This is a genomic window from Geobacillus jurassicus NBRC 107829 (genome assembly GCF_001544315.1).
GTDB lineage: Bacteria > Bacillota > Bacilli > Bacillales > Anoxybacillaceae > Geobacillus > Geobacillus jurassicus.
In genome coordinates this window covers 1-57,671 of the sequence record NZ_BCQG01000002.1, presented here as the reverse complement: position 1 = coordinate 57,671, position 57,671 = coordinate 1, and the positions used below count along the sequence as shown (strand labels likewise).

General features: G+C 53.0%; 52 protein-coding genes, 2 pseudogenes and 1 riboswitch (1 of these 55 running past the window's edge). Of the genes and pseudogenes, 38 read left to right on the top strand and 16 right to left on the bottom strand.

Features of this window, described 5'->3' with window-relative positions:
- From GJ1_RS00965 to GJ1_RS00945, 5 genes are all read left to right on the top strand, one after another.
- Positions 1 to 317, top strand: the end of a protein-coding gene (locus tag GJ1_RS00965; RefSeq protein WP_066227240.1) for a S1C family serine protease. Its footprint begins 889 nt before the window's first position; the window shows 317 of its 1,206 coding nt (coding positions 890-1,206); its start codon lies off the left edge, out of view; the stop codon is at positions 315 to 317.
- A gap of 415 nt (positions 318 to 732) precedes the next feature.
- On the top strand, positions 733 to 1,458 hold the full coding sequence (locus GJ1_RS00960) for a YiiX/YebB-like N1pC/P60 family cysteine hydrolase (RefSeq protein ID WP_066227236.1): 726 nt from the start codon (positions 733 to 735) through the stop codon (positions 1,456 to 1,458).
- A gap of 261 nt (positions 1,459 to 1,719) precedes the next feature.
- On the top strand, positions 1,720 to 3,108 hold the full coding sequence (locus GJ1_RS00955) for a hypothetical protein (RefSeq protein ID WP_066227233.1): 1,389 nt from the start codon (positions 1,720 to 1,722) through the stop codon (positions 3,106 to 3,108).
- Positions 3,109 to 3,124: 16 nt separating this feature from the next.
- Complete coding sequence (locus tag GJ1_RS00950; protein WP_245629314.1) at positions 3,125 to 3,511, top strand: hypothetical protein; 387 nt, start codon at positions 3,125 to 3,127, stop codon at positions 3,509 to 3,511.
- On the top strand, positions 3,469 to 3,798 hold the full coding sequence (locus GJ1_RS00945) for an Mpo1-like protein (RefSeq protein ID WP_066227228.1): 330 nt from the start codon (positions 3,469 to 3,471) through the stop codon (positions 3,796 to 3,798). Before GJ1_RS00950 ends, GJ1_RS00945 begins: the two co-directional genes overlap by 43 nt.
- A 101-nt stretch (positions 3,799 to 3,899) precedes the next feature.
- On the opposite strand, the gene GJ1_RS00940 is transcribed toward GJ1_RS00945, so the two are convergent.
- Complete coding sequence (locus tag GJ1_RS00940) at positions 3,900 to 4,766, bottom strand: Rpn/YhgA-type helix-turn-helix domain-containing protein (RefSeq protein WP_066227225.1); 867 nt, start codon at positions 4,764 to 4,766, stop codon at positions 3,900 to 3,902.
- A gap of 214 nt (positions 4,767 to 4,980) precedes the next feature.
- Between GJ1_RS00940 and GJ1_RS00935 the strand changes: the two genes are divergently transcribed.
- From GJ1_RS00935 to GJ1_RS00895, 11 genes are all read left to right on the top strand, one after another.
- Positions 4,981 to 5,520, top strand: a complete 540-nt coding sequence (locus GJ1_RS00935; protein WP_066227222.1) for an NfeD family protein — start codon at positions 4,981 to 4,983, stop codon at positions 5,518 to 5,520.
- A 21-nt stretch (positions 5,521 to 5,541) separates the two neighbouring features.
- Positions 5,542 to 7,062, top strand: coding sequence for a flotillin lipid rafts scaffold protein FloT (gene floT / locus GJ1_RS00930; protein ID WP_066227219.1), 1,521 nt, complete (start codon positions 5,542 to 5,544; stop codon positions 7,060 to 7,062).
- A 148-nt stretch (positions 7,063 to 7,210) separates the two neighbouring features.
- Positions 7,211 to 8,131: a diacylglycerol kinase gene (locus GJ1_RS00925; protein WP_066227398.1), complete on the top strand. Its 921-nt coding sequence runs from the start codon at positions 7,211 to 7,213 to the stop codon at positions 8,129 to 8,131.
- A gap of 76 nt (positions 8,132 to 8,207) precedes the next feature.
- The gene (gene rlmD, locus GJ1_RS00920) at positions 8,208 to 9,584 is read left to right on the top strand and encodes a 23S rRNA (uracil(1939)-C(5))-methyltransferase RlmD (protein ID WP_066227216.1); all 1,377 of its coding nucleotides are present in this window, start codon (positions 8,208 to 8,210) and stop codon (positions 9,582 to 9,584) included.
- Between the two features lie 168 nt (positions 9,585 to 9,752).
- On the top strand, positions 9,753 to 9,917 hold the full coding sequence (locus tag GJ1_RS18515; RefSeq protein WP_167346070.1) for a hypothetical protein: 165 nt from the start codon (positions 9,753 to 9,755) through the stop codon (positions 9,915 to 9,917).
- A 12-nt stretch (positions 9,918 to 9,929) separates the two neighbouring features.
- Positions 9,930 to 10,295: a type II toxin-antitoxin system PemK/MazF family toxin gene (locus tag GJ1_RS00915; protein ID WP_066227213.1), complete on the top strand. Its 366-nt coding sequence runs from the start codon at positions 9,930 to 9,932 to the stop codon at positions 10,293 to 10,295.
- Positions 10,296 to 10,748: 453 nt separating this feature from the next.
- Entirely contained in the window at positions 10,749 to 12,203 is a 1,455-nt protein-coding gene (locus GJ1_RS00910) for a type I restriction-modification system subunit M (RefSeq protein ID WP_066227211.1), read from the top strand.
- Positions 12,200 to 13,318 (top strand): restriction endonuclease subunit S, encoded by a 1,119-nt coding sequence (locus GJ1_RS00905; RefSeq protein ID WP_066227209.1) that lies wholly within the window; start codon positions 12,200 to 12,202, stop codon positions 13,316 to 13,318. The genes GJ1_RS00910 and GJ1_RS00905 overlap by 4 nt, the downstream gene beginning before the upstream one ends.
- Before the next feature lie 43 nt (positions 13,319 to 13,361).
- Positions 13,362 to 16,703 carry a DEAD/DEAH box helicase family protein gene (locus GJ1_RS00900; RefSeq protein ID WP_066227393.1) on the top strand — a complete coding sequence of 1,114 codons (3,342 nt, stop codon included), beginning with the start codon at positions 13,362 to 13,364 and terminating at the stop codon, positions 16,701 to 16,703.
- Positions 16,704 to 16,826: 123 nt separating this feature from the next.
- Positions 16,827 to 16,991 (top strand): hypothetical protein, encoded by a 165-nt coding sequence (locus tag GJ1_RS18510; protein WP_167346069.1) that lies wholly within the window; start codon positions 16,827 to 16,829, stop codon positions 16,989 to 16,991.
- A 379-nt stretch (positions 16,992 to 17,370) separates the two neighbouring features.
- Positions 17,371 to 18,840, top strand: coding sequence for an alanine/glycine:cation symporter family protein (locus GJ1_RS00895; RefSeq protein ID WP_066227206.1), 1,470 nt, complete (start codon positions 17,371 to 17,373; stop codon positions 18,838 to 18,840).
- A 217-nt stretch (positions 18,841 to 19,057) separates the two neighbouring features.
- On the opposite strand, the gene GJ1_RS00890 is transcribed toward GJ1_RS00895, so the two are convergent.
- The 3 genes from GJ1_RS00890 to GJ1_RS00880 form a co-directional block, all read right to left on the bottom strand.
- Positions 19,058 to 19,405: a YcnL family membrane protein gene (locus GJ1_RS00890; protein WP_066227203.1), complete on the bottom strand. Its 348-nt coding sequence runs from the start codon at positions 19,403 to 19,405 to the stop codon at positions 19,058 to 19,060.
- A gap of 94 nt (positions 19,406 to 19,499) precedes the next feature.
- Entirely contained in the window at positions 19,500 to 19,871 is a 372-nt protein-coding gene (locus tag GJ1_RS00885; RefSeq protein WP_044732397.1) for an ArsR/SmtB family transcription factor, read from the bottom strand.
- A complete protein-coding gene (locus GJ1_RS00880; protein ID WP_066227199.1) occupies positions 19,834 to 20,259 on the bottom strand; it encodes an SRPBCC family protein in 426 nt (141 codons plus the stop codon). The genes GJ1_RS00885 and GJ1_RS00880 overlap by 38 nt, the downstream gene beginning before the upstream one ends.
- A gap of 285 nt (positions 20,260 to 20,544) precedes the next feature.
- Here GJ1_RS00880 and rlmD (GJ1_RS00875) point away from each other — a divergent pair, with 285 nt between their 5' ends.
- Positions 20,545 to 21,933: a 23S rRNA (uracil(1939)-C(5))-methyltransferase RlmD gene (gene rlmD, locus GJ1_RS00875; protein ID WP_066227197.1), complete on the top strand. Its 1,389-nt coding sequence runs from the start codon at positions 20,545 to 20,547 to the stop codon at positions 21,931 to 21,933.
- Between the two features lie 170 nt (positions 21,934 to 22,103).
- On the opposite strand, the gene GJ1_RS00870 is transcribed toward rlmD (GJ1_RS00875), so the two are convergent.
- Together GJ1_RS00870 and GJ1_RS00865 are read right to left on the bottom strand one after the other, a co-directional pair.
- On the bottom strand, positions 22,104 to 22,868 hold the full coding sequence (locus GJ1_RS00870) for a sporulation protein (protein WP_174520087.1): 765 nt from the start codon (positions 22,866 to 22,868) through the stop codon (positions 22,104 to 22,106).
- A gap of 109 nt (positions 22,869 to 22,977) precedes the next feature.
- Positions 22,978 to 23,841: an NAD(P)-dependent oxidoreductase gene (locus GJ1_RS00865; RefSeq protein WP_066227195.1), complete on the bottom strand. Its 864-nt coding sequence runs from the start codon at positions 23,839 to 23,841 to the stop codon at positions 22,978 to 22,980.
- A gap of 131 nt (positions 23,842 to 23,972) precedes the next feature.
- Between GJ1_RS00865 and GJ1_RS00860 the strand changes: the two genes are divergently transcribed.
- On the top strand, positions 23,973 to 24,422 hold the full coding sequence (locus GJ1_RS00860; protein ID WP_044732394.1) for a (deoxy)nucleoside triphosphate pyrophosphohydrolase: 450 nt from the start codon (positions 23,973 to 23,975) through the stop codon (positions 24,420 to 24,422).
- Between the two features lie 66 nt (positions 24,423 to 24,488).
- Here the strand turns inward: GJ1_RS00860 and GJ1_RS00855 are convergent, their stop codons facing one another.
- Positions 24,489 to 25,670 carry a Gfo/Idh/MocA family protein gene (locus tag GJ1_RS00855; RefSeq protein ID WP_066227192.1) on the bottom strand — a complete coding sequence of 394 codons (1,182 nt, stop codon included), beginning with the start codon at positions 25,668 to 25,670 and terminating at the stop codon, positions 24,489 to 24,491.
- A gap of 288 nt (positions 25,671 to 25,958) precedes the next feature.
- Here GJ1_RS00855 and GJ1_RS00850 point away from each other — a divergent pair, with 288 nt between their 5' ends.
- From GJ1_RS00850 to GJ1_RS00775, 15 genes and pseudogenes are all read left to right on the top strand, one after another.
- Positions 25,959 to 27,002 carry a nucleotidyltransferase family protein gene (locus GJ1_RS00850; RefSeq protein ID WP_066227189.1) on the top strand — a complete coding sequence of 348 codons (1,044 nt, stop codon included), beginning with the start codon at positions 25,959 to 25,961 and terminating at the stop codon, positions 27,000 to 27,002.
- The gene (locus tag GJ1_RS00845; protein ID WP_066227186.1) at positions 26,999 to 28,186 is read left to right on the top strand and encodes a glycosyltransferase family 4 protein; all 1,188 of its coding nucleotides are present in this window, start codon (positions 26,999 to 27,001) and stop codon (positions 28,184 to 28,186) included. Before GJ1_RS00850 ends, GJ1_RS00845 begins: the two co-directional genes overlap by 4 nt.
- Positions 28,167 to 29,282 (top strand): AGE family epimerase/isomerase, encoded by a 1,116-nt coding sequence (locus GJ1_RS00840; RefSeq protein WP_066227183.1) that lies wholly within the window; start codon positions 28,167 to 28,169, stop codon positions 29,280 to 29,282. The genes GJ1_RS00845 and GJ1_RS00840 overlap by 20 nt, the downstream gene beginning before the upstream one ends.
- Positions 29,233 to 30,642: a phosphomannomutase/phosphoglucomutase gene (locus GJ1_RS00835; RefSeq protein WP_066227180.1), complete on the top strand. Its 1,410-nt coding sequence runs from the start codon at positions 29,233 to 29,235 to the stop codon at positions 30,640 to 30,642. Before GJ1_RS00840 ends, GJ1_RS00835 begins: the two co-directional genes overlap by 50 nt.
- A gap of 200 nt (positions 30,643 to 30,842) precedes the next feature.
- Positions 30,843 to 32,479, top strand: a pseudogene (locus GJ1_RS00830) (helix-turn-helix transcriptional regulator).
- A 236-nt stretch (positions 32,480 to 32,715) separates the two neighbouring features.
- Positions 32,716 to 33,114, top strand: a complete 399-nt coding sequence (locus tag GJ1_RS00825) for an ATP-binding protein (RefSeq protein ID WP_066227177.1) — start codon at positions 32,716 to 32,718, stop codon at positions 33,112 to 33,114.
- Positions 33,115 to 33,135: 21 nt separating this feature from the next.
- Positions 33,136 to 33,468 (top strand): STAS domain-containing protein, encoded by a 333-nt coding sequence (locus tag GJ1_RS00820; RefSeq protein WP_066227175.1) that lies wholly within the window; start codon positions 33,136 to 33,138, stop codon positions 33,466 to 33,468.
- A gap of 6 nt (positions 33,469 to 33,474) precedes the next feature.
- The gene (locus GJ1_RS00815; protein WP_066227172.1) at positions 33,475 to 35,004 is read left to right on the top strand and encodes a SpoIIE family protein phosphatase; all 1,530 of its coding nucleotides are present in this window, start codon (positions 33,475 to 33,477) and stop codon (positions 35,002 to 35,004) included.
- A gap of 284 nt (positions 35,005 to 35,288) precedes the next feature.
- The gene (locus GJ1_RS00810; protein ID WP_066227169.1) at positions 35,289 to 35,702 is read left to right on the top strand and encodes an RDD family protein; all 414 of its coding nucleotides are present in this window, start codon (positions 35,289 to 35,291) and stop codon (positions 35,700 to 35,702) included.
- Between the two features lie 462 nt (positions 35,703 to 36,164).
- Positions 36,165 to 37,418 (top strand): methyl-accepting chemotaxis protein, encoded by a 1,254-nt coding sequence (locus GJ1_RS00805; protein WP_066227166.1) that lies wholly within the window; start codon positions 36,165 to 36,167, stop codon positions 37,416 to 37,418.
- Positions 37,419 to 37,534: 116 nt separating this feature from the next.
- A riboswitch (TPP riboswitch) is annotated at positions 37,535 to 37,648 on the top strand.
- Between the two features lie 171 nt (positions 37,649 to 37,819).
- A complete protein-coding gene (thiC, locus tag GJ1_RS00800) occupies positions 37,820 to 39,508 on the top strand; it encodes a phosphomethylpyrimidine synthase ThiC (RefSeq protein ID WP_066227163.1) in 1,689 nt (562 codons plus the stop codon).
- Positions 39,509 to 40,113: 605 nt separating this feature from the next.
- Entirely contained in the window at positions 40,114 to 41,292 is a 1,179-nt protein-coding gene (locus GJ1_RS00790) for an aminotransferase class I/II-fold pyridoxal phosphate-dependent enzyme (RefSeq protein WP_157068340.1), read from the top strand.
- A complete protein-coding gene (locus GJ1_RS00785; protein ID WP_066227154.1) occupies positions 41,289 to 42,944 on the top strand; it encodes a thiamine pyrophosphate-binding protein in 1,656 nt (551 codons plus the stop codon). Before GJ1_RS00790 ends, GJ1_RS00785 begins: the two co-directional genes overlap by 4 nt.
- 71 nt (positions 42,945 to 43,015) lie before the next feature.
- Positions 43,016 to 44,497, top strand: a complete 1,482-nt coding sequence (locus GJ1_RS00780) for an aldehyde dehydrogenase family protein (protein ID WP_066227152.1) — start codon at positions 43,016 to 43,018, stop codon at positions 44,495 to 44,497.
- A gap of 157 nt (positions 44,498 to 44,654) precedes the next feature.
- Entirely contained in the window at positions 44,655 to 45,809 is a 1,155-nt protein-coding gene (locus tag GJ1_RS00775) for a saccharopine dehydrogenase family protein (RefSeq protein ID WP_066227150.1), read from the top strand.
- Positions 45,810 to 46,009: 200 nt separating this feature from the next.
- Here the strand turns inward: GJ1_RS00775 and GJ1_RS18835 are convergent, their stop codons facing one another.
- The 8 genes from GJ1_RS18835 to GJ1_RS00735 all read right to left on the bottom strand — a co-directional run bounded on the left by GJ1_RS18835 (position 46,010) and on the right by GJ1_RS00735 (position 52,860).
- On the bottom strand, positions 46,010 to 46,162 hold the full coding sequence (locus tag GJ1_RS18835; protein WP_245629313.1) for a hypothetical protein: 153 nt from the start codon (positions 46,160 to 46,162) through the stop codon (positions 46,010 to 46,012).
- Between the two features lie 152 nt (positions 46,163 to 46,314).
- Positions 46,315 to 46,797: a (2Fe-2S)-binding protein gene (locus tag GJ1_RS00770; RefSeq protein ID WP_066227144.1), complete on the bottom strand. Its 483-nt coding sequence runs from the start codon at positions 46,795 to 46,797 to the stop codon at positions 46,315 to 46,317.
- A 20-nt stretch (positions 46,798 to 46,817) separates the two neighbouring features.
- The gene (locus GJ1_RS00765; RefSeq protein WP_066227142.1) at positions 46,818 to 47,660 is read right to left on the bottom strand and encodes an FAD binding domain-containing protein; all 843 of its coding nucleotides are present in this window, start codon (positions 47,658 to 47,660) and stop codon (positions 46,818 to 46,820) included.
- Positions 47,647 to 49,974, bottom strand: coding sequence for a xanthine dehydrogenase family protein molybdopterin-binding subunit (locus GJ1_RS00760; RefSeq protein ID WP_066227140.1), 2,328 nt, complete (start codon positions 49,972 to 49,974; stop codon positions 47,647 to 47,649). The genes GJ1_RS00765 and GJ1_RS00760 overlap by 14 nt, the downstream gene beginning before the upstream one ends.
- Positions 49,926 to 50,600 carry a xanthine dehydrogenase accessory protein PucB gene (gene pucB, locus GJ1_RS00755; protein WP_066227137.1) on the bottom strand — a complete coding sequence of 225 codons (675 nt, stop codon included), beginning with the start codon at positions 50,598 to 50,600 and terminating at the stop codon, positions 49,926 to 49,928. Before pucB ends, GJ1_RS00760 begins: the two co-directional genes overlap by 49 nt.
- A complete protein-coding gene (locus tag GJ1_RS00750; RefSeq protein WP_066227136.1) occupies positions 50,597 to 51,625 on the bottom strand; it encodes an XdhC family protein in 1,029 nt (342 codons plus the stop codon). Before GJ1_RS00750 ends, pucB begins: the two co-directional genes overlap by 4 nt.
- 194 nt (positions 51,626 to 51,819) lie before the next feature.
- Complete coding sequence (locus GJ1_RS00740) at positions 51,820 to 51,999, bottom strand: type II toxin-antitoxin system antitoxin (protein WP_066227126.1); 180 nt, start codon at positions 51,997 to 51,999, stop codon at positions 51,820 to 51,822.
- A 15-nt stretch (positions 52,000 to 52,014) separates the two neighbouring features.
- On the bottom strand, positions 52,015 to 52,860 hold the full coding sequence (locus GJ1_RS00735; protein ID WP_066227123.1) for an SPFH domain-containing protein: 846 nt from the start codon (positions 52,858 to 52,860) through the stop codon (positions 52,015 to 52,017).
- A 260-nt stretch (positions 52,861 to 53,120) separates the two neighbouring features.
- Between GJ1_RS00735 and hutP the strand changes: the two genes are divergently transcribed.
- Positions 53,121 to 53,567: a histidine utilization transcription antiterminator HutP gene (gene hutP, locus GJ1_RS00730; RefSeq protein WP_066227118.1), complete on the top strand. Its 447-nt coding sequence runs from the start codon at positions 53,121 to 53,123 to the stop codon at positions 53,565 to 53,567.
- Between the two features lie 116 nt (positions 53,568 to 53,683).
- A complete protein-coding gene (gene hutH / locus GJ1_RS00725) occupies positions 53,684 to 55,198 on the top strand; it encodes a histidine ammonia-lyase (protein WP_066227115.1) in 1,515 nt (504 codons plus the stop codon).
- A 37-nt stretch (positions 55,199 to 55,235) separates the two neighbouring features.
- Here hutH and GJ1_RS18215 read toward each other — a convergent pair whose 3' ends face one another.
- Positions 55,236 to 55,373: a hypothetical protein gene (locus tag GJ1_RS18215; RefSeq protein WP_157068339.1), complete on the bottom strand. Its 138-nt coding sequence runs from the start codon at positions 55,371 to 55,373 to the stop codon at positions 55,236 to 55,238.
- Between the two features lie 258 nt (positions 55,374 to 55,631).
- Between GJ1_RS18215 and GJ1_RS00720 the strand changes: the two genes are divergently transcribed.
- The 3 genes and pseudogenes from GJ1_RS00720 to GJ1_RS19335 form a co-directional block, all read left to right on the top strand.
- A complete protein-coding gene (locus tag GJ1_RS00720; protein WP_066227113.1) occupies positions 55,632 to 56,318 on the top strand; it encodes a TerC family protein in 687 nt (228 codons plus the stop codon).
- Positions 56,319 to 56,341: 23 nt separating this feature from the next.
- Positions 56,342 to 57,274, top strand: a complete 933-nt coding sequence (locus tag GJ1_RS00715; RefSeq protein ID WP_066227110.1) for a D-2-hydroxyacid dehydrogenase — start codon at positions 56,342 to 56,344, stop codon at positions 57,272 to 57,274.
- 45 nt (positions 57,275 to 57,319) lie between these two features.
- Positions 57,320 to 57,596, top strand: a pseudogene (locus GJ1_RS19335) (response regulator transcription factor); the annotation flags it as partial.
- Between the last annotated feature and the right edge of the window lie 75 nt (positions 57,597 to 57,671).

Genomic DNA, 57,671 nt, shown 5'->3' with positions numbered 1-57,671 from the left:
TCGGCGTCCAGCTCGTTGATGTGGCGGATTTGTCCGATGACGTCCGCACAAATGAATTGAAGTTGCCGTCGAACATCACAAGCGGGGCGGCTATCACGTCCGTCGAACCGTTCTCCCCAGCCGCGGAAGCCGGTCTCAAATCAAAGGACGTCATCACAGCGATCAACGGTGAGAAAATCGACAGCGTCAGCGCGTTGCGCAAATATTTGTACACGAAAACATCGGTCGGGGATCGCATTAAAATGACCGTCTACCGCGATGGATTTGAGACGACCGTGTCCGTCACCTTAAAAGCGAGAGACAGCAGCCAGTCGTAGAAGACATCGCCTCTTTCCCAGCGAATCAGTGGGGAAGAGGCGATTTTTTTGTGAAGTGCTTGCGCAAGGTGAAGGATAGAAACGCGGATCTGTATCGTCAACAATCCTCTTCTTGTAAGAGCCCGCAGAATACATGTGCCCACCATGCGAGTTGGCCCGCGGCCAAAACTATAACGCTGTTGGAAATGATGTTCCCCCGAATGCCTTTGTTGGCTGTCACCACAACGCAACCGAACCGCAGGATGGATGCTCCGACGTCTCTCTATATCTAAGTGTAGATGGATAAATGTTAGATATTTTTTTATTTTTGCGAATATATTAATATGTTTTAAATGGTAATGAAGACTCTTTTTTTTTAATTTCTAATAAAATTTTAATTGTAAAAATATAAAATTAAAGGAGGTATTTGTATTTTATGAAGAAGTCTTTCCTGCTTTCTTCGATTGTAGCTTTAGGCCTCATTGGCACCTCAGGAGTTCCGATGGCGTACGCTCGGGGAGATGCGCAAGTGAATAAGGCGAAGATCCAAATCGAACAAGAGATGGAAAAGAAACAACGAGAAGAGCGGCAAGAAATCGTAAATTTAATCAATGAACCTGTTGATCAAGAAGCAGTGAAGAAAGAAATAGAATGGATGAGAAAAAACGCTCCTGACAAATATAATCAAGTTGTCAGCCAGCAACGGGTTCAAGGAATATCAACGCTTTCTTCAAGCGGTGCATTGGGGACAAAAGGGGATATCTTGATCACCTATGATAGCGAAAGTTCTGGATGGAATCACGGACATGCTGCTATCGTCCGGTGGGACGGTGACTATATCATTGAGGCTTGGCCAGGAGATGGCGTGCGCTACTACGTTAACAATTGGAAAATACGTTTTAAAACATGGAAAGCCCTTTGGGTGAAAGGGGCAATGGGAGAGGATTATACATCAGCTCAATCGTATGCTAGAGCGCAAATCGGCGAGCCGTATAGTCTAACGGCAACCAAAAATCAATCATCAAAATGGTATTGCTCGTTGCTCGTGTGGAAAGCGTGGGAGAATCGAGGATTTGACCTAGATGACGATGGAGGCATTATTGTAACCCCGTCCGACTTGGATCAAGACCCCGAGACCATTACCTATGCCAGCAGCAACTAAAAGAATTTATGGGATATATTCCTATGAACGTGTAGAAGGGCATATCATCCATATAATGGTTATGCCCTTCTATATTTTATCCACCCATCCCCTCGGCTGAAGGAAACGCGCGGATTTGCGGGTTTTGACGTTGTAAGCAAGGGGCGTGGGGAGTTTGAGTAACCGCTCCCTCACGGAGGAAGGGAACATCGTTCTAACAGGAAGGAACTCTTTTGGTTCTCATCGAATATGGCCATCATTACGGATGAAAGGGGATTTGAAATGGGCCCGAGTGCGCCGCTATGGATGTCCATGTTGTACTACATTATGTGCATTGCCACATTGATTGTCGGTGTGGCGATGCTGGTGAAAGGAACGGTCCGCCGCTTGTATTCGCTCGCTGTGGTGCTTGCGGTGCTGCTCTTTTTTCTGAACAATTTTCATACCATCGCCAGGGTCGGCGTCGATCCGTTCGCTTACTGGCAGCAATCCCTCATGGAAGGGCAATGGTGGGCATGGCTGTCGCTTGTGCTGTTTCTTTTCATCGTCTGGTATTGGGGATGGCTTGTCCAGCGCATAGGAGGCCAAAAGGAAGGGCAGGCTTGGTGGAAGCGGCAAAGATGGATATGGGTGGTGCTGGCGGCCGCCGCGCCTGTCATCGTGTATGGGGTGCAGAGCTTGGATGATTCCGTCGTTTCCTCGGTGCGGGCGTATGAGCCGTCTGAGGGTCGCTCAGCGAACGAACCGCCCGGACGCATCTTCTTTTTGTATTCTCACCCGTTTGCGCGAGATTCGTATATCGTGGAGACGGATGGACCGCACGTGCGCAACGTGGTGACGCTGCAAGCTGTGGGGGTGTCCCAGCTTTCGCATGGTTCATCGACGAAGGAACTGTTGTTGTGGTCAGATTATGCGGGACGGCATGTCTATCGACTGAATCGAGACACATGGACATTGGTCGATCAAGAAGCGGTCTCCAGCCCTCTTTCGTTTGCCTCGCTGGAGGGTGAGTGGGAGATTCGATCGCTGAATCAAGATGTCAACACCCATAAACTAGAAGTCCGGAAAGGGGGAAAATTGCTGTTTTCGAAGCGGTTCCCTCCTTACGTTCTTCAAGTTTTGCGCGCAGAGCCGCATTTCTATGTGTTTGCTGATGTGATGGAAAAGGAGCAAGGTGTATTGTATGTGCTGGATCAGCGCGGTTCCGTAGTGAAGGAAATTTCGTTGCTTACGTCCTTCGCGCGCTCCATGGCGGTCTTTCACGACCACCTTGTCATCGCCACGAAACCTCGCCTCACCATCGTGGATCCGCATTCATGGCGAGTGATATATTGGGACATGGGGCGAGAGGAGACGCAGTTCGATCAGCTTTACGTGAAGGGAGACACGCTGTGGGTAAGCTATGTCCAGAGAGGAAAGTCGGGATGGCTTGCGCTGAACGATCAGTTTAAGGTGATGGAGAAGCATGAGCTGCCGTCGGTATACTGGGAAGCGCGGTTTCACGGCGACTATGTGTATGCATTGTTTGAGCCGCAGGAAGGAGACAAGGCCGACGATGCCGGAGAAATGAACATTTTCCATCTTCGTACAGGCCAACTCGCTGCCAAGTTTGCCGTGCCGAAGCAGAAGCACAACTTGCAGACATTTCACGTGATGGATGAAATACAATAGGAGTAGGGGGATGACGATGGGACCGAGCATGCCGTTATGGATGTCGATTGTATACTGGGCTATAGGCATCGCCACGTTCATCGCCGGCGTGGCGGCGCTCATGGTGGGAACGATTCGCCGCCCGTATTCGTTGGCGGCCGTGCTTGCCGTGCCGTTGTTTTTTCTCAACAACTTCCACACGATCGCCAGAGTCGACGTTGATGAGTTCGCCTACTGGCAACAATCCCTCATCGAAGGGCAATGGTGGGCGTGGCTGTCGCTTGCGCTGTTTCTGTACATGATCGGGTACTGGGTGCTGCTCGTTCGCGGCATTCGCGGGCGGCGCGCCGCATCGGGGGGAAGTAAAAGGGGGAAAGGGAGATGGAGTTTCGCGATTATGAAGAGTTTTGGCCGTTTTACTTGACTCAGCACCGCAAACGGGCGACAAGGCGCTGGCATTTTGTCGGAACGAGCTTCGTGTTTTTGTTTGTGATCATCACGATCGTCACGAGGAACGCATGGTGGCTGCTCGGGGCGCCAATCGCCGCCTATGCGCTCGCCTGGTTCAGCCACTTTTTCATCGAAGGAAACAAGCCCGCCACCTTCGGCCATCCGCTTTGGTCGCTTCGGGCCGATTTTCGCATGTACAGGCTCATGCTTGCGGGGCGGCTTGGGCGGGAGCTGGAGCGGCTGGGGATTTCCGAGGAGTAGAGCGAAGAACGATAAAAAGGCCTTCTCCCTGAAGATGTCCCGAAGGTTTGGAGAAATGGGGGCGGCAATTCGAATGATTCAGGGAGAAGGGTTTTGTCTTCTCATTGCTTCAATTGTTCAATCGTTTCCAGCGGCAGCCCGGTCAGTTCATGGATCGTGTCAGCATCAAATCCTTTTGCCAACATTCGTTTCGCAACATCCAGCTTTGCTTTCTCCATCCCTTTCTCTATTCCTTTTTCCATGCCTTTCTGCTCGTATGAAACGATGAGTTCCATGACTTTGGCAGCCTCCTTCTCCTCCATTGTATTCACCTCATTTCGCAGTCGGATTTCTTCTTCCTCCGATAACCGCAAATATGTTTCGAAAAAGCCGAACAACAGACGCTGTCTCGCCTCATCGAGCTCGAGGCGGGCGAGCATGCGCAAAAATTCTTTTTTCACTTCCACCCTCTCCTCTTCATTATACCCCATTTTGCTTAACAGGGCGGCAGCGACCGGGTTGTCATGGCAGATGTACTCGCGCCATGGGAGTTTGCGCAATTCTATGGTCAAAAAACGGAAATCGAGAACGGTCAAAAACGGAAACGCAACGGTGAATGAAGATGGTTCATCGCGGATGGCATCATAGCTGAAGATCGCGATCGGAAGAATACGGCGGCGGTGTTTTTGAAATAAGCGGCTGAAATAAATGAACATTCGTTCTGAAAACGAGGATTGGATGTAGCTTTGATGTTCGATGTGGACGACGATCAGTCCATCTTCTCCTCTCAGCTTCGTCTCGACCAATAAATCGACTCGATATTTTTCACCCGCGGTGACATCAGTCATCACCTCTTCTGATAAAAAGGAAAGGTGGTGAAAGTCAACCTGTTCGTGTACGTGAGGAAAGAAGAGGAGGACAAATTCTTCAAAAAAGGTGCTCAGCAACTCTTTAAACAGGCGATCATGGTCAATGCGCGTTTCTGACATGGTCTCCCTCCCTGTTTATTTTTGAATTCCCATTTGTTTTATTCGATCCATGCAAGGCAAAATCCTGCCTAGCCCCAGCTTTTCACAGACGTTTTTTTGTTCAGAGACAGGAAATAGCAGGAATGTTGTCGAATTTTGATGATGATGGAAAAATGATGAAACCAACCGTTGCCTCGCCCGTATCAATAGGTAAAGGCGAAAGGAGGGGAGGGGGATGTGGTTCGGTCATCAGCCTGAAGTCGTATACGGGTGGGTGCTGGTGGTCAGTGCGTTGCTGACGGTGTTGTATTTTTTCTTCAGCGACGTGCTTGACGGCCTGTTCGATCTGCCCGATCATCCGCTGTTCAGCCCGCAGCTCGTCTTATCGTTTTTCATTGTTGCGAGCGCGGTCGGATTGTTGGCAGAAATGTACACCTCTTGGCCGTCACGGTGGATCGCTCTGCTTGGCGTCGGCACGGCGCTTGTCGTCGTATTGCTTTTGCACTTTTTCGTTTTCTTGCCGCTCCGTTCGGCTGAGGCGTCCCTCGGGTATACGGATGCCGACTTGGAAGGGTCGCTTGCAAAAGTAATTGTTCCAGTGCCGCCCGATGGATTTGGAGAAATTCTCATCTCCCGCAAAAGCGGGGCGGTGGCCAAAGCGGCCAAAAGCCTCCATCGTGAGGAGATCGCCGCGGGGGAAGAAGTCGTCATTGTGCAAATGGAAAACGGCGTCGCTGTGGTAGCGAGGCACGATCCGTATCATCTTTCCATCTAAAACAAAGAAAGGGGAACTGTCATGGTTGCGCCATGGTTGATTGTCATTGGCGTCGTCGTCCTGCTTCTTGTCGGACTCATTGCCATTTTCATCGCCCGCTACCGCACCGTCGGGCCGGACGAGGCGCTCATTGTGACAGGCAGCTACTTAGGAAGCAAAAACGTTCATGTCGATGAATCGGGAAACAAAATCAAAATCGTCCGCGGCGGCGGCACGTTCGTCGTGCCGATTTTCCAACAGGCCGAGCCGTTGAGCCTATTGTCGATCAAATTGGATGTGCAAACGCCCGAGGTGTACACCGAACAAGGCGTGCCCGTGATGGCAGACGGGGTGGCGATCATTAAAGTCGGCAGCTCAATCGGCGAAATCGCGACTGCAGCCGAACAGTTTTTAGGAAAAACGCGCCAAGACATGGAAAATGAAGCGAAAGAAGTGCTCGAAGGCCATCTCCGCTCCATTCTCGGGTCGATGACAGTGGAGGAAATTTACAAAAACCGCGACAAGTTTTCGCAAGAAGTGCAACGAGTCGCGTCACAAGACTTGGCGAAAATGGGGCTTGTGATCGTCTCGTTCACGATCAAAGACGTGCGCGACAAAAACGGCTATCTTGATGCGCTCGGGAAGCCGCGCATCGCCCAAGTGAAGCGCGATGCCGACATCGCGACAGCCGAGGCGGAAAAAGAGACGCGCATCAAGCGCGCCGAAGCGGATAAAGAAGCGCGCAAAGCGGAGCTCGAGCGGCTGACGGAAATCGCCGAGGCGGAGAAAATCAACCAACTGAAGCTCGCCGAGTTCCGCCGCGAACAAGACATCGCCAAAGCGCGCGCCGACCAGGCGTATCATTTGGAAGAAGCGAAGGCGAAACAAGAAGTCATGGCCCAACAAATGCAGATCAAAATCATCGAGCGGCAAAAACAAATCGAGCTCGAAGAAAAAGAAATTTTGCGCCGCGAGCGCCAGTACGACTCGGAAGTGAAGAAAAAAGCCGACGCCGAGCGCTACGCGATCGAACAAAAAGCGGCGGCGGAGAAGGCGAAACAAATCGCCGAAGCCGATGCGCAAAAGTACCGCGTCGAAACGCTCGCCAAAGCGGAAGCGGAGCGCGTCCGCCTCGACGGGCTGGCGAAAGCCGAGGCCGAGAAAGCAAAAGGGGAAGCCGAAGCGGAAATCATCCGCCTGAAAGGTCTCGCCGAAGCGGAAGCGAAACAAAAGATCGCCGAAGCGTTCGAGCGCTACGGCCAGGCGGCCGTGCTCGACATGATCATCAAGATGCTTCCGGAATACGCGAAACAAGTGGCGAGCCCGCTTTCGAACATCGAGAAGCTGACGATCGTCGATACAGGGTCGGGCGCAAACGGCGGCGCCAACCGCGTCACAGGCTATGCGACGAACTTAATGGCGAGCTTGCAGGAGACGTTGAAAGCGTCGACGGGCATCGATGTGAAGCAGCTGCTTGAGAGCATCGCCCAAGGGAGCGCACCCGCCTATGCCCAGCCGCCCGGCGCGCCAGAATCGCCCCAAGAGGCGAAGACAACACAATGACGCCGATTCTGCCATAGCGCCCTTGTTTCAAACGAAGGGCGCTTTTTCTCGCCGCCTTGTTCACGACATTCGTCGGAGTTGCGCATCAAGCATTGTTTCGCTATGATGGGAACGGGTGGAATGGAAAAAAGGAAGTAGGTTGAGAATGATGAAACGAGCTCGAATTATTTACAACCCGACATCGGGTCGCGAGTTGTTTAAGCGCCATTTGCCCGATGTGCTCGTTCGGTTGGAAAAAGCGGGCTATGAAACGTCATGCCACGCCACCGAAGGGCCGGGCGATGCGACGAAAGCGGCGCGCCAGGCCGTGGAGCGGGAATTTGACCTCGTTGTCGCCGCGGGCGGCGACGGAACGATCAATGAAGTCGTCAACGGCATCGCCGATCAGCCGCATCGGCCGACATTGGGCGTCATCCCCGTCGGAACGACGAACGATTTCGCCCGCGCCATCGGCGTGCCGCGCTCGATCGAAGGGGCGTGCGAAGTGATCGCCACAGGCGAGCCCGTCCCGATTGACATCGGCTGTGTGACGAACGAAGGCAAAACGCGCTATTTCATCAACATCGCGGGCGGCGGGCGCCTGACCGAGCTCACCTACGAAGTGCCGAGCAAGCTGAAGACGATGCTCGGGCAGCTCGCCTATTACTTGAAGGGGATCGAAATGCTTCCGTCAATTAAAGCGACCGAAGCGCACATTGAGTACGACGGCAAGCAGTTTGAAGGCGAGATTATGATGTTTTTAGTGTCGCTCACGAACTCGGTCGGCGGCTTTGAAAAGCTCGCGCCCGACTCGTCGCTCAATGACGGCCTGTTTGATTTTATCATTGTCAAGAAAACGAACTTGGCCGAGTTTATCCGTCTGGTCACGCTGGCTGCGCGCGGCGAGCATATCAACGATCCGCACATTATTTATACGAAAGCGAACCGGGTGAAAGTGCGCTCGCCGATGCAGCTGAACTTAGACGGAGAATTCGGCGGCATGCTTCCAGGGGAGTTTGTCAATTTGCGCCGCCATATTGAAGTATTGATGCCAAAAGAAAAGGCGGAACAAGTGAGAACAGGGCAATGAGCCTGTTCTTTTCTTATGCCTTTTCCCCATAAAGGGCACGCTACATATACAGATGAACGGCAGAAAGGGGAACGACATGACGAAGCAGCAGCCACCAGTCGCCAAAAATGAGTATTATGACGTCATTTTCACCGATTTGACCCACGACGGCCTCGGCGTGGCGAAAGTCGACGGCTTTCCGTTGTTTGTAAAAAACGCGCTTCCTGGCGAGCGGGCGAAGGTGAAAGCGATCAAAGTGAAAAAAGGCTACGGGTACGGCCGCCTCATTGAGCTGTACGAACCGAGCTCGGACCGCGTCGAGCCGCCGTGCTCCGTCTATCGCCAGTGCGGCGGCTGCCAGCTGCAGCACTTAAGCTACGAGGGCCAGCTGAAGGCGAAAGAAAAGCAAGTGAAAGAAGTGCTCACCCGCATCGGCAAGCTGGACGGCGTCACCGTCCACCCCGTCATCGGGATGAAGAACCCATGGCGCTACCGAAACAAAGCGCAAGTGCCTGTCGGCGAGCGCGAAGGCGGCTTGGTCGCCGGGTTTTACAAAGAGCGGAGCCATGAAATCATCGACATGGACGCTTGTCTCATCCAGCAAGAGGCTAACGATGTCGTCGTCCAGACGGTGAAGCGCATCGCCGAGCGCTATGGCATTCCCCCGTACGACGAAACCACGCACAAAGGCGTTCTCCGCCATATTGTCGCCCGCTACGGCGCGGCGACAGGCGAGGTGATGGTCGTCCTCGTCACCCGCACCGAGCATTTGCCGCACGAACAAGACGTCGTCCGTGACATCGTCCGCGACATCCCGAACGTCAAATCGATCGTGCAAAACATCAACCCCGAGCGGACGAACGTCATTTTCGGCGCCAAAACGCGTGTGCTATGGGGGAGCGAGTTCATCACCGACCGCATCGGCGACATCCAATTCGCCATCTCGGCCCGCTCGTTTTACCAAGTCAACCCCGAGCAGACGAAAGTGCTGTACGACAAAGCGCTCGAATACGCGGAGCTGACCGGCACGGAGACAGTGATCGACGCCTACTGCGGCATCGGCACGATCTCGCTCTTTTTAGCGGGAAACGCCAAGCATGTCTACGGTGTCGAAATCATCCCCGAAGCGATCGAAGACGCCAAACGCAACGCCGAGCTGAATGGCATCAGAAACGTCACCTTCGAAGTCGGCGCCGCCGAAGATGTCATCCCGCGCTGGTATGAAGAAGGCATCTGCGCCGACTGCTTGGTCGTTGACCCGCCGCGCAAAGGCTGCGATGATTCGCTTCTTAAGACGATCATCGCCATGAAACCGCCGCGCGTCGTCTACGTCTCGTGCAACCCGGCGACGCTCGCCCGCGACTTGCGCATCTTAGAAGACAGCGGCTACGAAACGATCGAAGTCCAGCCAGTGGATATGTTTCCGCACACGGCGCACGTCGAGTGCGTGGCGAAGGTTCGGTTGAGATTGTAAACACAAAATAAACTCGTTTTTGAATCATTGTGGATATATGTTTGTTTACTGTCTTCCCTTTTCCAAGAGTTAAGAAAGTGTAGAGTTTGTCCAAAATCCATCTTTCTAAATGGTTTTCCCTATGGATATACTGGTACCACCTACATTTCTTGATTAGGTGGCGGGAACATGAAAAAGGAGCGTGACGACATGACTCCAGCAACAGAAATCAAAAAAACAAGTCTTCAATCATTGATTGAAAGCGGCAAAGTAAAAGTATTTCAAACAGATGACGAAGGTCGGGTTCTGTTGAATCCTAATGATCCAGATGATTTGGAATGGTTTGAAGGTTGATGAGGGATCATAATGAACGTAAAGCCTGGAGATATTTATGATGTTTATTTCGGTTTCGAAGATCGACCGGGCGGAAAATTTCGCCCGGTTCTTTTGTTTCGCCCGGTTCTTATTGTGGAGATAGAACACAATATTGCTGTTGCAATCAAAATAACATCGAAAGGACCTAAAGCTCCTCCCACCATACATGATCAATATCGAATTGAGATTCAGTATTATCAGGAAGCGGGGTTAACGAAAAAATCATGGGTAAGATGCGAAAAATTCAGGGTATTTCCATTATTTATATTTGATGAGACTAATAAACGTGGCACATTGCATCCTGATGACTTTGAAAGAGTTTACAGTGAATATTGTAAATTACGATTTTTTGAGTGATCGTATAAGTTGAAAGTTTATTTTCCATCCAGCCGATCACTCGCCACGTTATATCAAAGTCGACTTGTATGGAGGTAAAACAGAAACGAACAATCAGAAATTCTTTATTGCAACTTATATAGCATTTGTTAGTTAGATCGATATTCCCTCTCTCCTGTTTGCAAGATAAAAGGGAGGAGGTGAAATGATGCCCGCCATCTCACGCTGACTTGAATGGCGCCATCAACATCGCCAAAGCGATTGAGAATCCACACCACTTGCAAGCGTTCCTCGAACGGTTATGGTGAACGACTCCCACTCAAGCAAAGCGAAGTGGGAGTTTCTCCGTTCCACGACGAAAGCCACCTTCCGTCTTCCCGAGCATCAGCAGGTATAAAACTTATTTTTCTTCCCCTTTTGTGCCGAAAACCGTATATAATGGAGATTGGAAATAACAAGGAGGTACATAGAGACATGCTCACAGGCGAATTGCGCCATAAAGTCGATAAAATATGGGAAACGTTTTGGACAGGCGGCATTACGAACCCGCTGACGGTCATTGAACAGTTTACGTACTTATTGTTCATCAAAGGATTGGATGAAGTCGAAACGCAGCGCGAGCAGGAGGACGTGCTGCTCGGCATTGAATCGGAACGCATTTTTCCTCCCGATAAGCAGCACTTGCGCTGGAGCAAATTCAAACATTTTGAAGCCGCCCATATGTACGACGTCGTGTCCAACGAAGTGTTTCCGTTTATCAAAAATTTGCACGGCAATCGGGAATCGGCCTATGCGAAATATATGGGCGACGCCATTTTCATGATCCCGACGCCGCAAATGCTCGTCAAAATCGTTGACGGCATCGACCGCATCCCGATGAAAGACCGCGATACAAAAGGCGATTTGTACGAGTATTTGTTATCGAAAATCGCCACGGCGGGCACGAACGGCCAATTCCGCACGCCGCGCCATATCATCCAAATGATGGTCGAACTGATGAAACCGACGCCGGAAGACATCATCGTCGACCCGGCGGCGGGGTCGGCGGGGTTTTTGGTGGCGGCGGGCGAATATTTGCGCAAGCACCGCAACGACTTGTTTTTCGTGCAAAGTTTGAAAGAACATTTTAACAACCACATGTTCTACGGCTTTGACATGGACCGGACGATGCTGCGGATTGGCGCGATGAACATGATGCTCCACGGCATCGAAAACCCGAATATCGAATACCGCGACTCGCTGTCGGAACAAAACAAAGACAAGGACAAATACACCCTTGTCCTCGCCAATCCGCCGTTTAAAGGCTCGTTGGATTACGAAGCCGTTTCCAGCGACTTGTTAAGAGTCGTTAAAACAAAGAAGACAGAACTTTTATTCTTGGCCTTATTTCTGCGCATCTTAAAAACGGGCGGACGCTGCGCCTGCATCGTGCCCGACGGGGTGTTGTTCGGCAGCTCGAAGGCGCATAAAGACATCCGCAAAGAAATCGTGGAAAATCATAAGCTCGAAGCCATTATTTCCATGCCAAGCGGCGTCTTTAAACCATACGCGGGCGTATCGACGGCGATTATGATTTTCACGAAAACCGGCGTCGGTGGAACGGATCAAGTATGGTTTTATGACATGAAAGCCGATGGCTATTCATTGGACGACAAGCGCACGCCGATTGAGGAAAACGACATCCCGGACATCATTGCCCGCTTCCACAACCGTGAAGCGGAAAAAGACCGGAAGCGCACAGAGCAGTCGTTCTTCGTGCCGGTCGAGGAGATTCGGGAGAACGACTATGACCTTTCGATTAACAAGTATAAAGAGATTGAGTATGAAGAAATGGAGTATGAAGCGCCTAGTGTAATAATTAAAAGAATAAAAGAATTAGAAAATGATATATTGAAAGGTTTAGGAGAACTGGAGGACTTAATAAAGTGAGAAAAGTATCCCTAGGTTCACTTGTTAATATTAGGACAGGAAAATTAGATGCAAATGCTAGCAATCCGGAAGGTAAGTATCCATTTTTTACTTGCTCGAGAGAAACATTAAAAATTGATACTTATTCTTATGACTGTGAATGCGTTTTAGTTGCTGGTAATGGTGATTTAAACGTTAAATATTACAATGGTAAATTTGATGCTTACCAAAGAACTTATATTATAGAGTCGATTGATAAAAATATTTTAAATGTAAAGTACCTTTATTACTTTATGCAGTTGTACGTGTCAAAATTAAGACAAATGTCAATAGGTGGGGTTATAAAATACATTAAATTAAATTACTTAACTGACGCTAAAATTCCGTTACCGAATATTGAAAAGCAAAATAAAATTGTAAAAGTACTTGAAAAAGCCCAAGAACTCATCGACAAACGAAAAGCTCAAATTGAAGCGTTAGACCAGTTAACGCAAAGTGTGTTTTTAGAGATGTTTGGGGATCCAGCTACTAATCCTAAGAAATGGCCAATGGGTTTTATAAAGGATTTAGCTCTAAAAACACAATATGGTACAAGCAAAAAAGCAAGCGAGGATACAGGGAAATATCCTATATTGAGAATGAACAATATTACGTATGAAGGACATTGGGATCTCACAGATCTTAAATACGTTGATTTAGATGATAAGGAAGTTGAAAAATATCTGGTTCATAAAGGAGAGCTTTTATTTAATAGAACAAATAGTAAAGAACTAGTAGGAAAAACAGCTGTGTATCGCTTCGAAAAACCAATGGCCTTTGCAGGATATTTAGTGAAGTTAATTCCAAATGAAAAAGCCAATGCCGAGTTTATATCTGCGTACTTAAACTCGAAGTACGGAAAAAGTATTTTATTTTCAATGGCTAAAAATATCGTAGGGATGGCAAATATCAATGCTGAGGAACTAAAATCAATAAAAATATATATACCTCCTAAACAACTCCAAGATCAATTTGCTGAGATTGTACAAAAAATAGAATCTCAAAGAGAACTTTTTAAAAAAGGATTAGTTGAGTTAGAAAAAAACTTCAACTCCCTCATGCAACGGGCGTTTAAGGGAGAATTGTTCAACGATTAGTAAGTGTAAAAGGAATTCGTGTTGGTCAGGGGAGGGGTATTTGTTGCTATCCAACTTTCAGTTTTTAGTAGGCAAACCTCATTATGAGAGTTTTACGAATGCGTGTTTAGAGGCGGAGAAAAGTTTGGTCGTGAGTCCGGCGACGTGCGCGATTTTGACGCGCCGTGCGCTGGAGCTTGCCGTTAAGTGGGTGTACAGCTTTGACAGCGCTTTGAAAGTTCCGTATCAAGATAATCTTTCCAGTTTGATTCATGACAACGTCTTTTTGTCCATTATTGATGAAGACTTGTTGCCGTTGTTGCGTTACATTGTCAAACTGGGAAATGTCGCGGTTCATACGAACTCGATGATTACGAGGGAAGAAGCGATTCTTTCCCTGCATAATCTTCATCAGTTCGTCTCTTGGATTGATTATTGTTATTCGGATGAATATACGGCTACGGACTTTGACGAATCATTGCTGCCAATCGGAGAGGAAAAGCGCGAGCGTCCGGAAGAATTGAAAGATTTATACGAACGGCTAAGTTCGAAAGACAAGCGTCTTGAAGAGATGATGAAAGAAAACGAACAGCTTCGCGCTCTTCTCACCGCCAAACGGGAAGCGAATACAAAAGAGTACCACTTCCAAGTTGATGAACTGAGCGAATGGGAAACAAGAAAGAAATACATTGATTTAGATTTAAAGTTAGCGGGTTGGGAATTTAAAAAGGACGTTATTGTGGAATACCCTGTCGTTGGCATGCCGAATCAAGAAGGAGTCGGCTATGTCGATTATGTCCTTTTTGGCGATAACGGTAAGCCGCTTGCGGTCATCGAAGCGAAACGGACAACCGCTGACCCGAACAAAGGAAAGCAGCAGGCGAAATTGTACGCCGACTGCATTGAGAAAATGCATGGCCAACGTCCGATTATTTTTTACACAAACGGTTTTGAAACATACATTTGGGACGATCTTAACTATCCGGCGCGGAGAGTTTCCGGCTTTTACAATAAGGAAGAATTAAGCTTGCTTATTGATCGTCGGACGATGAAGAAGCCGCTAAAAAATGTGCAAATCAATGACAACATTACGAATCGCTATTACCAAAAAGAAGCAGTTTTAGCCGTATGTGACGCGCTCGAGAACAAACGGCGCAAAGCATTGCTTGTCATGGCGACGGGGAGCGGCAAAACCCGGACGGCGATTTCGATTGTCGATGTTCTCACTCGCCACAATTGGGTAAAAAATATTTTGTTTTTAGCAGACCGCAAAACGCTGGTAACGCAAGCCAAAAACAGCTTTAGCCATTTGCTGCCGAACTTGACGCTTTGCAATTTGCTTGATAACAAAGACAATCCAGAGGAAAGCCGCATGGTGTTTTCGACGTACCCGACAATGATGAACGCGATTGACGAAGCGAAACGAAAAGACGGCAAACGTCTCTTTACAGTCGGGCATTTTGATTTAATTATCGTCGATGAATCCCACCGCAGTATTTATAAGAAGTACCGAGCAATTTTTGACTATTTTGACGCGATATTGCTTGGGCTTACCGCCACACCAAAAGACGAAATTGACCGCAATACGTATGAAGTGTTTGATCTGGAAAACGGTGTGCCGACCTATGCCTATGAGTTAGATCAAGCGGTTCAAGATGGCTATTTAGTGGATTATCGTACCATTGAAACAAAGCTTAAATTTTTGGAAGAGGGCATTCATTACGATGAGTTATCGGATGAAGAAAAAGAACGATATGAAGAAACATTTGATGATGAAGTAGGCGAGGATATTGACAGTGCTGCGTTAAATGAATGGCTGTTTAACGACGATACGATTGATACGGTACTGAGAGATTTAATGGAAAAAGGAATTCGCGTCGAGGGCGGGGACAAACTCGGCAAAACGATTATTTTTGCGAAAAATCATCGCCATGCGGAACGGATTGTGGAGCGCTTTGATCAATTGTTCCCTGAGTACAAAGGCGGCTTTGCGCGGGTCATTGATTACAGTGTCAACTATTATCAAACGTTAATTGATGATTTTTCTGATCGCAATAAACTGCCACAGATTGCCGTATCGGTCGATATGCTTGATACTGGAGTGGATATTCCGGAAGTCGTCAACCTTGTGTTCTTTAAAAAGGTACGCTCCAAATCAAAGTTTTGGCAAATGATCGGGCGCGGAACCCGCTTATGCAAAGACTTATTCGGAGTCGGGCAAGATAAAACGCATTTCCTTATTTTTGACTATTGCGGCAACTTTGAGTTTTTCCGCGAAAATTCGAAAGGAATCGAAGGAAAAGCGGTGGAAAGCTTAACGGAGCGTTTATTTAATGCCAAAATCGAAATCATTAAAGAACTGCAGCATTTACAATACCAAGAAGAAGAGTATATTGCCTATCGCAATGAATTGATTGGCGAGGTGCTAGCGGAAATCAATAAGTTAAACGAAGAGAACTTCCGCGTACGCCAACATATTCAATACGTACACAAGTTTAAAAACCGGACGAAATGGGACTCCTTAACAGCGATAGATGTTAATGAAATCAAAGAACATATTTCGCCGTTGATTGTTCCGCTAAACGATGATGAATTGGCGAAACGTTTTGATTTGCTTATGTACACGATTGAGTTGGCGAAGCTGCAAACGAAAAATGCCACAAAGCCGATTCGCAGTGTGATTCGCACCGCAGAGGCGTTGTCGAAACTCGGTTCGATTCCTCAAGTGATGGAGCAAAAATACATCATCGAAAAGGTGCAGACGGAAGAGTTTTGGAGCGAAGCCGATATTTTCGAATTGGAAGCCGTTCGCGAAGCGTTGCGTGACTTAGTGAAATTCCTTGAAAAAGAAACGCAAAAAATTTACTATACGAACTTTCAAGACCAAGTGTTGGAAGTGAAAGAAAACGGCCCGATGTTTCATGTCAATGATCTGAGAAATTATCGCAAAAAGGTGGAGCATTATCTGCACGAACACCGCGACCAGATGGCCATTTACAAGTTGCGAAATAATAAAAAGCTAACAGTCCAAGACTTAAAAACGTTGGAGCATATCCTTTGGAACGAGCTTGGCACAAAAGACGATTATCAAAGAGAATTCGGCGATACACCGATTACAAAGCTCGTCCGCCAAATCGTCGGCCTTGACCCGCAGGCCGCCAACGAAGCGTTTTCCGAATTTTTATCAAGCGAGCGGTTGAACATCCAACAAAGCCGTTTTGTCAAATTGATCGTCGATTACTTTGTGAAAAATGGAGTCATGGACAAGCGGGTGCTGCAGGAAGAACCGTTTAAAACCGTCGGCAGCATTGTTGAACTTTTTCAAGACAACATGGACGATGCGCGGAGGATCATTAGCATTATCGATGAGATTAACAGAAATTCGGAAGAAATTGCGGGGGCATGAGCGATGGGCGGCATCAACCGGGAAGTGGTTCTCTTGTGGGGATGGATGAATCGCTGGCCGTGATGGCACGGATGGAGATGCGCTGTCTTTCCTAGGGGCAGTGCACGATAAGGAGCGCTGGGTATGAGCATTTCGTCTCTTATTTTGCTTTTGTTGGTCGTGTCGATCGTTTTGTCCGTGTATGGTGTTGTCCAAAAGAGCAAAGCCGCGAAACGGATCGCCTTTGGCCTCCTCGTAGTATCGATCGGATTAGCGGGTTTTGTCGTGTTTCTCATCGGCTATATGTAACAAAAGCCAAAGCCGAACGCACCGTTCCGTGTTGCTCGGCTTTGCGCTTGCGGCGATTCAGATGGGGATCATTGGGGGAGATGGGGCTCGCGCTCAAGGCCTCAAGGACTGGGATCCTGCGGCGTGGGGAGGCGGCCGTTCGGGGCGGATTCACCCGCCTTGCCTCATCCTATCATTTTTTGGTTTGAAAGTTATTTTGAAAAAATAGCGGAACAAACCATTTATTTTTTTATACAAGGACAAGTGGAGTGATATAAAGAAAATACAGAAAAAAATGATATATAAAAAAATTATTGAAGCCGAAATGTGTAATATTTATAATATTATTTGGTTATGTGTTATACAACAAAAGTAATTAGCTGGCATAGGAGGGATTGGGTTGATTGAAAAGCTCGTGGAAACGGTGAACGGGTGGCTGTGGAGCCCTTTCTTAATTGCTTTTATTGTATGTTGTGGTTTGTATTTTAGCATTCGCACCCGTTTCCTGCAAATCCGCCACGTGAAAGAGATGATCCGGCTTGTGACGACGGGGAAGGGCTCTGACGCGGGGGTCTCGTCCTTCCAAGCGTTGACGATGTCATTGTCCGGCCGCATTGGCGTTGGGAACGTGGCAGGGACGGCGACGGGGATTGCGTACGGGGGGCCGGGCGCGGTCTTTTGGATGTGGGTGATCACCTTTATCGGAGCGGCGACGGCGTATGTCGAGTCGACGCTGGCGCAAATGTATAAAGAGGAACAAGATGGACAGTACCGCGGCGGCCCGGCGTTTTATATTGAAAAGGGGCTTGGCTGGAAATGGTTTGCGGTGGTGATCGCCGCGGCGATCATTCTCTCCATGGCGGTGTTGATGCCGGGAATTCAGGCGAATTCAATCGCGGATGGCTTTGCGAATGCGTTTGGCATTCCGAAACTGGTGACGGGAATTTTCGTGATTGCCGTTCTTGGCTTTACGATTTTCGGTGGAGTGAAGCGGATCGCCAAAACGGCGGAAATCGTCGTTCCGTTTATGGCGCTAGGCTATTTGTTGGTCGCGATTGCGATTATTGCGGTGAATATTGAAAAAGTCCCGGATGTTTTTGGCCTGATTTTCAAAAGCGCTTTTGGCGCTGATCAAGTATTTGGCGGAATTCTTGGTTCGGCTGTGATGTGGGGCGTCAAGCGCGGCCTTTACGCGAATGAAGCCGGTCAAGGGACGGGCGCTCACCCGGCGGCGGCGGCGGAAGTGTCCCACCCGGCCAAGCAGGGGCTTGTGCAGGCATTTTCGATTTATTTGGATGTGTTCTTGGTGGTGACGGCGACCGCGTTGATGATTTTGTTTACGGGTCAATACAATGTGATCAATGAAAAAACAGGCGAGCCGATTGTTGTGCATTTGAAAGGGGTGGAACCGGGCGCGGGCTATACGCAGGCGGCGGTTGACACGCTCTTCCCGGGATTCGGTTCGGCCTTTATCGCGATTGCCCTTTTCTTCTTCGCTTTTACGACGATGTACGCGTATTACTATATTGCCGAGACGAACCTCGCTTATCTCGTGCGCAGTGAAAAGAGGGGAATCGCCTTCTTTGCCCTCAAAGTGATCTTTTTGGCCGCTACTTTCTATGGAACGGTCAAAACGGCCACGACAGCGTGGGCGATGGGCGACATCGGGCTTGGCATCATGGTGTGGCTGAACTTGATTGCGATTCTGCTGCTGTTTAAGCCTGCCTATATGGCCCTAAAAGATTATGAAGAACAGCTGAAGCAAGGGAAAGATCCGGAATTCAACGCGTCGAAATACGGAATCAAGAACGCGAAATTCTGGGAAAATGGATATAAGAAATGGGAAGAAAAGAAGGAAAAAGCGTTGTAACCGATTCAATGGTTCAAGGGTGTCCCAAAAGCGGCGGGACGCCCTTTTTCCATCATAATCTATACGGATGAGGAACACTTCCGTGAGGCAATCTCTAGCGATTGTCAGTGATGCGCTGCCGCAAGTGGTTCGCCACCAATGCTTCGATTCGTGGCGGGAGGTTCAAACTCCTGCATGGCAACGACGCGCCGCAACGTTCAGTTCCATTTCGGAGGCGCTATATCTTTTCCTTCACCTGAAAGCGCCCTTTTTTGCACAGGATTATGGCGTTTACACGTTCGTAAAGCCAATAAATGGGATAGAGTGTAACAAGAAACACGATGATTGTCGGCACGTGATCGACGATTGGCCAATAAGCGGCTGCATATGCCTTGATTCGGACGGTCACGAAAATAAACAACGGGACGATGCATGCGGCGGCCAGCAGCAAAAACGGGGTGACTCTCGTTTCTTTCAGCTTCACATCGCAATACGGGCATTTCATCGTCCAAGGCGAGGAAAAACGCATGACATCTTTGACTGTAATTGGATTTGTGCATTGCGGGCAAGAGATGAAAGGTTCCATTCTTTTCTTCTCCTTCCTTACAGAGCGATAGGGGGCGTGTAGATCATCGCTTGAACCGTCTTTGCACCCCTGTGAATACATGCGATTTTTGTCATCATGATGGCTCCTCATCCGCTTCCACCAAATGCTTGAGAGCTGCAAGCCGTTCATCCCAATACTGTTCAAAGAAAGAAAGCCATGTTTTTAGTTCGGCGAGAGGTTCGGGCTCTAGCTTGTACCTCGTTTCACGCCCTGCTTTTCGACAGCTGACCAAACCCGCTTCCGCTAGTATATGAAGATGTTTGTTGACGGCTGTGCGGCTGATCGGAAAGAATTGGGCAATCGCGGCAATCGACAATTCGTTGTCGGCCAAAAGCTGCAACATCTGGCGGCGGGTTGGATCGGCGATGGCGTGAAACACATCGTGCTTCGGCACGGAAACGGCCCGTTTATCCTTCGATGTATGCGGGAAGTTTTTGGTTGACAATGTTCTCCCACCCGTCATCCATAATGTGGCGAACGACTGTGTGAGGCTGCCCAAATTCCGTTGTTTTGTCTGCGTTCCATCCGGAATGGATCAAGGTGAATTCTGTTTTTCCATCTTCTAATGCTTTTAATACAAACGTAAGGTGCCAATCTTTTCCCCAGTCAAACCCCAAGCGGTTGGGTGGATCGAGCTCCGTCACTTTGCATGGCGAATCGCCGAATGGTCCTGCGTGCAAAACAAACTGATGACTTAAAACCGGCTCGAACGTATTGGGCATCCACCACGCCGCAATGCCTTCGGCTGTCGCCACCGCTTTCCATACTTTTTCAATGGGGGCATTCAGCACAATCGTTTTGCGGATTTCCGGCAATGTCGGTTTGGTTTGCATTATGACCCCTCCGTTAATTTGACACTAATAGGTGTCAAAATGAATATATCACCTTTTGGTGTTGAAAACAAGCGGAAGCGTATGAAGCCTTCCTTGTTCCATCCGCCTTTCCGATCGAATCCCTGATTTTCCAAGGGGAATGATGTTTGCCGTTTTCAATGAAAGTCGTTCCTTGTTATAATGAAAAACGTATGTTTCCGCCAAGCATAAGTCCGTTGCGACAAAGTGCACAATACACTCAAGAATGAAATACAGCCGATTCATTTAAATAAAGGAGGGAAACCATTGGGTGGCGTGACGAAACATTCGTTTGTGGCAGAAGTTCATCAGTTGGATAAAAAAGGAATTGGACAAACCGTCGTTTGGCATGAAGAGGACGGAAAGAGAAAGAAGCTCAAACTCGCCATTCCGTCTACCCTCCCGGGTGAGAAAGTGCGGGTCGCGATCGACGAGCCGAAACGGCGCCGGGCGATCGCCCGCTTAGAAGAAGTGATGGAACCGCACCCGGAGCGGTTGGAGCCGCCGTGTCCGCATTTTGACCGCTGCGGCGGCTGTGTGTGGCAGCACTGGCACTATGCAGGGCAGCTGCGCCATAAAACGGAGCATGTCAAGACGCTCTTGAAAGAGCACGGATTTGACCCTGGCGTTGTCCGCGATACGATTGGCATGGAACATCCGTGGCATTACCGCAATAAAATGGAGTTTACGTTTTCTCCTGAAGGCTTGCTTGGGCTGCACGAGCAAGGAAACTTCCGGCAAATCATTTCGTTGGAAACGTGTCTCATCGCCGGGAAGAACATCGTCGAAGCAGCCATGGAAGTGGCGAGCTGGGCCCGTGATCATCGGTTGCCTGGGTATCACAAAGATACCCATGAGGGGCTGCTTCGCCACCTAATGGTGCGCGAGTCGTTTGCGACGGGGGAGGTCATGGTGGCGCTCTTTGCGACCGAGGCGCCGGAAGGGGAGCTGAAAGAAGCAGCGGCCGATTTGACGGAGCGGATCACCAAAGCGCTCCCGCAAGTGAAAAGCCTGCTTTGGCTTGAGAATCGGGCGTGGGCGGACCGCACCCAGGCGGAACAAACCCATGTGTTGGCCGGGCGCGATTTTATTTACGACGAATTGTGCGGGTTCCGCTACCGCCTTTGGTTTGATACGTTTTTCCAAACGAACCCGGTGCAGGCGGAAAAATTGGTGGAGCTGGCGCTTGAGATGGGAGAGCCGAAGCCGGATGAGAAAATGATTGATCTCTTCTGCGGGGTTGGGACGTTTTCTCTTCCGTTTGCCAAGCGGGTGAAGGCGTTGGCGGGCATTGAAATCGTCGAGACATCGATTGAATCGGCGAAGCGAAATGCGAAGGACAACGGCATTGACAATACGTACTTTTTAGCGCGAGACGCGCGGCGCGGCATTGATGAGGTATTGGAACAGTTCGGGCGGCCGGAGCTGTTGCTTCTTGACCCACCTCGCTCAGGGGCGGGCGGGAAGGTGATGCGAAAAATCGGTCGGGCGCGGCCGGAACGGGTTGTGTATGTCTCATGCAACCCGGAGACGTTTGCGGCCGATATTACGGAATTAGTTCCGTTCGGCTATACGTTGAAAACCGTCCAGCCGGTCGATCTGTTCCCGCATACGGCGCATGTCGAGTGCTGTGCGTTGCTTGTTCGGGGAGCATGATGGAAGGAATCCCGTTTCTTGGATAGGGAGAAACGGGATTTATTGTTTTCGCCATCCTTTTTGAAATAAATAGAAATCATTTACAGGGATAGATGTTCACTCTATGCCCACATACCAACTCCAAAGACGGAAGGAAAAGGATGACGGACGATCCTTTTCGTTTTCTCCGTCTAGCTGTACTTCTTGATCACATCTGCCAGCAATTGCGGCAATGTGGGGATGTCGCCTGCGCTGTATGTGAACCGGACAAACGTCTCGTCCATATCGAGCGCCTCTGCGAACAACCCGGAAAGTCCACGGGCCTTGCGGTCGATTTCCAAAAGAACGTCCACGCTGCGTTCAGAAACAAAGAAAATGGCTTCCAATTCGTCGAGGCGGCCTTTGAATGCTCCGCTTGCCGGTTTGAATTCAAATTCTTGGACAAACGGCAGCCGCCGCTGCCCATAGCGCGGCGCTTGTTCGCATTGGACGTGGCGGAGGCGGAATCCTAATTGCTCGGCTGCCTTGAGAAACGCCGTGACAAGCGGGTGCGGCTCGATGGTGAGATAGTCACGGTCTTGCGGATCGAGCGCCATTTTAATGTCAAGACCGGTCTGCAGCCACACTTTCGAGGTGCCGAGCGTAACCGGCACGTCGTACGGTAAGGCGAATTGAAACGGAATGGTCTTTGTATCATTCGGTCCAATCGTCAGCGAGTCGCTCACTTTGTACCGCGCCAGCACCGCTTTTTCCTCATATTTTTTATCATCGATTTCGCGAATGTAGGTCGTGACTAACGCCAAATAAATTTCGTCAATGTGCTGTTCAACGTTGCCGCCGCGGATGTCGACAATCCCTTCGACTGTTTCGCCTTGGACGTATTGCGCTTTCGCTAATTTCGTATCAACAGTGGCTGCTCCGATGCCGATAGAACTTAACAGTTTTTTGAACAACAAGTTCTCCTCCTTGTCATCGATTTCAGTTGAGAATACGGAGCGCCTGGTGAAAAGGTTCCGTCCTTCTTAATTAAAAAGGCGGGAACGATGCCGTCCCGCCCCTTGCCTGTCATTTTTGGCCTGACAACAGCCGATAAACGGCCGAAAAATCGTCTTGCCCCCAGCCGTATTGTTTGGCTAGGCCATACAGCTCTTTGGCCAAGTTCGCCAGAGGCAGGGTGATTCCGCGCTCATACGCCGATTGGGCGACGAGGTGCAAATCTTTGTGCATATGTTCGAGCGGAAACTCAGCCGGAAAGCGGTTGTGAATGATATAGTCTTTTTTCCCTTGTAAAAACGGTGCGGCAGTCGGCGTGTTGAGCAACATGTTCACTACCGTTTCTTTGTCAAATCCGAGCGCCTCGCCAAGGGATACTGCCTCGGAAAAGGCGGCCATCGCTTCAGCCAGCATCAAATTGACAACGAGCTTCATCATGGTTCCTTTCCCGTTTTCGCCTAAGTGATGGACGGCTTTGCCCATTACATGAAGCAGCGGACGGATTTCGTCGACATCTTCTTGGCGGCCGCCGACAAAAAACACGAGCTCTCCTTTTTCCGCCGGAAGTTTCGACCCGGCAACCGGGGCGTCGATAAAACGGATGCCCCGCTCCGCGCACTTTGCCGCCATTTTGCGTGTAAAGGCGGGGTCAACGGTGCTGCAATCAACCCATAGTTTCCCTGCCGACAAATAGGGTAGAAATCCATGTTCCTTGAGCGCCATCGTTTCGACTGCCTGCGGATTGGCAAGCATGGTGAAAATGACGTCAGACTGTTCCGCTGCCTCTTTTGGCGAGTTGGCCCACTTCGCACCTTTCTGAAGAAGCGGTTCCGCCTTTTCTTTCGTTCGGTTGTAGACGATGAGAGAATAGCCGCTATTGAGCAAGTTTTCCGCCATGCGGCTGCCCATAATGCCAAGGCCGATAAACCCGATCATGTTTTGCCCTCACTTTCCTTCATGGTTCTACTGTTGAGAGTAACATAACACCGAAAAGGGTTCCACTATTTTGGAAAACGGGGAGGTTTTTGCTACAATGGTTGGGAGATAGTAACAAGGAGCCGATCGTCATGAAACGAACCATCTATGTCGTCGGGGCAGCCATTCGCAATGAACGCGGGGACATCCTATGCGCCTTGCGCGCTCCCGACATGTCGCTGCCAAACGTTTGGGAGTTTCCGGGCGGCAAGGTGGAGGAAGGGGAGAGCCCCGAAGAGGCTTTAGTCCGGGAAATTCGCGAGGAGCTTGGCTGCACGATTTCCGTTGGCAAACTGTTGGCGGATGTATGCCATGAATATGGACATGCCATCGTGCATTTGCGGACGTATGAAGCCCGCTTAGTCGATGGGGAGCCGCGGGCGCGGGAACATGCCGAGCTTAGGTGGGTGCCGCTTCAAGCATTGCGCTCGCTTGAGTGGGCGCCGGCGGACATTCCGACTGTTGAGGCGCTGTTGGTCGAGGGGGGAGCGCAGAAGGGCGTTTTTGATGTTCTGATGAGACCGAGATCTATCGCCGATTGAGGTGAAGAAAGCCTGGTTGCGGCCGTTTGCCATGTGGCCGCACCAGGCTCTTTTTGTGTCAGCATGTTAGCGGATGTCAAGTGGGTCGACTGCTTTACCCGTCACGGTGCACGTTTCGGCTAGGGCGAGATCGGCGGCGGCGTCTTCGGCGGTGACGAGCGCGCGCGCGTTTGGATGCTCGATTAAGCGGCAAAAGTCAAGAAAGCGCGCTTGGGCGATCGCTTCGTACCAGCCGTGGCGGTCAGAGAGCACAACGGTGCGCTCGTACGGGCGGCGCGGAGCGGCTGAAGGTTCCGTGGGCGGCAACAGCCGGTCGGCCGCTTGCTGCAGTTGTTCGATAGCGTCAGCCGACGGCTTTGTCGGGATGGCGTCAAGCCAGGCGTCAATGCAGGCTGCCTCCTCGTCAGAGACGAGGCCGGAGACGGACAGCCGCATCGGAATCCACCCGTCAAGCACGATGCGCCCGCGCGCCGTATGAATGTCCCAGTGCGTCGACTCTGAGGCGGCAGGGTCCATCGTAAAGCCGTGGTAATAATGGACGGGGATGCGCCGGCCCTTGCCTTCATGGATCACAGTGGCTCCGACGCGCGGCCGTGTGCCGTCTGTTTCCCTTAACGCGAACCCGTGCGCTTCGACGGCTTCGCCGAACCAGTCACGGCCGACTTCAAAAAAGTGGACGCCGTGTTCAATGAGAATGCCTCCGCTTCGCCGCTCGTCCCAAAACCAATGGCCTTCCGCGACGCGGTGAGCCGCGTTGTGAAGGCTTGCGTAGTCCACTGGTCCGAGAAGCGTGCGGTGGATGAGTTGCTTGACGGCTTCAGCGAGCGGATGGTAGCGCAACACGAGATTGACAGCCAGCCCCCGTTTTTGGCTGGCGGCAAGTTCCATATTCGCCCGCAGCGCCTCGGCGGTGAGGGCGCCTGGCTTTTCAACGAGCACATGTTTTCCTTCCTCAAGCGCCCGTTTCGCGAGCGGGGCGTGCAAATGAGGCGGGGTGGTGAGAATGACGATGTCCAGATGTGGGTCAGCGATCAATTCTTCAGCTTCACGGTATTCGCGCACGTCGCCCGCCTGCGGCTGACGGCGAAGATAGGCGTCGATGACGCGCTGGCGTTTTTCGTCCGTCCGCCCAGCGACAGCGGCGAGATGGAAGGAAGGAAGCGGGGCGAGCGCGCCGGCGAGAAATTCAGCGAATGCCCCGGCGCCGGCAATGCCAATGCGGTAGCGGAAAGATGATGAAAAAATCATGGCGTATTCTCCTCCTCCCTCACATATATATAGCATTAACGATATTGATTATACCGCAAAGAAAAAGAAGAACGAGAAAATGAAAGTTTCTAAACTTGTAGACATCAATAATGATTCATCGACACCGTTCGACAATCATTTCACTTGCATAGGGAGAGGAATATTATGTATATTATTATTAGCAACCATCACAGCCGAGTGCTAGCAATCTATGAATCCTTTCATTTTCTCGTTCATCCGTCAAAAATGTGTCTATTTTTGTGAAAAAAGATATGGAGGGATGACGAAATGAAAGCATTGTTGCTGGCAGGAGGATTAGGTACGCGTCTTCGTCCATTGACGGAAAACATCCCCAAACCGATGGCCCCGATTGCGAACCGGCCATGGCTTGAACACCTCATCGTTCATCTTCGCGACCAAGGAGTCAACGAATTTGTCATCGCCGCACATCATTGTTCAGAAGTGATCCGTCGCTATTTCGAAGATGGGAAGCGCTGGAACGTCAAGATTACATACGCGCTCGAACCGTTCCCGCTTGGAACGGCTGGGGCGATCAAAAACGCCGAGCGCTGGCTGAATGAACGTTTTCTCGTGTTTAACGCTGACATCGTGCATTTGCCGCAACTCATTCCTCTGCTTGATTTTCACCGCCAGCACGGCGGCATGGCGACGATTGTGTTGACGGAAGTCGATGATCCTTCGTCTTATGGAGTGGTAGAACAAAATGACCGCGGACAAATTTTGCGCTTTGTCGAAAAGCCGCGCCGCGAAGAAGCGCCGTCCAATCGTATCAACGCCGGTATGTACATTTTCGAGCCGGACGTGATGCGCTACATCCCGGCTGAGCGGGAAGTATCGATTGAACGCGAAACATTCCCGTTGCTGATCGAGAAGAACGTCGGCGTGTATGGCGTTGTCAGCAACGGATACTGGCGCGATATGGGGACGCCGGCCCGCTACCGCCAAGTGCATTGGGATGCGTTGAGCCGGGAGTTTCCGATTCCGCTCAAAGGGCGTGAAATTCAGCCGGGCGTGTTTGTTGGCGAAAACGTGGAGATTGGGTCTGGCGTCTTGTTTGTGCCGCCTGTGCTCATCGGCGACCACGTGAAAATCGGTTCGCAGGCTGTCATCGGTCCGAATGCGGTCATTGGCGACCGCTGCCAAATTGGCGCCCGCGTCCATTGCGCGCAGACGATCGTTTGGGACCGCTCCGTCATTCGCGACCGCAGCCGGCTGCAAAACAGCATTTTCGGCTATCGGACGGTGACGCCGGCGGGAGAAGTGTTCGAAGATTCGATTATTAATCAGTTCAAGGAGGCGGTGCAAGCATGATTCGAATTGCCTACGTCAGCACGTATCCGCCGCGGCGGTGCGGGCTGGCGACATTTACGGAACATTTGCGGAAAAGCATTGATGGCGTCCGGGGCCCGTCTGATGGCGACCGCGTGATCGTGTTGTATAACGAAAGCGACGGCGATGACGCCTATCGCCACGACCCAGCGTATTGGCCGCTTCCGGCGCAAAACCGCGCGGCGTATGCCGAGATGGCCAAACGGGTGAATGAAAGCGACATCGACGTCGTTGTGCTGCAGCATGAGTTCGGCATTTTCGGCGGGGAGGCCGGTGAATACATTCTTGATTTCATCACCGCGCTCAATAAGCCGCTTGTGACAACGTTCCATACCGTGTTTGCCGCGCCCGAGCCGCCGTATCGCCCGATTCAAGAGAAAATCGCGGCGGCGAGCGATGCGATCATCGTCATGAACCGGCAGGCGATTCCATACTTAGTGCAGGCGTTCGGTGTTCCGGAGGAGAAAATCGTCTACATCCCGCACGGCGCTCCGAGTCCAAGCAGCGAAAATCGCGATTCGCTTCGCAGCCGCCTCGGATTCAGCGGCCGCAAAGTGATGTTGACGTTTGGCTTGCTCAGCCGCGGCAAAGGCATTGAGTCGGTCTTGGCTGCGCTTCCGGGCGTCGTCCGCAAGGTGCCGGAAACGCTGTATGTCATTGCCGGCGAGACGCATCCGGAAGTGAAAAAGCGGGAAGGAGAAGCGTACCGCGAGGAGTTGCAGGCGCTCATTCACCGGCTTGGGCTTGACCGCCATGTCCGAATGGAAGACCGGTATTTTGGCGAAGAAGAGTTGATTGATTACTTGACGGCGTGCGACTTGTATGTCACTCCGTATCCGGGCATGCAACAAATCACAAGCGGCACGCTCGCCTATGCGGTCGGCGTCGGCCGTCCGGTCGTTTCGACGCCGTATGAGCATGCGCGCGACTTGTTGCAAGGTTGTGAAGAGCTGTTGTTGCCGTATGGCGATACGGCCGCTTGGGAAGAGCGGCTCGGGCAGCTGTTGGCCGACGAGGCGGCGCTGAAGCGATGGGAGGAAAAGGTGCGCCAAATCGGGGCAAACACGCATTGGCCGCGCGTCGGCGAACAGCATGTCGCTTTGTTTGCGCGCGTGTGCGCCGCGAAACGCGGGGAGGTGAAGACGGTTGGCACCGTCAGTCATTAAGTTCGATCACCTCGAGCGCATGACTGACGACACCGGATTGCTCGAGCATAGCCTTGGCCGCATCCCGCGCCGGCGCGAGGGTTATTCGACCGATGACAACGCCCGCGCCATTTGGGCGTGTCTGGAATGGATGGCGCTGTGCGAAGACAAAGGAGAAAAAAGGCGGCTCTACCGTTTGCTTGACCGGTATTTGGCGTTTTTGCTTTGGGCGCAAAACGATGATGGCACGTTCCATAACAACTTTTTCTTCGACCGGACAAAAGAAGAGGAAACACCGTCAGACGACTGCTTCGGGCGGTCGTTTTGGGCGGCGGCGCTGGCATACGTTCGCCTCAGCGATCCGGCGCGGCGCGAGGCGGCAGCGGATATGTTGAGGCGGGCCATGCCGGCGGCATGGGAGCTTCGCTCGCTGCGCGGTGTCGCTTGGGGATTGGCCACTTGCGGCGTCTTATTGACAGAAGGCCGCCCGTTTGGCATCGACGAAGAGGAAGTGGCGGCCTTGGCCGCACGGTTTGAAGAGCGGCTGCTTGCGGCGTATTGGGAGCACGCTGATGACGACTGGCATTGGTATGAACCGGAGCTGACGTACGCCAATGGGGTGCTGCCGTGGGCGCTTTGGACCGCATACCGGCGCGCGCCGCGGAATGAGATGAAGGAAGCGGCGGAAAAAAGCCTTGCTTTCCTTATTGAAAAAATGAGTGGACCAGGCGGCGTCATCCGTCCGATCGGCAACCACGGCTGGTGCACCCGCCGCTACCGCGCCGATTGGGATCAACAGCCGCTTGATGTCATGAAGCTCGCCTTGGCGGCGCGCGAAGCGTATTGGGCGACGGGCGACGAGCGATATCGCGGCGTTGTCCGCCGCTGCCTCGCCTGGTTTTACGGGCAAAACGACGGCAGGGCGCCGCTTGCGGACATCAGCGACGGCAGCTGTTGCGATGGGCTTGGCCCGAACGGCCCGAACCCGAATCGGGGGGCGGAGTCAACATTATCCTACTTGTTAACAGCAGCAATCGCTCAATCGATTTCGGTGGAGGTGGTTGTCGATGAATCCATCAACAGCGAGACCGTTCGCATGGCCAGCACACGTGTTTAAAGAATACGACATTCGCGGACGAGCCGGCGAGGAGCTTGACGAGCCGTTTGCTTATTGGCTCGGACGGGCCTTTGCCGAAATGATGCAAAACGAAGGTGAGAAGAAGGCGGTTGTCGGTCACGACAATCGTCTGTCATCGCCTTGTTTACATCGGGCGCTCAAAGACGGGCTGCTCGATGGCGGTTGCGATGTCGTCGACATCGGGCTTTCGACGACGCCGATGTTTTACTACAGCTTATACTACACGAACATTCCATGCGGCATGATCATCACCGCCAGCCATAACCCAGGTGATGAGAACGGATTTAAAATCGCCATGGGGAAAACGACGATTTATGGCGAGCGCATCCAAGCGCTGCGGCGGGCGATGGAGCGGCTCAGCCAGGAACAGCCGCGTCCTGAAACAGCACGGGGGCGCGAGGAAACGCTTGACCTTGCTCCGGCATATATCAAGATGTTGAAGGAGAAAATCCAACTCGGTCCGCGCAAGCTGAAAGTCGTCGTCGACTGCGGCAACGGCACCCCATCGATCATTGCGCCAGAAGTGCTCAAAGAATGGGGATGCGATGTCATCCCGCTCTACTGTGAATCCGATCCGACGTTCCCGAACCATCATCCGGACCCGGTCGTGCCCGAAAACTTAACGGATTTGATTGAGATGGTGCGCAAGGAGAAGGCGGACCTTGGCATCGCGTTTGACGGCGACGGCGACCGGATCGGGGTCGTGGATGAGACAGGTGCGATCCGCTGGGGCGACCAGCTGATGGTGCTGTTCTGGCGTGAGATTCTTGAGCGTCACCCGGGAGCCGACGCGCCGGTTGAAGTGAAATGCTCGCAGGCGCTCGTTGAGGAAATTGAGCGGCTCGGCGGGAAGCCGTTCTTCCATCGGACCGGTCACTCGCACGTCAAAGCGACGTTGCGCCGCCGCCCGGAGATTCCGTTTGCCGGCGAAATGTCCGGGCATCTATTCTTCAACGACGAGTTTTACGGCTACGACGATGCACTGTACGCCGCCGGGCGGCTGCTTCGTTTATTGTCGCACGATGAGCGCCCGCTGTCTGAGTGGTTTGCCGATGTGCCGCATTACGTTGCGACGCCGGAGACGCGCGTCGCCTGCCCGGAAGAGAAAAAACCGGCCGCCATTGCCGCGGTGAAAAACCGGTTTGCCGGCCGTTATCCAGTCGTTGACGTCGATGGCGCCCGCATTCAGTTCCCGGACGGTTGGGGGTTGGTGCGGCCGTCGAACACGCAGCCGATTCTCGTCTTGCGCGCGGAAGCGAAGACGGAGGAAGCGCTGGCGGAGATTAAGCGGCAGCTGGCTGACTGTCTCCATGCTCTTGAATTGCGCATCGACTGGTGAGATGATTGAAATGCTTTGGCGCATTCTCGATGGTGCGCTCCGTCCGGCGCAAAAGGCCTTTCCCGGCGCTGGCTGCCCGCATCATGGCGGGCGCTGCGCCGATTTGTTTTTGCCATCACGGGGGTCTGAAGCTTGATTTCTTGCAACTCGTTTGTCCATAATAGATAAGGATAAAAACGTGTTGTAGGAGAGTTGAAGGCGTGGCGATCCGTGACTTGTTGCAATATATCCAAGATGCGTACGCTGCATTGACGGAGTTGAGCATGATTATCGTCGATGATCACGGCACTCCCGTGACGAAAGTATCGAATATGACCGAGCTGGCAGAGCTCGTTTTGTTTGCCGCTAAAAGGGAAGCTCCATCGTTTTTCTGTCCGCGGGAGCTCGTCATTGACGGATGGCAGCGTCCGGCGGTCGTGCCGGTCGGGCGTTTTGGCATGAAAAGCATCGTCGCTCCCGTGTTTGTCGATGGGAAGGCGGAATATTGGATTTGGGCGGGCGTGCTTATCGAGGAAGAGACGAAATGGCTTATTTGCGAACAGCCGCTGGCGGATGCCGAGGAGTGGGCGGCCGCCATCGAACAGGCGGTGGCGTTGCCGGCGCGTGCGGTGGAAGCGAAGTTAAAAGACATAGAAAAGATGGCGGCCATATGCGGGGAATTGATCAGCGGCGATACCGTGAATACGGAAAGCGGCTTGAAGCGGCGGTCACGGACAGCTCCGCCCTAACAGACGTGGACAAGCTGCTTTTGGAGCTGTGCGCGTTCGATGAACGCGTCGATATGGCGCTGTATATCGCCAAGTGTCCGCAAGGATGGATGGTGGCGGCGGCAAGCGGGGAAAAAGCCAGACAGTTGCGCAGCAAGAGGATCGATGTGCTGTTTCCACCGCTTTCGTTTTCAGAGATGTCGCTTCGTTCCGTTTACGTTCAAGATGCCGACTTGGACCCGCGTTTTTCCTTTTTTGTCCGCCATGGCATCCGCCCGAAAGCGATAATCGCGTATCCGGCGATGTACAGGGAAACAATGGAAGGATGGGTCATCATCGGCAGTGAGACGACCTCTTCGCTGCCGGAGATGTTGCGGCCGGTCGGCGCCGCCCTCGTTCAACATTGGCTGCTCTCGGCTAAATGTATAGAGGCCGATATGAAAATGGACCGCCATTTGATGCGCTTGTCGATGTTGGTGGAAATTGGCCGGGCCATGCGCGTTGTGCAGAACAAGGAAGAAATCATCCGGATGATGGCCGAATTCGCCGCGGAGCTCGCTTACGGCGATTTCGTCTGCGCGGTATGGTCTAGCGATGGTCAAACGGCCGTTGTCCACGAAGGGGCGATGGATGTTGAGATGGCCGTCCGTTATCGAGATGATGTCTGCCGCCGCTATGGCCGCCGCGGCGAGAAGGCGAAAAGCCAAGTGCCGGCGCTGCTTCATGTCGAGGGCAAAACAGTGATGGAAGTGCCGTTTTTTGTCCGTGACGGCCTCTATGGCGTTCTCGCCGTCCATATCAAGGAAGCGAGCGAAGCGAAAGAAGCGGAAGTGTATATGACGGCGCTGGCTGCGATGGGAGAGATGATGATCAATAGCACGGCTCGCGGTGGAGACAATGGGGCGGTCAACATCGAAATGTTGTCCGAGCAGTTGACCGCTCGCGAGATGGACGTGCTTGAGCTGCTCATTCAAGGCTACAGCAACCGTGAGATTTCCGAACGACTGTTTATTAGCGTCCATACTGTCAAAAACCATATTACAAATATTTTTCAGAAAATTGGTGTCAATGATCGGTCACAGTTGATTGCTCTTGTGTACCAACTAAGCCACCGCCGCCAACGCTGCTAGGGGACATCATTGGACGATGGGAGCCATGATGTCCTTTTTTATGTTATGTAGGAAATTGGAACGATCTCCATTTTGTATTATAATATGATATAGTAAATGGGAACTATTTTTTTCTGAAAAGTAGAATTATGAAAGGATTATCACTTGTTTTCCCCGCATGGGCACATGCTATATGTAGAAAGGTTGCTATGTTGCCTTGGCAGGCGCACAAGCACAACAAAGATAGGGGAATGCTGATGAAGCCTAAGGCCATGATCCGAACGATGGTGATCATGAAAACGGCAGACATATTGAAAGCAATGGAGATTACCGATGAACTGGCGAAGAGGATGGGTTTTTTGCCGCGCGATTGCCTGTTTCTTCGGCTGGCGACAGAGGAGGCGTGTACGAATGCGTATGAATATTGTCAAAAAACAAGAAGACTACCATTTAGGATATTTTGGAAAATTGATGCAAGACAGTTTATGATTATTGTTAAACAGCGCGGGGGATGTTTCTCCGTAGCTCAAACCGACGCCATCAACACCGGATCGCGCGGCAGAGGGCTGCAGCTGATCGCCCATATTGTGGACGCTGTATACGTGAAACGGGCGGGAAACAACGTCTTGTTTTGCATGTGCAAATGCAAAAAATGAGTGACCATTGGAGGAAGCAGGATGGAGACAAGACAAGGGGCAATTTGCACACTGACATGGTCAGAAGATATTACGTTAAACAACGTCAAGTCGTTTCGCCAAGCGCTCGAAAAGCTGTTGGCCGAGGGGGTGGATCAGTTGATCGTCAATATGGAAGGGGTCAAATATATCAATAGCGCCGGGCTCGGCATGATCGCTGACAGCGTCATGGCGGCGAGAGCCCGGCAAAAAGAGTTGGTCATCGCCGGCGTGAAAGGGTCGCTCGCAGAAATTTTCCATATCGTCAAATTTTCTTCGTTTATCAAATTATTTGCCACAGAGAAGGAAGCCATTGATTACTTCAGCGGAGAATGACGTTCTATGGTGGATGGGTTTGGGGGCTATGTTCAACGTCATGACCACCTTGCGTGGCGGGAATTGCTTCTCGGCTTAGAAAAAATGAATGTATTCGTTGGACTGCACAACTATGTGTATTGGCTCGCGGCGCCGGAACAAAAGCAGCTTCTGTTCATTTCGTCGTCGTGTGAGCAACTGTATGGCTTGCCGCCAGACGACTTTTACCGTGATCCAGACATATGGGCAAAAGTGTCTCATCCAGAAGACCGCGCTAAGGCGGAGAGAAAATGGTCGCTCTTTTCGGGGGAGGCGGATGCAGGTGCTCAAACATATCGCATCATCAACCAGCGGGATGGCTCCGTCCGTTGGGTGCTCGAGCAGACGTTCCCGGTACTTGGCCAAGCAGGGGAAGTGAAGCTTGTCAGCGGTGTTGTCGCCGATATGACGGAAGCGAAACGAAACGAAGACGAGCGACAGCTTGCCCAACAAGTGTACAAAGCCATGGAACAGGCCATGCTTGTGACTGACGGCGAGTTTGCCGTTCGGTTCATCAATCCATCGTTTACGAAAGTCACCGGCCATGGCGTGGAAATTGTCGGCCAGCCGCTGCATACGCTGTATGCAGGCTATTGTGAGGCTTGGCTTTATGATGCGATCAAAGCGGGTACGGAGGAAAGCGGAGAGTGGCGGGGGAGAGTGCGCTGGCGGCGGAAAAATGGATCGGCGTATGTGAGGCAAACGACAGTGCGGGCTGTTTCCAGTCATGAAGGGGATGTTGTCTTTTATTTGTTTTTGTTTTCCAGCCCATCCGACGAATCGTCCTCGATCGCTGCAATGAAGGATGATTTAAAGTTGGCCCGCGAAGTGCAAAAACGTGTGTTGAGCAAGCCGCTGTCGGCCAAAGGGATCGGCATTGCCGGAACATATATCCCGTCGCGGGAGTTGGGCGGCGATATGTACGCCTGGTATCCGATCGACAAGCAACGGTACGGCATTTTTTTGATGGATGTGATGGGGCATGGAGCAGCGGCCTCGCTCATTTGCATGTCGGTCCGCTCGCTTTTAAACGGCGTCATCCGCAAAGGGATCGTTCCGACGGAAGTGTTTCGCGAGCTGAACCGCCATATGCGCCAGCTGTACCACGAAAACGGACGGATGACGTATTATTTCACTGCCGTGTACGCTCTTGTTGATGTCCAGGAACGGGTAATAGAGTACGCATCAGCCGGCCATCCGCCGGGGTTTTTGTTCCAGCCGGACGGAACGGTGGCGGAATTGGACCGCGGCTGTGCGCCGATCGGACTGCTTCCGCGCCTTTTTGTTGACAGCGGCCGGTTGCGTTACGCTCCTGGGGCGACGCTTGTGCTGTATTCCGACGGGGCGATCGAAGGGGGAACGGGTTCTGTCCGGCAAAAGATCGAGGCGTTCCGCGATGCGCTGGCGCCGCATATTTCATTGGACGAGCGGGCGCTTTTGGCCCGCCTGCGCCGCCATTTTGAGCAAAAAGGACCGCTTCCGGACGATTTTTCGGTGGTGGTGGCCAAGCTTGGCTAAACGAGGGGAAAAGCCGTCTATATCGGCTGCCGGCCTGTTTCCGCTTTTTCTTTCGCGCGAAACGGCACGTCCGCCAAGTTGATCTCCCCCAAAGGGGCGCCCATAAAAGGTTACAAAACGGCCTTTTGAGGCCACTCCTTTTTACGTGTTGTGAAGAGGCGGACAAATTCACTCCTGTCATCCCAAACTATAGATAGATTCCTTTCCGCAATTTAGGTTAAAATAAAGACAATTACGCTGTTGGTTGCGAATACAATATAAAAAAGCAAGAGGAGGGAAGGCATATGGCGGTGACAAATCCGGTTGGATTTTGGAAGCGGCTGTTGGCTAACTTGTTGGACGCCATTGTCGTTGGCATTCCGATTTCGATCATCGGCTATCTCATCACTGGCAGTTGGGAAACGAACTGGTTTACGTCGTTGGCGAACATCCTTTACGCGTTAATCGTTCCGGCTGTCTGGTACGGGTATACGGTCGGCAAGCGGATTCTTGGCATACGGATTGCGAAAGTAAACGGCGGCAAAGTCGGCATCGGCACGATGTTTTTGCGTTCGTTTGTCGGCGGACTCGTCTATTTTATTACGTTTGGCATCGGTCTCATCATTAGTGCGATTATGGTGGCGGCAAGAGAAGACAAACGGTCGATTCACGATTTTATCGCTGGCACGTATGTGACAACGGAAAAACCGGCGGCGTAAACAATGAAAAAGGCGGGCTTCCGAGTAGAAGCCTGCTTTTTTTAGGCCGGCGATTCGAGGCAAGTTCATCGTATTCATAGTTTGGATGGTGCGGCGTTGTGCATCGTTCCATCCATTCGTACTCGGCATCGATTGAGGTTGGCGGCCATCGCATCAAACTCCCGAAGCACGATCGAGACGAGAACGCCGTCCAAAATCTGTTGGACGAATGACTTCGCTTGTTGTCTTCGTAAGACAACTGAACCGTGGGACGCACGGGGATGGCTTGGCTGGCAGTCTGCCGTGGTGCGGGTGTTCCCAAGAATCTCCCACCTCTAAGCCTTTGCGTAGGTGGGAGAGCGTTCAATTCTAAAAAACATTTACTTAGACGTGAGGAAGGAAAACGAATGGACATTAACGAATATGTCAACGTGGTGAAGGAAAGAAAAATGTTTGAGCAATAGAAAAAGGGGGAGAACGGTTTTGTCGTTAGCAAGTTATATCATCCGCACGATGTTCGTCGTCATTCCCGGCACGGCGGCGATTGGCATTGCGATATGCCTGGCCAACGGCATCCGCGGGGGGGCGTTTTGGTGGACGCTTGCTGCTACGTTGCTGTTTGGCGCGGTCGTCGGCTTGATTTCGTCAACGCTGAATTATCGGCGATTTGTCGCGCCGATTGCCGTTATTAACGAGCATTTAGGCAAGATGAGAGATGGGGACTTGACGGCGCGTGTGCCATTAGGCAGCGTGCAGCAGCTGCGGCCGATTGCCGCGTCGTTAAACGAGATGGCGGGCGCCTGGCAAGAAGTGATGGGCTGCATTCAGCATCATGCTGAAGAAGTAGCGCAATGTTCCGCACAGCTTGCCGCTGTCGCAGAACAGACGTCGAAAGCGACAGAGCAAATTGCGGCGACGATGGAAACGCTCGCGTCCCAAGCGGAAGAGCAAGCGGGTACGGCCCGCGGCACAGCGGCGGCGGTCAATGATATTTTCCGCACGTTGGCCGATGTTGCTCATCATACGAAAGCAGTGTCGCAAAGCGCCCGAGAAACGGCGGCCAAAGCAGAAGCTGGCAAGCAGTCTGTGGCGCAAATGTCCGAGCAAATGCATTTTATTTACGACCATGTCCAATCGCTCGGGCAAGTCGTCAAAGGGCTTGGGGAGCGTTCCAACGAGATCGGGCAAATTACCGAAGCGATCACGGGCATCGCGTCGCAGACGAATTTGTTGGCGTTAAACGCGGCGATCGAAGCGGCGCGCGCTGGTGAGCAAGGAAAAGGATTCGCCGTTGTCGCCGGAGAGGTGCGGAAACTGGCAGAACAGTCGGCGCGCTCGGCGCAGCAAATTTCTAAGCTGATCGGCTACATCCAAGAGGAGACGAAGCGGGCGATCGCTTCTACCGAACAGGTCGTCGCTGAAGTGGAGCAAGGGTTGGATGCAGTTTCGGCTGCCGACCAGTCGTTTGCCCATATTCGCGAAGCGGTCGACCAAGTGAACAAACAAATCGGCCAAGTGTCAGCCGCGATCGAGCAAATGGCGGGCCACGCTCGTCAAGTGGATGATGCGCTCCAACAGATGACCGATATCGTCGAACAGTCAGCTGACGGAGCGGCTAACGTATCGGCGGCGACCCAGGAACAAATGGCATCCGTCGAGGAAATCGCTTCGTCATCAACATCGCTTGGCCGGATGGCTGAACAAATGAAGGCGATGCTGAAGCAATTTTTGGTGTAAGGCGGAAAAAGATCGCTTGCCAAGAAGGACGTTGGTTGTTATATGGAATAAAATGGTTTGCGCTTTTATCAATGATAAAGTAAAATGAGAGAAAAGTCAGTCATCATTGCCATACGCTTATCTGCTAGGGGAGTCCGAGAGCCGGGCTGAGAAAAGAACGCGATGAAGTTCTTTGACCCTTTGAACCTGATCTGGGTCATGCCAGCGTAGGGAAGCAGGCAGCGGGAACGGATGGACGTGTCTTGTTCATTTGGCCTTTTGCCTTCGATCAGGTTCCGGTGTCGGAACCTGTTTTTATTTTGGATCGGCCGCCATCGCCCATTCTCGTGTTTGCTCTGCTTCAGACGGTGTGGCTTCAGATCTGATTTTCCATAATTTTATGTTGAAAGGGGAAGCCACGCATGGAAAACATCCGCTCGTTTATGTCGTTTCCGGAAAGCCGCAAAGTGTACATTGAAGGATCGCGCCCGGATGTGCGCGTGCCGATGAGAGAGATTGCCTTGTCGCCAACGAAAACGCCGCAAGGGACGGTGGAAAACAAACCGGTGCGCGTCTACGATACGACGGGCCCGTATACCGATCCCGATTTTGAGCCGGACGTGGAAAAAGGTTTGCCGCCTCTTCGCCGCCGCTGGATCATTGAGCGCGGTGATGTGGAGGAAATGGATCGGTCTTCTGTTGCAATCCAACGTCCGCTTCCGTTCGCGCGCCGCCCATTGCGGGCAAAGCCGGGAAAAACCGTGACGCAAATGCATTACGCCAAGCGGGGAATCATCACGCCGGAAATGGAGTTTGTCGCTATTCGCGAACAGATCGATCCGGAGATTGTCCGTCAAGAAGTTGCGGCTGGTCGGGCCATTATTCCGGCCAATATTAATCATCCAGAGAGCGAACCGATGATCATCGGCCGTCGTTTCCATGTGAAAATTAATGCCAATATCGGCAACTCGGCTGTTTCTTCATCGATTGAAGATGAAGTGGAAAAACTGCTTTGGGCGGTGCGCTGGGGCGCCGATACGGTCATGGATTTATCGACCGGCAAACACATTCATGAAACGCGCGAGTACATCATCCGCAATTCGCCCGTTCCGGTGGGAACGGTGCCAATTTACCAGGCGCTTGAGAAAGTAGGAGGGGCGCCGGAGAAGTTGACATGGGACGTGTACCGCGAGACGCTCATTGAGCAGGCGGAACAAGGCGTCGACTACATGACGATCCACGCCGGTGTGCGGCTTCGTTACATTCCGCTCACCGTCAATCGGACGACTGGCATCGTCTCGCGCGGCGGCTCGATCATCGCCCAATGGTGTTTGGCTCACCATGAAGAAAACTTTTTGTATACGCATTTTGAAGAAATATGCGAGATTTTGAAACAATACGATGTCGCGATTTCCCTCGGCGACGGTTTGCGCCCAGGTTCCATTGCCGACGCGAACGATGAGGCGCAGTTTGCTGAACTGGAGACGCTCGGTGAGCTGACGAAAATCGCCTGGAAGCATGACGTGCAAGTGATGATCGAGGGGCCGGGGCATATTCCAATGCACAAAATCCGCGAAAATGTCGAGCGGGAACAGGAGCTTTGCCACGGGGCGCCGTTTTATACGTTAGGGCCGCTTGTCACCGACATCGCGCCCGGTTATGACCATATTACATCAGCGATTGGCGCCGCCATCATCGGCGCTTACGGGACGGCGATGCTTTGTTACGTAACGCCGAAAGAACATTTAGGTTTGCCAAATAAAGAGGACGTACGCGCTGGGGTTGTGGCCTACAAAATCGCCGCCCATGCGGCTGACTTGGCCAAAGGGCATCCCGCCGCCCAGCAGCGCGACGATGCGCTCTCGAAAGCACGCTTTGAATTTCGCTGGAACGACCAGTTCAACTTATCGCTTGACCCGGAGCGGGCCCGCGAATACCATGATGAAACATTGCCGGCTGAGGCAGCGAAAACAGCCCATTTTTGCTCGATGTGCGGGCCGAAGTTTTGCTCGATGAATATTTCCCATGAACTGCAGCGGAAAATCAAAGAGGAGGGGATGAAAGAGAAAGCGAAAGAATTTATTCAGCAAGGATTGTCGCTGTATCAATGACAAGAAGCGGGCTGCGATGCTCGGCATGGTGGAGAGGATATGGAAGTTCGATCAACGGAAAAAGCATGAGCTGGAAACCGCTCGGTGCTGATCGAAGCAGCGGGAGGGGGCGAACGTTCATCGCCCCTCTTGTTTGTCCTGCAAATTGGTGCGGCTCCTTATTATTTTTAAAATATATAATTTTTAAAAAATATATTTACAAATCATTTCGGATTGATTATGATAATGGCATAAGGTGCAAATTTCTAGTCATAGAATGATCATGCGGGGAAAACTGCGCAGTCTATCGCGGCGCCTTTGCCGGCGTTTCGCTTCCATAGACAGCGGCCAGTTGCGTCATCGAAGCATGGATGATGCCGGCCGCTTCTTTTTATGGCCAAAGGGGCGTTTTTCAGAAGGTTGGTTGCTAGCTTTCTAGCAGGCTGGTGAAAAAACAGCCATTTCTCCTGCATCGATCGCTCCTGTATGAAGATGGGCCATTGATGATGTTTCTTTATTTTAGAAATCCGTTTTTATTCAATTGTCGGCCTCTTGGGCGCGAAACGGGCATGAGGGTGATGGGCGCGCGCATAAACTGAAACGAAGGGCCATGAGGAGGGATGGAATTGAACACATTTTCCGATATTGTGCAGACGATGCCGCCATATTTGTTCTCCCAATTCCAGAAGAAGAAAGAAGAACTACTCCGGCGAGGGGTCGATGTCATTGATTTAGGGATCGGCGCCCCGGATTTGCCGCCCCCTTCTTTTGTCATCGAAGCGTTGAAAGAAGCGCTCGATGCGCCAGAACACTATACGTATTCGCCGTATGGCGGCTGCAGGGAGTATCGGGAAGCGGTCGCGCGTTTTTATGAACGGGAATATGGCGTCAAGCTCGATCCGGAGACCGAGGTGTTGGCGTTAATCGGCTCGAAAGAAGGAATTGTCCATTTGCTGCAAGCCGTTCTCAATCCCGGCGAACTCGCCTTAGTGCCTGATCCGGGCTATCCCGTCTACCGGACGGCCGTCCATTTTGCCCGCGGACAGAGCTTATCACTGCCGCTCGATGCAAGGCACGGATATGTTCCGCTGTTTGATGCGCTTCCCTCGTCCGTTTATGACCAAGCGAAAATCATGTTTCTCAATTATCCGAGCAATCCGACGGCTGCCACGGTCGATTTGGATACGTTTTCTGAAGCTGTTTCACTTGCCCGTCAGCACCAGATGTTCATTGCCCATGATGCGGCCTACTCGTTCGTGACGTTTGCTGGGTTTCGGGCGCCGAGCATTTTGCAGGTAGAAGGGGCAAAAGAAGTCGCCGTAGAATTTGGATCGTTGTCCAAAAGCTATAACATGGCCGGCTGCCGCATCGGATACGTGGTCGGAAACCGGGACATGATTCGAGCGCTTTCGGTGATCAAGAGCAACACGGATACGTGCCAGTTTATCCCGATTCAGAAAGCGGCGGTGGCCGCTTTGAGGAACGGACGGACGTTTATTCGAGAAAATAGCCGCATTTATGAACAACGCATGAATATGATGGTCGAGAGACTTCGAGAACTAGGCATCGACGTGCGGCGTCCGAAAGCGACCTTTTTCTTGTGGGTCCCGGTTTGCGACGGATATTCGTCCGAGCAATTTGCCGCCAAACTGCTGGAAGAAGCGGGGGTCATCGTAACACCAGGAACAGCGTTTGGACCCGCAGGGGAAGGATATGTCCGCGTATCGCTGTCAGCGCCGATTGAGCGTCTGCAGCAAGCCGTTGAACGATGGAAGCAAGTGGATTGGGAGGAATCGGCGCCATGAAGCGAACGATGCATCACATCACGGTGGCCCAAGCCATCGTCGAATGTCTAAAACAGGAACAGATCCGTTATGTGTTTGGCGTGCCGGGGGAAAGTTATTTGCCCCTGCTTGATGCCATCTATGATGAGCCATCCATTGAGTTCATCTCCGCCCGCCATGAGGGGGGAGCCTCCTTTATGGCGGAAGGGTATGCGAAAGCGTCAGGGAAGTGCGGCGTCGTGCTGGCTACAAGGGCGGTTGGCGGGGCGAACTTGGCGATCGGCGTTCATACTGCGAAGCAAGACTCTACTCCGATGGTCGTGTTTTTGGGGCAAGTGAACAGCCGTTTCTTGGGGCGTGAAGGCTTTCAGGAAGTCGATATAGAAGCGTTTTTCCGCCCGGTCGCCAAGTGGACGGTCGAAATTCGCGAAGCGGAGCGGGTGCCGGAGCTGGTGCAACGGGCGTTTCGCATCGCGAAAACAGGGCGGCCCGGCCCCGTCGTTGTTTCGCTGCCGGAAGATTTATTTCGCCAAACCATAACCGAAGCGGTGATCGCGGAGACCCACGCGCCCAAGCCGGCCCCAAGGCAAGAGGACATACGGAACATAGAGGGGCGGCTCGAGCGCGCCCAACGACCGCTCGTGATTGCCGGCGGCGGCGTCAAATGGTCGGGAGCGCAGCGGTTGCTGCGCTTATGGGCGGAAAAGTATGCACTTCCGGTAATGGCGGCATTCCGGCGGCATGACGTGTTTCCCCACAACCATCCGTGCTATGTCGGTCACTTAGGCTTAGGGGCGCCCAAAGCGGTCATTGAAACGGCCGAGCAGGCGGATGTGGTGATTGCGTTGGGAACGCGGCTGTCGGAAGTGACGACGCAGGATTACCGTTTGCTGTCTCCGGGCCAGACGCTGATTCACATCGATATCGACAGCGATGGATTCGGAAAAGTGTATGCGCCAGATATCGCGATTTGGGCTGACTGTCGAGAAGCGCTGTCCCGTTTGCTCGATATTGCGGTGCAGCCGTCTTGGCAGGAATGGGCGGCCGAACGGAGGAAACGGTACGAACAAACGGCCGCGCTGCCTCTTGAAAAACGAACTCTCCATGAAGCGGTCATTGCGAGTTTAGGGCGCCATTTGCCGAAAAATGCGGTCATTACGAACGATGCCGGGAATTTCGCCGGTTGGCTTCATGCCTTTTTCCCGTTTGGGGATGGGCACACGTACATCGGCCCGACGTCGGGAGCGATGGGATATGGAATGCCGGCTGCAATTGGCGCGAAACTGGCCTTTCCCGACCGGACCGTCGTTTCTTTATCCGGGGATGGCGGCTTTATGATGACGGTGCAGGAGTTGGAAACGGCCGCTCGATGCGATATTCCGATCATCAGCATTGTGTTTAACAATCATATGTACGGCACTATCCGCATGCATCAAGAATTGCAGTTTCCGGGGCGGGTCATCGGAACCGATTTAGGCCGCGTGTCGTTTGCCCGGTTGGCGGAATGCTTGAACGGCTGCGGGTTCCAAGTGCAGACGGAACAACAGTTCACGGAAGCGCTTCTTTTGTCGCTTGAGGCCAAGAAGCCGACGGTCATTGAAGTGTTGACCGATCCGGACCACATTTCGGTGGCCGCAACGATCCAGGACTTGCGGGCCAAGAGGAAGTCCTGATGATCATCGCTTGGCGTTCAATGTATAAATTATCTCAATAAATAATCTAGAAAAATGGGGGGTAGTATACAGTGAAAATCCAAAACTATATCAATGGGGAATGGAAAGAGCCAAGCACCAGGCAATTTGCGCCGGTGATCAATCCGGCGACGGGGGAAACGATTGCCGAGGTGGCGATGTCCGGGCCAAACGATATCGATGAGGCGGTTCAGGCCGCCAAAGAAGCGCAAAAACGGTGGGCCCTCGTGCCGGCGCCGAAACGCGCGGAAATCTTGTATCAAGTCGGAATGCTGCTAAAGGAACGGAAAGAACAATTGGCCCGGCTGTTGACGATGGAAATGGGCAAAGTGATTGAGGAAGCGCGGGGTGAGGTGCAGGAAGGCATTGATATGGCGTTTTACATGGCCGGAGAGGGACGGCGGTTGTTCGGCGATACGACGCCGTCTGAACTGAAAGACAAATTTGCCATGAGCGTCCGCGTGCCGGTCGGAGTTGTCGGCATCATCACTCCATGGAATTTCCCGATTGCGATCGCCACTTGGAAGTCGTTCCCAGCGATTGTTGCCGGCAATGCGGTCGTGTGGAAGCCGGCTCCCGAGACGCCGATCATGGCGCAGGAGTTGGCCCGCATTTTTGAAGAAGCGGGCTTGCCGCCGGGAGTGTTTCATGTGGTCCATGGTGATGGGCCGACAGCCGGCAATGCGCTCGTCGAACATCCTGATGTCAAGGTCATCTCATTTACCGGATCGAATGAAGTCGGGCGGACGATTGCGGAAAAATGCGGACGGCTGTTGAAAAAGGTGTCGCTTGAAATGGGAGGAAAAAACGCCGTCATTGTGATGGATGACGCTGATTTGACATTGGCGGTTGACGGCATCATCTGGAGTGCGTTCGGCACGTCGGGGCAGCGGTGCACGGCGTGCAGCCGGGTCATCGTCCATGAGCGGGTGAAACAGGAGCTGGAGCGGCGTCTGCTTGAAGCAGTGAAAACGTTGAAAATCGGCAACGGGTTGGATGAAACGGTCAAAGTCGGACCCGTCATCCACGAAGAGGCGCTGCAAAAGATCGACCGCTACGTGCGCATTGGCGTAGAAGAAGGGGCGAAACTGCTTGTGGGCGGCTGTATATTGCGCGAGGGCGACTATGCGCGCGGATTTTATTACGCGCCGACGATTTTCACGGATGTCACGCCGAATATGCGCATCGCCCGCGAAGAAATTTTCGGCCCGGTCGTGTCGATCATTTCCGTCCGCAGTTTGGACGAAGCGATCGCCGTCAACAACAGCGTTGATTACGGGTTATCGAGCGCCATTTTCACTCGCGATGTCAATAACGTGTTTCGAGCGATGCGCGATTTGGACACCGGCATCGTGTATGTCAACGCCGGCACAACGGGAGCGGAAATTCATTTGCCGTTCGGCGGCACGAAAGGGACGGGCAACGGCCACCGGGACTCCGGCGTCGCTGCGCTTGACGTATTCACCGAATGGCGGAGCATTTATGTCGATTTCAGCGGGAAGCTGCAACGGGCGCAAATCGATACTGGAGATTGAATCGGGCTGTCGCCTGCAACATGGCCGGCGAAAGGGAAGCGAAGATCAACGTGGAACACATGTTGCGAACCGAAGCAACGGCCGCAGCAAAGGTGCGAAAAAAGCGGCTGTCATGTGAGCGTATGGCAAACAATCGGTGACAGAGGGGGAAAGAACGATGAAAGTGCTCGTGCTTGGAGCGGGGTTGATGGGCAAAGAAGCAGCGCGCGATTTAGTGCAAAGCCAAGACGTTGAGGCGGTGACGCTCGCGGATGTCGATTTGGCCAAGGCAGAGCAAGTGGCGCAGCAGCTCCATTCCACGAAGCTTGCCGCCGTGCAAGTGGATGCGGGCGATCAGCAGCAGCTGTCAGCGCTGATGAAGGGCCACGATGTGGTCGTCAACGCCTTGTTTTACCGGTTTAACGAAACGGTGGCGAAAACCGCGATTGCAACTGGCGTCCATTCTGTCGATTTAGGCGGCCATATCGGCCATGTGACCGATCGGGTGCTTGAGCTGCATGACCAAGCCCGGGAGGCTGGAGTGACGATCATTCCGGATCTTGGCGTTGCTCCGGGGATGATTAATATTTTATCAGGCTATGGGGCGAGCCAGCTCGGTGAGGTCGAATCGATTCAACTGTATGTCGGCGGCATTCCCGTCCGCCCCGAACCGCCGCTGGAGTACAACCATGTGTTTTCCCTCGAGGGGCTGCTTGACCATTACACCGATCCGGCCTTGATCATCCGCAACGGCCAAAAACAAGAAGTGCCTTCCCTTTCGGAAGTCGAGCCGATTTATTTCGACCGGTTCGGGCCGCTTGAAGCGTTTCACACCTCAGGCGGGACGTCGACGCTCTCGCGCTCGTTTCCGAATTTAAAGCGGCTCGAGTACAAAACGATTCGCTACCGCGGCCATGCGGAAAAATGCAAGCTGCTTGTCGATTTGAACTTGACGCGCAACGATGTGGAAGTTGAGATCAATGGATGCAGAGTCAAGCCGCGCGATGTGCTGTTGGCTGTCTTGACGCCGATGCTTGATTTGAAAGGAAAAGATGATGTCGTGTTGCTGCGGGTCATCGTCGGCGGGCGGAAAGATGGAAAGGAAACGGTATTCGAATACGAAACCGTCACGTTCAATGACCGCGAAAACAAGGTGACGGCGATGGCGCGCACGACGGCCTATACGATTTCCGCCGTCGCTCAGCTTATCGGCCGCGGGGTGATTGCAAAGCGCGGCGTCTATCCACCGGAGCAAATCGTTCCGGGGGATATGTATATGGACGAGATGAAAAAACGCGGCGTTATGATCAGTGAGAAGCGAACCGTTCGTTGATGAAAAAGAAGAATGATGAGTGGAGGATCAGAAAAAGCGTAAAGACGCTCTGAACGGGAAAAAGGCGTTGTTGATGAAAAAAGCAACAGAAAACAAGCCGTTCGAGAAAGAACAAGATGTAACAAACGCTCGTTTCCAACCGGAGACGGGCGTTTGTCGATGTCGGCGGCGAAATCGGCGGTGCGGCGGATTTCTTCTGGCTACGCCATTTTGGCCGTCGACGTCTCTCGTTTGCGCCAAGCGAGAAAGAGGAAGGCGACGAACACAAGTGCCATAGCGACGAGAAATGGTGCCTTCGCGGAAACAGCATGACCGATGACGCCAGACAGCACCGGAGCGATGGCTGCACCCATAACGTGAACGTTATATTTTTGTCAATAGGTATTTGGAATGGAAAATAACCAGAATGGGAGGCATGATACAAAAAAGGATATCCCAGCGAGGAGTGGGACATCCATTGGCCTTGGGCGGGAAGTGTTACTGTTAAGCAAAGATAGGAGAGAAATCAAAACTTTGTTTCCACTTTTTTGGCGGCGAGCGCTTCTTTCACCGCCGTCTCAATTTCCTGATAGCTTGTGCAGCGGCAAATGTTGGCTTCGAGCCATTCTTGAATCGTCGTCTCATCGGCGTCTGGATGTCGCTCGATGAGCGCATGGGCGTTCATAATAAAGCCGGGGGTGCAATAGCCGCACTGAAAGGCGAAGTGGCGGACGAAGGCGTGCTGAATGGGGGCATCATCAAGTCCTTCGATCGTGGTGATTTCTTTGCCGACGGTCTCAATAGCGAGCATCATGCACGATTTGATCGGCGTGCCATTGACCAAAACGGTGCAGGCGCCGCAGTCGCCGTTCAAACAGCCTGGTTTGGCGCCGGTCAGTCCAAGCCCGTCGCGCAAGACAAACAGCAGCGTCTCGGCCTGGCGGGCGACGACCGCTCTTCGTTCCCCATTAATGGATAGCACGAGCTCCCGTTTCGTTGTTTCCTCCATGGCTGCCTTTGACCTCCTGCCTACATAGTTTCCTCTTCCCCTAGTTCGCGAAGCGCATCTTCCAGCAGCTTTGCGGCGACAAACAGCCGGTAATCGGCAGAACCTTCAATATCGTGCAAAATCGGGCGCGGAAAAGCGGCAACCGCTGCTTGAATTCGTTCGGCGGCCGGGCGGCTCCGGTCGTTCAAGTGCGCCTCGACTTCAGCAGAGCGGAACGGGAACGGACAGACGCCACTGAAGGCAACGCGAATCGCCCCGTCTTTTTTCAGCGCCGCAATCGTCACAAGCGGGTAGCCGACTTCCCCTTGTTTGCGGCGCTTGCGATGGAAATGGGGCAGGGTGGCAGTGGCACGGTCAACCTTGAATTGAACGATGAATTCGCCGCGGCCAAGCTGCAGCTGTTGATGAAACAAATCGTTGAAGCGGCATTGTCGGACGCCGTATGGTCCGGCGACGATGACATCCGCCTCGGCGACGAATAGCGGCAGTGCGGTCTCACGGTAAAAAATTTGTCCGCAAATGTTGCCGCCGAGCGTAATTTGGTTGCGCGCCGTCCGGTCAGCGACTTCTCGCGCCGCCTTTGTCAACAGCGGGAATGGGTTTGCTTCCTCAAGCTCGGTGAGCGAGAGCGCCGCTCCAAACACGAGAGGATCGGCGCTGGCGTCAAGCACCCGGCACTCAGGGATCGCTTTCATGTCAATGACCGCGGCGGTGCGGACGAGGTTCAAACGGGACAAGGTGATGATTTCCGTGCCGCCGCCGTAGTACAGCGGCCGTTTCCCGTCCCGCTCGAGCGCCGCAAACAGCGCTGTCGCTTCGGCGATCGACTGCGGTCGGTAGTAGGCAAAATCAAACGGGACCATAGGAGTCCCCTTTCTGTTTCCGCCAAATGAGTTCAGGCACAAGCGGCAGTTCATTGAGCGGCACGCCGACAGCAAGCGACAAGGCGTTTGCCAAGGCGGCGGGCATGCCGATCAAGCCGTGTTCGCCGATGCCGCGAGCGCCGTATGGGGCATCGATTTGCGGGGTTTCGACAAACTCAACGATGTACTCCGGATGTTCGCCGAAGCGGATCGGCCGGTATGTGCGCAGCTGCGGGTTTAAGACGCGTTGCTCTTTGTCAAACAGAAACCCTTCGCGGCTGGCAAAGCTCAGCCCCATGCTCATCGCCCCCATGACCTGGCCAAGCGCTGCCTTTGGGTTGAGAACTTTGCCGGCGTCAATGACCGCATACGCTTTGACAATGCGGTACGTATAGTCGCGGCGGTTGAACTCAATTTCCACCCCTTCGGCGCATACGCCCCATTCCGGGCCCGGTTTGCCGGCGCCGGTTTCCGGGTCAAGCGGGGTCAAGTGGCGCAAAATGTAGTGGCCGCGCCCGATTACTTGCCCGCCGATGGCGTTGCCGTTCGGAAACTTGTAGCCAAAGGCGATGTCTTTGATCGGAAGAAAGATGGCCGGGTCATCGCGCAAAAAGACGCGCCCGAAACCGACTTCCAAATCGTCCGGCGAGGCCCGTAAGACGCAGGCAGCGATCTCTTTCAATTGGCGGATGGCATCATCGGCAGCGGCAAGCGCGGCGCGTCCGGCCATAAACGTCCCGCGGCTGGCGACCGTTTTCCAATGTTCCGGTGTCGTTTGCGTGTCGATGTCCATTTTGACATGCACACGATCCACATCCATCTTCAGCCGTTCAGCGACGATTTGCGCGAGCACCGTTTTCGTGCCGGTGCCGATTTCGACAACGCCGGAGATGACGTTGACGCTGCCGTCGGAGTTGAACGTTAAAATGACGCCGGAACTCGCGTCGGTGTCGATCGTCGACGTTTTCCAACCGCCGCTGATGCCTTTCGCCCTTACCGTATAGGCATCCAGTTCCACGCGCTGCCATTCGTCCCAACGCATCAGCTCGCGCAGCCGTTCGAGGCATGCCGGCATATCGCCGACATTGCTCTGGTTGAGCCGCACTTGCGTCGGGGTCGTATGGCCGGGGCGGATGGCGTTTTTGCGCCGCACTTCCCATGGGTCAAGCTGCAGCGTCCGCGCCAATTCATCGATGGCTCGTTCGACAGCAAACGCTTGTTCACAATGGCCGAAACTGCGAAACGGCGTCGCGTACGGGCGGTTCGTATAGACGCACAATGAGTCACAAAAGACGTTTTCGACATGGTACGGGCCGGTGCAATCAACGGCTGCTGCGCGGCTGACGTCGATGGCCTTGTCAGAGTAAGCGCCGCCGTCAAATAGAAATAAAATTTCCATCGCTTTGAAGATGCCGTCTCTCGTCGCCCCGATTTTGACGGTCGCCTCCAAGCCGATATGGACGGGCGACGTGACCATGTCATGCTCGCGGCTGTTCCAGACGCTCACTTTCCGGCCGTCGACCGCTTTCGAGGCGAGGTAGGCGAGCAGTTCCAGCTGCACGGGCGCTTTTCCGCCGTAGGCGCCGCCGACAAGCGGCGTATGGACGATGACTTTGCCGGTTTCTTCGCCAAAATACGCATGAAGCAGCTTTTTAATCATAAACGGTGACTGCGAGGAGGCGGAAATATGGATCGTGCCGTCCGGCCAAATTTCCGCAGTGGCGCAGCGCGTTTCCATCGCGATATGGTCGGAAGGGGCGAACGATACGCTCGTTTCGACGATGACGTCGCTTTCAGCAAACCCTTGTTCGATGTTGCCTTTTCGGATTTTCGTCCGATGGGCGACGTTCGTTCCTGGTTCAGGATGAGTCGTTTTGTTTTTTTCGTAGCGGTCGAGATGCTCATGCAACAACGGAGCTCCTTCTTTCAGCGCTTCGCGTGGCGAACCGACGGCTGGAAGCGGTTCGTAAACGACGCGGACGAGGCGAGCCGCTTGTTCGGCTTGCGCGAGCGTATCGGCGACGACGACGGCGACGACTTCGCCATAGTAGCGCACTTTGTCGACGGCGATCGGCGGACGATCGCGCATGTCTTCACCGGTGAGCGGCAGCCCCTCGCCGGTCACGACGGCGCGGACGCCTGGAGCGGCGATCGCTTTGTCTACGTTCACCGAGAGGATGCGCGCATGGGCGTATGGACTTGTCACCAAAGCGGCGTGAAGCATCCCTTGTTCTTTGAAATCGTTCGTATATTTTGCCCGGCCGGTCACTTTATCCCACGCTTCTTTGCGGATGATGCTTTTACCGACGGCCACGGGTGGCGTCCCTCCTTTTCTTCTCGATACATGACGGCACGCGCATAATCGTCTTTTGTGTCAATGTCGATGCCGATCATTTCATCGCCTTCATACAAGAGGCCGCACCAGCGCGGATCGCGAAACAGCGTGCGCCCGCCAGCATCGCCCCTTAGAGCAAGCAAGGAAGGAAACGCATGTTTCCCCCAAATGACTGGGGGCATCGGCGCGCCGGAGCGGGCAAAGGCGACATAATCAGGACGGTGCCGGCGATAAAGGTCGGCAAGCACATCAATCGTTTCAGACGTGACAAACGGCTGATCGGCGAGCAGCACAGCGGCGGCGTCGGCCCCAGCAGCGAGCGCTTCTTGCAGGCCGCAGGCAAGCGAATGCGTCTGCCCGCGGTGATGGACTGCGCAGCGGACGAAGCGGCACTTTTCATGATTCCGAAGCTCGACCGGAAACCACGCGAGCGCATCGTCTGGAGGAATGACGACGATGACCGGTGCAAGGCGGGAACGAAGCGCCGCTTTAAGGCCGGCGGCGCCAAGCGTGCTTTCCCCCCAAGGCAAAGCGCGTTTATCCGTTCCCATTCGTCGGCTTTCCCCGGCTGCTAAATAAATGGCGGCAATGGAAACCACGTTCATCGTTCCGCCCCCGTCAACCGTCCGCGAAGCACGCTGATCAATTCGGCGGTGATGCTAACGGCGATTTCGTGCGGGCCGCGTGCGCCGATGGAAAGCCCTGCGGGCGAACGGACAAATGGAGGCGTCGAGCCGGAAGGAAAGAGGCGGTCCGTGCGCCGCCGTGGCCCGAGCACGCCAAGATAGGCGAGCGGTTTGTCAGCCAACAACGAGACGAGTTCGCGGTCGCGTTCAAATTGGTGGGTCATCACGACGACAAAGTCGCGTTCATTCAAGTGGAGCGCTGGCACCGTTTCATGCGGAAAGCCAACCACCCATGCATCAGCGTCCGGCACATGGGATGGGTGGCAAAACGCTGGGCGCCAATCGCTTACGGTAACGGAAAATCCCGCCGCTTTGGCTGCTGAGACGAGCGGCGGGGCGTCCGGTCCGGCGCCGAAAATGACGAGGCGCGGTTTTGGCCAAAAGTGCTGGATGTAAAACGTTTCCCCGTCCGCTTCGTACAACCCGTTTTGTCCTTGGTAAAACGGCACGCCATCAAGCCATTCGCGCCATTCCGGACGCGGCGTCCGGCGGTAGCCGCCGAATTGTTCCCCCGTTTCGCTTTGGAAAAACGGCCGCTCGTTTGGATGCACGATGCTTCGGGCCATCAGCACATGTTCGCCGCGGTTAAGGCAGCGCTTGAGCGCCAGCCATTCACGTTTTGTGTCGCTTGTGACCAACTCGAGCCAAATGCGGACGATGCCGTTGCAACCGGCGCCTTGCCCCCAAGATGAATCGTCTTCGGCGCGCAAGTCGAATGAAACGGCCGCCGCCTGGCGGCGGGTCAATATATCGACGGCGTGCACGGCTACCGCTTCTTCAAGGCAGCCGCCGCTAAGCAGGCCGATTGTTTTGCCATCGGCGCCAATCCACATGCATGTTCCTTCTTTTTGATAAGCCGAGCCTTCCACTTGAATGATGAAGGCCAGCACACCATCGCCTGGCGCGCCGGCGATCGCTTCGAGCACAGCATAGTAGCTCTCCATGCTCATCCTCCTTCCGCATTGCGCCAAAGGCGGCTAAGCTGTTGAAAGCGCGTTGGGGATGATGCATCAACTTTCGCAATGGCTGTAAGCGGAGGCATCGGGTCGTTCCCCTTTTTAATAAAGAGCTCTGCTATCATTATATTCCTGTAACAAATGCTCATGACTGAAAAACAAAAGAAGCCAGCCGTCATCGGCTAGCTTCCTTGTTTTTGATCTGTTTTTCCTTTTCCGAGCCGTCCGGCCCGCTTCGCCGCTTCCTTCAGCAAATACTCGATTTGGGCGTTGACGCTGCGAAACTCATCTTGCGCCCATTGCTCTAGTATGGCGTATAGGTCATAATCAATGCGCAAAGGGAATGGTTTTTTCTTTGCCATCGCACTCCACAACCATCAGTATAGACTGCCGGTATTGATCACCGGCTGGGCGGCGCGCTCGGAGACGATGGCCACCATTAAGTTGTTCACCATCGCCGCTTTCCGTTCATCATCCAACTCTAAAATGGCTTCGTTGTCAAGCTGTTCGATCGCCATGCGCGCCATCGAGACAGCGCCTTCGACGATTTTTTTTCGTGCGGCCAAAATGGCGGCGGCTTGCTGGCGTTGGAGCATGGCGCCCGCGATTTCCGGCGAGTAGGCCAAGTGGGTGAGGCGCGCTTCCATCACGTCAACTCCGGCAATGCGCAGCCGTTCTTGCAATTCTGCGGCAAGCACATCGGAAATGACATCCGCATTGCCGCGTAGCGTAATGTCGTTGTCGTCTTCAAACGTGTCGTACGGATATTTCGTCGCTACATGGCGGATGGCCGCTTCGCTTTGAATTTCAACAAACTGTTCGTAATCATCAACGTCAAACACCGCCTTGGCTGAATCGATGACGCGAAAGACGACGACAGCGGCGATTTCAATAGGATTGCCTTGAACATCGTTCACTTTCAGCTTGTTGCTCGTGAAGTTGCGCACGCGCAGCGATACTTTCTTGCGAACGGTGAGCGGCACGGTGAAAAACAGCCCGCTGTCGCGAATCGTGCCAAAATAGCGGCCGAAAAAAATGATCACTTTCGCTTGATTCGGCTGAACGATCGTGATGCCAGTCGCCAAGAAGGCGGCAAGAACGAAGCAGAAAACGGCCAATAAGAGCTGCACTTGAATAAGGCTGACAAAACCAGCCATAACGAAAAGGGCGACGCATCCGATGCCGATAAATCCATCCATGCGCCATGCTTCTTGTTCTCTCATCCCTATCCCCCTTATAATGTCGATTTGATATGTATATGATATCATACAATCAAAAAAATGGAAACCTTAAGATGAGAAGGTGGAGTGGTCGATGGCTCGCCGCGAGGCGCATGTTTCCCATGATTTTTCATCCAAAAACATCAAGGGCGATCGTTCATCCTGTTAATGTTTTAATGTACTAAAAAATGGAAATTGATAATTGACATCGCTCTCATTGTCATCATACAATAGAAAAAAAGACTAATAGGTGTACAGAAGCCATGGAAACAAGACAAGCGCGCATCGGCCGGCAGGCATTGCTGCTGGCGATGCTGGACGAGGGGGAGGAAGGCCCGGTCTTGAGCCAGCTTGAGGCGCTTTCATGGCGCTATTGTCAAGGGCGGGTCGGGGCGATGGAGCCGCAAAAAATCGTCGCGGCGATTGAGACGGCGGCAAAGCGGCATGGAGTGGTGGACGGCGGCTTGTACCGCGAGATGCACGCCTTATACCATGCGATTTTAGAGGCGGTGCATGGCGTGACGAGGGGGCAGGTAGAGCTGGGAGATTTGTTGAGAACTGCTGGCCTTCGTTTCGCTGTCGTGCGCGGTATGCCGTATGAGCAACCGAACGAGGGGGAATGGATCGCCGTCGCCTTGTACGGGACGATCGGCGCTCCCGTGAGAGGTCTTGAGCATGAGGCGGTTGGGCTCGGAATCAATCATATATAGGAGCAATGCCTAGAGCAATAAGTTATGAGGAGGCGAACGCTGCCATATGGCAGGCTGCCTCCTTTTTTATTTGCCCAGGCGCTTGATTGGAAAAGCAAATGAAAGGGGATGGAATGATGGTTGTTTTGACCGGACATACATTGACGATCGATGAGGTAAGACGTGTTGTCTATGAACGGGAGCGGGTGGCGGCTGCGGAGGAAAGCATGAGGGCTGTCGAGAAAAGCCGCGCGGCAGTGGAGCAAGCGATCTCCAATGGACGGACGATCTATGGCGTGAATACGGGCTTTGGCAAACTCGCCGATGTGCGCATTGGCGGAAGCGATCTTGAGCAGCTGCAAATCAATCTTCTCCGCTCGCACGCCTGTGCTGTCGGCGAGCCATTTGCCGAAGATGTCGTGCGGGCGATGCTTCTTTTGCGGGCGAATGCGTTGTTGAAAGGGTATTCCGGCGTGCGTCCAGCGGTCATTGAGCAGCTGCTCTCGTTTTTGAACACCGGCATCCATCCGATCGTGCCGCAGCAAGGCTCCCTCGGCGCGAGCGGCGATTTAGCCCCGCTCGCCCACTTGGCGCTGGCGCTTGTTGGAGAAGGAGAGGTGATGTATCAAGGGCAGCGCATGCCTGCCGCCCAAGCGCTTTCACAAGCGGGAATTTCACCACTTTCCCTTCAAGCGAAAGAAGGGTTGGCGCTCATTAATGGCACGCAGGCGATGACGGCCGTTGGGGCGCTTGCTTGCTTGGAGGCGGGGCAGCTTGCTTATGACAGCGAATGGATCGCAGCGCTGACGATTGAGGCGCTTTATGGCATTGTGGACGCGTTTGACGCCCGCATCCACGCAGTCCGCGGGTTTCAGGAGCAGGCGGAGGTGGCGGAACGGATACGCCGCTACCTAGATGGCAGCCAACTCACAACAAGGCAAGGGGAGCGGCGCGTGCAAGACGCCTACTCCATCCGCTGCATTCCGCAAGTGCACGGGGCGTCGCTCAGGGCGCTTCGCTATGTAAAAGAAACGTTGGAAATCGAAATGAATGCGGTGACCGACAATCCGCTCATTTTTGATGACAGGGCGGTGCTCTCTGGCGGCAACTTCCATGGCCAGCCGGTGGCGATCGCCATGGATTTGTTGAAAATCGCCGCAGCGGAACTGTCCAACATCAGCGAGCGCCGCATCGAACGGCTCGTCAATCCGCAGCTCAATGAAGGGTTGCCGCCGTTTTTAAGCCCCAAGCCTGGCTTGCAGTCTGGAGCGATGATTATGCAATACGTCGCCGCTTCGCTTGTATCGGAAAACAAGACGCTCGCTCACCCAGCCAGCGTCGATTCGATCCCGTCATCGGCCAACCAAGAAGATCACGTCAGCATGGGAACGATCGCCGCCCGCCATGCGTACATGATCGTGCAAAACGCAAGAAAAGTGCTGGCGATTGAGCTCATTTGCGCTTTGCAGGCTGTTGAAGCGCGCGGTGTTGAGAGGATGGCTCCGGCGACAAGGCAGTGGTACCATGAGGCGCGCCGCATCGTTCCCCCTATTGTGGCGGACCGCATCTTTTCCGATGACATTGAAGCGATGGCAGTTTGGTTGAGAGAAAGGGCAAAACATCACTCCCTCTGTGATGAAACGAAAGCTTAGAGAAGGGCAAAGCATGGTGGGCGTAGTGGGAGAGCGTTCAAGGATAGGTATTTGAAAAAATGGTGGTTATATAGACCTTGATCTGCCGCCTCGTTCCGCTGGAGATCGGGGATGCAGCCATCAGCGAATGTGGCTTGCTTCCTTCATTTTTTCTGCAAAGTTTGACCGGTGTCATCGGTTTTCCTCCTCATTTCTTTCTGGTTAGGCCGAGGGCATTTGTGATCTGTCCGAGAAAGTTGATGATGTAGTGAAAAAGTCGTGAAAAACGGCCCTTTCCCAGGCTGAGAAACCTTGTAAAATCAGTACCTCTTTGTCAACTGAAAGGAATGGATTCGGCGAAATCAGTCATTTTTCACCAGTCTCTCAAAGTTGTTCTCCTTGCGGATTTGCGGTAAGATGAGAAAGAGAGAAAAAGGGGAAAGGGTGGCTTCTGTTGACGATTTCGGCCGCGGCGCTGTTGGCGTTATGGAAGATTATTGCGATTGACATTATTTTGTCGGGGGATAATGCGGTTGTCATTGCGATGGCGACGCGGCGGCTGCCGAAAGACCAGCGGAACAAAGCGATCGTTTGGGGAACGGCGGGGGCGGTGCTGCTGCGCATTTTGTTTGCGATTGTCATCGTCTTTTTGCTCCAAATCCCGTTTATTCACTTTGCGGGCGGTTTGCTGCTTGTATGGATCGCCTATAAAGTGCTCGTTGAGCGGGAAGAGGAAGCAAACGTAAGATCGGCAGACCGGTTGTTGAAGGCGATTATGACGATTATGATCGCCGATGCGGTCATGAGCTTGGACAATGTCGTCGCCGTCGCTGGTGCGGCGGAGGGGCATCTCGGCATGCTTGCGCTTGGAGTGGCCATCAGCATCCCGATCATGATTTTCGGTTCGAAAGCGATCGTCCACATCATGGAGAACCATCGTTGGATTGCGTACGTTGGTTCGGGCATTTTGGCGTGGACGGCCGGGAAGATGATGGCGGGGGATGAAGGGGTGCTGCATTGGCTTCACTTGTCACATGGTCCGTTCGTCTATGCCGTTGCCGCCGGTGTGACGATCTTTGTCGTGTCTGCCGGCTATATCACGAATAAAAAGGCCGAGCGTGAAGAAGGGACGCTTATTTGAGCGGCTGGAGGTGGTGTGATGCCATGAACATCCAACGCATTCTCGTGACGGGAAGGCTTTATGCCGAGCTTGCCGCCCTTCTTCCGGACAAGCGGCCCGATAAAGAGTTTCGCTTTGTCGCTGAAGAAGAATTGAAGGAGGCTGATTTCGCTTGGGCGGATGCGTACGTCGGCTTCCGGCCGGCCGGGCCGTTTTCGCTTGCGTCGCTTCGTTGGGTGCATTCCCTCGGCGCGGGCGTTGACGCATTTTTGTGGAAACGGGAATGGAAGAAGGACGTGCTGCTGACGCGGACGATCGGCTCGTTCGGCGAGCAGATCAGTGAATATTGTTTGAGCTATTTGCTGCGCGACGCTCAGTGCCATGATGTCTATGCATGGTATCAAGAACAGCGGCAGTGGAAGCCGATCGCCCCGAAACGGCTTGGCGAACAGCGGATTGTCATTTATGGAACGGGTAAGATCGGCCGGCGCATCGCGGAAACGCTTCGTCTGTTCGGCGTTTCGCCGATCGGCGTATCGCATAGCGGCCGAGAAACGCCGCCATTTTCGGCTGTTTACCGCCATGAAGAGGCTAGGGAAGCGCTTGCTTGCGCCGATTGGGTGATCGCTGCCCTTCCGCTCACCGAGGAAACGTATCATCTCTTTGATGAGCAGTTTTTTTCCTGTTTGCATAATGCAGGTTTTATCAATGTCGGCCGCGGCGCGACGGTCGAGGAGACGGCGCTTGTCGGCGCGCTCGAAAACCGCAACGTTCGCCTGGCGGTGCTCGATGTGTTTGAAGAAGAACCGCTTCCCCCGCACTCGCCGCTATGGGTTCATCCGAACATCATCATCACCCCGCATATCGCGGCGCTTACGTCGACAGAGGACGCCGCCCGCAGCATTTTAGATACGCTCCGCTGCATCGAAGCCGGCGAACCGCTTCACAATGCGGTCGATGTCAGCCGGCGATATTGAAGGAAAAAGGGTGTCTCAAAAACACAAAGGGACGCCTTTTTTCTATTGCATCGTTGCGAAGTAAAGGCCAAAATTGCAGAAGAACATGTTGTGCTGAGTGAGCTCGAGCAAGAAATATTAATGGAAATCGCCAGCGGTTTATGTAAGTAATAAAGGCATTGCCAAAAAACATCATATAAGCCAGCGAAGTGTAGAAAGACACCTATCGCGTATTTTCAACAAGCTACACGTATCTTCACGAATAGAAGCCGTGGAAAAAGCCAAACAATTAGGGCTCATTCCAGAGCTTCATGTGTTGCGAACGCCTTCATCGGATCGGTGAGGGCGTTTTCTTTTCGAAGTCCGCCATCTCGTGTCGGTATTCCGCCAAAAAATGGCGGGGTTCCGACGTGATGTG

What these genes read in the sequence shown, in the direction of transcription:
- GJ1_RS00890 (WP_066227203.1), bottom strand. Translation starts at nt 19,405, where the DNA reads ATGGAACCTTTCATCTCTTGCCCGCAATGCACAAATCCAATTACAGTC.
- GJ1_RS00860 (WP_044732394.1), top strand. Translation starts at nt 23,973, where the DNA reads ATGAAACGAACCATCTATGTCGTCGGGGCAGCCATTCGCAATGAACGC.
- pucB (WP_066227137.1), bottom strand. Translation starts at nt 50,600, where the DNA reads ATGAACGTGGTTTCCATTGCCGCCATTTATTTAGCAGCCGGGGAAAGC.
- floT (WP_066227219.1), top strand. Translation starts at nt 5,542, where the DNA reads ATGGTTGCGCCATGGTTGATTGTCATTGGCGTCGTCGTCCTGCTTCTT.
- GJ1_RS00735 (WP_066227123.1), bottom strand. Translation starts at nt 52,860, where the DNA reads ATGAGAGAACAAGAAGCATGGCGCATGGATGGATTTATCGGCATCGGA.
- GJ1_RS00785 (WP_066227154.1), top strand. Translation starts at nt 41,289, where the DNA reads ATGAAGCGAACGATGCATCACATCACGGTGGCCCAAGCCATCGTCGAA.
- GJ1_RS00960 (WP_066227236.1), top strand. Translation starts at nt 733, where the DNA reads ATGAAGAAGTCTTTCCTGCTTTCTTCGATTGTAGCTTTAGGCCTCATT.
- GJ1_RS00935 (WP_066227222.1), top strand. Translation starts at nt 4,981, where the DNA reads ATGTGGTTCGGTCATCAGCCTGAAGTCGTATACGGGTGGGTGCTGGTG.
- GJ1_RS00815 (WP_066227172.1), top strand. Translation starts at nt 33,475, where the DNA reads ATGGTGGATGGGTTTGGGGGCTATGTTCAACGTCATGACCACCTTGCG.
- GJ1_RS00955 (WP_066227233.1), top strand. Translation starts at nt 1,720, where the DNA reads ATGGGCCCGAGTGCGCCGCTATGGATGTCCATGTTGTACTACATTATG.
- GJ1_RS00910 (WP_066227211.1), top strand. Translation starts at nt 10,749, where the DNA reads ATGCTCACAGGCGAATTGCGCCATAAAGTCGATAAAATATGGGAAACG.
- GJ1_RS00810 (WP_066227169.1), top strand. Translation starts at nt 35,289, where the DNA reads ATGGCGGTGACAAATCCGGTTGGATTTTGGAAGCGGCTGTTGGCTAAC.
- GJ1_RS00740 (WP_066227126.1), bottom strand. Translation starts at nt 51,999, where the DNA reads ATGGCAAAGAAAAAACCATTCCCTTTGCGCATTGATTATGACCTATAC.
- GJ1_RS00750 (WP_066227136.1), bottom strand. Translation starts at nt 51,625, where the DNA reads ATGGAGAGCTACTATGCTGTGCTCGAAGCGATCGCCGGCGCGCCAGGC.
- hutP (WP_066227118.1), top strand. Translation starts at nt 53,121, where the DNA reads ATGGAAACAAGACAAGCGCGCATCGGCCGGCAGGCATTGCTGCTGGCG.
- GJ1_RS00950 (WP_245629314.1), top strand. Translation starts at nt 3,125, where the DNA reads ATGGGACCGAGCATGCCGTTATGGATGTCGATTGTATACTGGGCTATA.
- hutH (WP_066227115.1), top strand. Translation starts at nt 53,684, where the DNA reads ATGGTTGTTTTGACCGGACATACATTGACGATCGATGAGGTAAGACGT.
- GJ1_RS00715 (WP_066227110.1), top strand. Translation starts at nt 56,342, where the DNA reads ATGAACATCCAACGCATTCTCGTGACGGGAAGGCTTTATGCCGAGCTT.
- GJ1_RS00850 (WP_066227189.1), top strand. Translation starts at nt 25,959, where the DNA reads ATGAAAGCATTGTTGCTGGCAGGAGGATTAGGTACGCGTCTTCGTCCA.
- GJ1_RS00765 (WP_066227142.1), bottom strand. Translation starts at nt 47,660, where the DNA reads ATGGTCCCGTTTGATTTTGCCTACTACCGACCGCAGTCGATCGCCGAA.
- GJ1_RS00945 (WP_066227228.1), top strand. Translation starts at nt 3,469, where the DNA reads ATGGAGTTTCGCGATTATGAAGAGTTTTGGCCGTTTTACTTGACTCAG.
- GJ1_RS18215 (WP_157068339.1), bottom strand. Translation starts at nt 55,373, where the DNA reads ATGACACCGGTCAAACTTTGCAGAAAAAATGAAGGAAGCAAGCCACAT.
- rlmD (WP_066227216.1), top strand. Translation starts at nt 8,208, where the DNA reads ATGACGAAGCAGCAGCCACCAGTCGCCAAAAATGAGTATTATGACGTC.
- GJ1_RS18835 (WP_245629313.1), bottom strand. Translation starts at nt 46,162, where the DNA reads ATGGGTGCAGCCATCGCTCCGGTGCTGTCTGGCGTCATCGGTCATGCT.
- GJ1_RS00770 (WP_066227144.1), bottom strand. Translation starts at nt 46,797, where the DNA reads ATGGAGGAAACAACGAAACGGGAGCTCGTGCTATCCATTAATGGGGAA.
- GJ1_RS00845 (WP_066227186.1), top strand. Translation starts at nt 26,999, where the DNA reads ATGATTCGAATTGCCTACGTCAGCACGTATCCGCCGCGGCGGTGCGGG.
- GJ1_RS00835 (WP_066227180.1), top strand. Translation starts at nt 29,233, where the DNA reads ATGAATCCATCAACAGCGAGACCGTTCGCATGGCCAGCACACGTGTTT.
- GJ1_RS00915 (WP_066227213.1), top strand. Translation starts at nt 9,930, where the DNA reads ATGAACGTAAAGCCTGGAGATATTTATGATGTTTATTTCGGTTTCGAA.
- GJ1_RS00880 (WP_066227199.1), bottom strand. Translation starts at nt 20,259, where the DNA reads ATGCAAACCAAACCGACATTGCCGGAAATCCGCAAAACGATTGTGCTG.
- GJ1_RS00865 (WP_066227195.1), bottom strand. Translation starts at nt 23,841, where the DNA reads ATGATCGGGTTTATCGGCCTTGGCATTATGGGCAGCCGCATGGCGGAA.
- GJ1_RS00940 (WP_066227225.1), bottom strand. Translation starts at nt 4,766, where the DNA reads ATGTCAGAAACGCGCATTGACCATGATCGCCTGTTTAAAGAGTTGCTG.
- GJ1_RS00820 (WP_066227175.1), top strand. Translation starts at nt 33,136, where the DNA reads ATGGAGACAAGACAAGGGGCAATTTGCACACTGACATGGTCAGAAGAT.
- GJ1_RS00855 (WP_066227192.1), bottom strand. Translation starts at nt 25,670, where the DNA reads ATGATTTTTTCATCATCTTTCCGCTACCGCATTGGCATTGCCGGCGCC.
- GJ1_RS00775 (WP_066227150.1), top strand. Translation starts at nt 44,655, where the DNA reads ATGAAAGTGCTCGTGCTTGGAGCGGGGTTGATGGGCAAAGAAGCAGCG.
- GJ1_RS18515 (WP_167346070.1), top strand. Translation starts at nt 9,753, where the DNA reads ATGAAAAAGGAGCGTGACGACATGACTCCAGCAACAGAAATCAAAAAA.
- GJ1_RS00925 (WP_066227398.1), top strand. Translation starts at nt 7,211, where the DNA reads ATGAAACGAGCTCGAATTATTTACAACCCGACATCGGGTCGCGAGTTG.
- GJ1_RS18510 (WP_167346069.1), top strand. Translation starts at nt 16,827, where the DNA reads ATGAGCATTTCGTCTCTTATTTTGCTTTTGTTGGTCGTGTCGATCGTT.
- GJ1_RS00825 (WP_066227177.1), top strand. Translation starts at nt 32,716, where the DNA reads ATGAAGCCTAAGGCCATGATCCGAACGATGGTGATCATGAAAACGGCA.
- thiC (WP_066227163.1), top strand. Translation starts at nt 37,820, where the DNA reads ATGGAAAACATCCGCTCGTTTATGTCGTTTCCGGAAAGCCGCAAAGTG.